The sequence below is a fragment of the Microbacterium radiodurans genome (assembly GCF_008710705.1).
GTDB lineage: Bacteria > Actinomycetota > Actinomycetes > Actinomycetales > Microbacteriaceae > Microbacterium > Microbacterium radiodurans.
Genome location: NZ_VYRZ01000001.1, coordinates 110,977 through 165,515 on the forward strand (window position 1 = coordinate 110,977; position 54,539 = coordinate 165,515).

The 54,539-nt window shown below is 71.7% G+C and carries 57 protein-coding genes and 1 tRNA gene (2 of these 58 only partly in view); 24 read left to right on the forward strand and 34 right to left on the reverse strand.

Annotated features, from left to right (window positions below; all coding sequences use genetic code 11):
* On the forward strand, positions 1-438 hold the 3' portion of the coding sequence (locus F6B42_RS00545; protein ID WP_150417653.1) for a glutamine amidotransferase-related protein. The gene continues 288 nt to the left of window position 1, outside the view; the window shows 438 of its 726 coding nt (coding positions 289-726); its start codon lies off the left edge, out of view; it ends in the stop codon at positions 436-438.
* A 362-nt stretch (positions 439-800) separates the two neighbouring features.
* Here F6B42_RS00545 and F6B42_RS00550 read toward each other — a convergent pair whose 3' ends face one another.
* Complete coding sequence (locus F6B42_RS00550; protein ID WP_150417654.1) at positions 801-1,817, reverse strand: LacI family DNA-binding transcriptional regulator; 1,017 nt, start codon at positions 1,815-1,817, stop codon at positions 801-803.
* Between the two features lie 153 nt (positions 1,818-1,970).
* Here F6B42_RS00550 and F6B42_RS00555 point away from each other — a divergent pair, with 153 nt between their 5' ends.
* Genes F6B42_RS00555 through F6B42_RS00570 form a run of 4 tightly spaced genes read left to right on the forward strand, consistent with a single transcriptional unit; the run spans position 1,971 to position 7,228 of the window.
* Complete coding sequence (locus F6B42_RS00555) at positions 1,971-3,224, forward strand: sugar ABC transporter substrate-binding protein (RefSeq protein WP_150417655.1); 1,254 nt, start codon at positions 1,971-1,973, stop codon at positions 3,222-3,224.
* Between the two features lie 4 nt (positions 3,225-3,228).
* Positions 3,229-4,407, forward strand: a complete 1,179-nt coding sequence (locus F6B42_RS00560; RefSeq protein WP_150417656.1) for a carbohydrate ABC transporter permease — start codon at positions 3,229-3,231, stop codon at positions 4,405-4,407.
* Positions 4,404-5,312 carry a carbohydrate ABC transporter permease gene (locus tag F6B42_RS00565; RefSeq protein ID WP_150417657.1) on the forward strand — a complete coding sequence of 303 codons (909 nt, stop codon included), beginning with the start codon at positions 4,404-4,406 and terminating at the stop codon, positions 5,310-5,312. The genes F6B42_RS00560 and F6B42_RS00565 overlap by 4 nt, the downstream gene beginning before the upstream one ends.
* Complete coding sequence (locus F6B42_RS00570; RefSeq protein ID WP_150417658.1) at positions 5,309-7,228, forward strand: glycogen debranching N-terminal domain-containing protein; 1,920 nt, start codon at positions 5,309-5,311, stop codon at positions 7,226-7,228. Before F6B42_RS00565 ends, F6B42_RS00570 begins: the two co-directional genes overlap by 4 nt.
* A 138-nt stretch (positions 7,229-7,366) precedes the next feature.
* Here F6B42_RS00570 and F6B42_RS00575 read toward each other — a convergent pair whose 3' ends face one another.
* From F6B42_RS00575 to F6B42_RS00635, 13 genes are all read right to left on the reverse strand, one after another.
* Positions 7,367-8,260, reverse strand: a complete 894-nt coding sequence (locus F6B42_RS00575; protein ID WP_191089223.1) for a tryptophan-rich sensory protein — start codon at positions 8,258-8,260, stop codon at positions 7,367-7,369.
* 31 nt (positions 8,261-8,291) lie between these two features.
* Positions 8,292-10,070: a malto-oligosyltrehalose trehalohydrolase gene (gene treZ / locus F6B42_RS00580; protein WP_150417659.1), complete on the reverse strand. Its 1,779-nt coding sequence runs from the start codon at positions 10,068-10,070 to the stop codon at positions 8,292-8,294.
* The gene (treY, locus tag F6B42_RS00585; RefSeq protein WP_150417660.1) at positions 10,067-12,499 is read right to left on the reverse strand and encodes a malto-oligosyltrehalose synthase; all 2,433 of its coding nucleotides are present in this window, start codon (positions 12,497-12,499) and stop codon (positions 10,067-10,069) included. Before treY ends, treZ begins: the two co-directional genes overlap by 4 nt.
* Complete coding sequence (glgX, locus tag F6B42_RS00590; protein WP_150417661.1) at positions 12,496-14,709, reverse strand: glycogen debranching protein GlgX; 2,214 nt, start codon at positions 14,707-14,709, stop codon at positions 12,496-12,498. The genes treY and glgX overlap by 4 nt, the downstream gene beginning before the upstream one ends.
* A gap of 187 nt (positions 14,710-14,896) precedes the next feature.
* A complete protein-coding gene (locus F6B42_RS00595) occupies positions 14,897-15,700 on the reverse strand; it encodes a hypothetical protein (protein WP_150417662.1) in 804 nt (267 codons plus the stop codon).
* On the reverse strand, positions 15,697-16,467 hold the full coding sequence (locus F6B42_RS00600) for a hypothetical protein (RefSeq protein WP_150417663.1): 771 nt from the start codon (positions 16,465-16,467) through the stop codon (positions 15,697-15,699). Before F6B42_RS00600 ends, F6B42_RS00595 begins: the two co-directional genes overlap by 4 nt.
* A complete protein-coding gene (locus F6B42_RS00605) occupies positions 16,455-17,099 on the reverse strand; it encodes a hypothetical protein (protein ID WP_150417664.1) in 645 nt (214 codons plus the stop codon). Before F6B42_RS00605 ends, F6B42_RS00600 begins: the two co-directional genes overlap by 13 nt.
* Positions 17,096-17,722 (reverse strand): hypothetical protein, encoded by a 627-nt coding sequence (locus tag F6B42_RS00610; RefSeq protein WP_150417665.1) that lies wholly within the window; start codon positions 17,720-17,722, stop codon positions 17,096-17,098. Before F6B42_RS00610 ends, F6B42_RS00605 begins: the two co-directional genes overlap by 4 nt.
* 40 nt (positions 17,723-17,762) lie before the next feature.
* A complete protein-coding gene (locus tag F6B42_RS00615; protein ID WP_150417666.1) occupies positions 17,763-19,019 on the reverse strand; it encodes a hypothetical protein in 1,257 nt (418 codons plus the stop codon).
* Entirely contained in the window at positions 19,016-19,324 is a 309-nt protein-coding gene (locus F6B42_RS00620) for a flagellar protein FlgN (protein ID WP_150417667.1), read from the reverse strand. Before F6B42_RS00620 ends, F6B42_RS00615 begins: the two co-directional genes overlap by 4 nt.
* Positions 19,325-19,399: 75 nt before the next feature.
* On the reverse strand, positions 19,400-19,687 hold the full coding sequence (locus tag F6B42_RS00625; RefSeq protein WP_150417668.1) for a WXG100 family type VII secretion target: 288 nt from the start codon (positions 19,685-19,687) through the stop codon (positions 19,400-19,402).
* Positions 19,688-19,837: 150 nt separating this feature from the next.
* Positions 19,838-20,632, reverse strand: coding sequence for a hypothetical protein (locus F6B42_RS00630; RefSeq protein WP_150417669.1), 795 nt, complete (start codon positions 20,630-20,632; stop codon positions 19,838-19,840).
* A 106-nt stretch (positions 20,633-20,738) separates the two neighbouring features.
* The gene (locus tag F6B42_RS00635) at positions 20,739-21,026 is read right to left on the reverse strand and encodes a WXG100 family type VII secretion target (RefSeq protein WP_150417668.1); all 288 of its coding nucleotides are present in this window, start codon (positions 21,024-21,026) and stop codon (positions 20,739-20,741) included.
* A 337-nt stretch (positions 21,027-21,363) separates the two neighbouring features.
* On the opposite strand from F6B42_RS00635, the gene F6B42_RS00640 reads away from it, so the two are divergent.
* The 4 genes from F6B42_RS00640 (at position 21,364) to F6B42_RS00655 (ending at position 24,351) form a co-directional block, all read left to right on the forward strand.
* On the forward strand, positions 21,364-22,164 hold the full coding sequence (locus F6B42_RS00640; RefSeq protein ID WP_150417670.1) for an ATP synthase subunit B family protein: 801 nt from the start codon (positions 21,364-21,366) through the stop codon (positions 22,162-22,164).
* The gene (locus tag F6B42_RS00645; RefSeq protein WP_150417671.1) at positions 22,154-22,570 is read left to right on the forward strand and encodes a phage holin family protein; all 417 of its coding nucleotides are present in this window, start codon (positions 22,154-22,156) and stop codon (positions 22,568-22,570) included. The genes F6B42_RS00640 and F6B42_RS00645 overlap by 11 nt, the downstream gene beginning before the upstream one ends.
* Positions 22,567-23,142, forward strand: coding sequence for a DUF3618 domain-containing protein (locus tag F6B42_RS00650; protein ID WP_150417672.1), 576 nt, complete (start codon positions 22,567-22,569; stop codon positions 23,140-23,142). The genes F6B42_RS00645 and F6B42_RS00650 overlap by 4 nt, the downstream gene beginning before the upstream one ends.
* Positions 23,143-23,265: 123 nt before the next feature.
* Positions 23,266-24,351 carry a YihY/virulence factor BrkB family protein gene (locus tag F6B42_RS00655; protein WP_223878266.1) on the forward strand — a complete coding sequence of 362 codons (1,086 nt, stop codon included), beginning with the start codon at positions 23,266-23,268 and terminating at the stop codon, positions 24,349-24,351.
* On the opposite strand, the gene F6B42_RS00660 is transcribed toward F6B42_RS00655, so the two are convergent.
* Genes F6B42_RS00660 through F6B42_RS15045 form a run of 4 tightly spaced genes read right to left on the reverse strand, consistent with a single transcriptional unit; the run spans position 24,343 to position 27,061 of the window.
* Positions 24,343-24,813, reverse strand: a complete 471-nt coding sequence (locus tag F6B42_RS00660) for a glutaminase (RefSeq protein ID WP_150417673.1) — start codon at positions 24,811-24,813, stop codon at positions 24,343-24,345. The genes F6B42_RS00655 and F6B42_RS00660 overlap by 9 nt on opposite strands.
* A 38-nt stretch (positions 24,814-24,851) precedes the next feature.
* Positions 24,852-26,060: an alpha/beta fold hydrolase gene (locus F6B42_RS00665; RefSeq protein WP_150417674.1), complete on the reverse strand. Its 1,209-nt coding sequence runs from the start codon at positions 26,058-26,060 to the stop codon at positions 24,852-24,854.
* Complete coding sequence (locus tag F6B42_RS00670) at positions 26,060-26,899, reverse strand: transposase (RefSeq protein WP_150417675.1); 840 nt, start codon at positions 26,897-26,899, stop codon at positions 26,060-26,062. The genes F6B42_RS00665 and F6B42_RS00670 overlap by 1 nt, the downstream gene beginning before the upstream one ends.
* Before the next feature lie 27 nt (positions 26,900-26,926).
* Positions 26,927-27,061, reverse strand: a complete 135-nt coding sequence (locus F6B42_RS15045; RefSeq protein WP_263405846.1) for a hypothetical protein — start codon at positions 27,059-27,061, stop codon at positions 26,927-26,929.
* A gap of 90 nt (positions 27,062-27,151) precedes the next feature.
* Here F6B42_RS15045 and F6B42_RS00675 point away from each other — a divergent pair, with 90 nt between their 5' ends.
* Positions 27,152-27,499 (forward strand): DUF7882 family protein, encoded by a 348-nt coding sequence (locus F6B42_RS00675; RefSeq protein ID WP_150417676.1) that lies wholly within the window; start codon positions 27,152-27,154, stop codon positions 27,497-27,499.
* Between the two features lie 3 nt (positions 27,500-27,502).
* Here F6B42_RS00675 and F6B42_RS00680 read toward each other — a convergent pair whose 3' ends face one another.
* From F6B42_RS00680 to F6B42_RS00690, 3 genes are all read right to left on the reverse strand, one after another.
* Positions 27,503-27,820, reverse strand: coding sequence for a DUF7882 family protein (locus tag F6B42_RS00680; RefSeq protein WP_150417677.1), 318 nt, complete (start codon positions 27,818-27,820; stop codon positions 27,503-27,505).
* A gap of 9 nt (positions 27,821-27,829) precedes the next feature.
* Positions 27,830-28,075, reverse strand: a complete 246-nt coding sequence (locus F6B42_RS00685) for a hypothetical protein (protein ID WP_150417678.1) — start codon at positions 28,073-28,075, stop codon at positions 27,830-27,832.
* A gap of 95 nt (positions 28,076-28,170) precedes the next feature.
* Positions 28,171-28,725 (reverse strand): MarR family winged helix-turn-helix transcriptional regulator, encoded by a 555-nt coding sequence (locus tag F6B42_RS00690; protein ID WP_150417679.1) that lies wholly within the window; start codon positions 28,723-28,725, stop codon positions 28,171-28,173.
* 122 nt (positions 28,726-28,847) lie between these two features.
* On the opposite strand from F6B42_RS00690, the gene F6B42_RS00695 reads away from it, so the two are divergent.
* Positions 28,848-29,348, forward strand: a complete 501-nt coding sequence (locus F6B42_RS00695) for a DUF4395 domain-containing protein (protein WP_150417680.1) — start codon at positions 28,848-28,850, stop codon at positions 29,346-29,348.
* A gap of 4 nt (positions 29,349-29,352) precedes the next feature.
* Here the strand turns inward: F6B42_RS00695 and nhaA are convergent, their stop codons facing one another.
* Together nhaA and F6B42_RS00705 are read right to left on the reverse strand one after the other, a co-directional pair.
* On the reverse strand, positions 29,353-30,603 hold the full coding sequence (gene nhaA, locus F6B42_RS00700; protein WP_150417681.1) for a Na+/H+ antiporter NhaA: 1,251 nt from the start codon (positions 30,601-30,603) through the stop codon (positions 29,353-29,355).
* Positions 30,604-30,677: 74 nt separating this feature from the next.
* The gene (locus tag F6B42_RS00705; protein ID WP_150417682.1) at positions 30,678-31,994 is read right to left on the reverse strand and encodes a hemolysin family protein; all 1,317 of its coding nucleotides are present in this window, start codon (positions 31,992-31,994) and stop codon (positions 30,678-30,680) included.
* A 185-nt stretch (positions 31,995-32,179) separates the two neighbouring features.
* Here F6B42_RS00705 and F6B42_RS00710 point away from each other — a divergent pair, with 185 nt between their 5' ends.
* A complete protein-coding gene (locus F6B42_RS00710) occupies positions 32,180-32,983 on the forward strand; it encodes a hypothetical protein (RefSeq protein ID WP_150417683.1) in 804 nt (267 codons plus the stop codon).
* Position 32,984: 1 nt separating this feature from the next.
* Here F6B42_RS00710 and F6B42_RS00715 read toward each other — a convergent pair whose 3' ends face one another.
* Positions 32,985-33,524, reverse strand: a complete 540-nt coding sequence (locus tag F6B42_RS00715) for a YaeQ family protein (protein WP_150417684.1) — start codon at positions 33,522-33,524, stop codon at positions 32,985-32,987.
* Positions 33,525-33,567: 43 nt separating this feature from the next.
* Between F6B42_RS00715 and F6B42_RS00720 the strand changes: the two genes are divergently transcribed.
* The gene (locus F6B42_RS00720; RefSeq protein WP_150417685.1) at positions 33,568-34,413 is read left to right on the forward strand and encodes an NAD-dependent epimerase/dehydratase family protein; all 846 of its coding nucleotides are present in this window, start codon (positions 33,568-33,570) and stop codon (positions 34,411-34,413) included.
* 129 nt (positions 34,414-34,542) lie between these two features.
* Here the strand turns inward: F6B42_RS00720 and xylB are convergent, their stop codons facing one another.
* Both xylB and xylA read right to left on the reverse strand, forming a co-directional pair.
* Positions 34,543-35,856: a xylulokinase gene (gene xylB / locus F6B42_RS00725; RefSeq protein WP_191089224.1), complete on the reverse strand. Its 1,314-nt coding sequence runs from the start codon at positions 35,854-35,856 to the stop codon at positions 34,543-34,545.
* 97 nt (positions 35,857-35,953) lie between these two features.
* A complete protein-coding gene (gene xylA, locus F6B42_RS00730; protein ID WP_150417686.1) occupies positions 35,954-37,150 on the reverse strand; it encodes a xylose isomerase in 1,197 nt (398 codons plus the stop codon).
* Positions 37,151-37,254: 104 nt separating this feature from the next.
* Between xylA and F6B42_RS00735 the strand changes: the two genes are divergently transcribed.
* The 4 genes from F6B42_RS00735 (at position 37,255) to F6B42_RS00750 (ending at position 39,609) form a co-directional block, all read left to right on the forward strand.
* Positions 37,255-38,457, forward strand: coding sequence for an ROK family transcriptional regulator (locus F6B42_RS00735; RefSeq protein WP_223878267.1), 1,203 nt, complete (start codon positions 37,255-37,257; stop codon positions 38,455-38,457).
* 68 nt (positions 38,458-38,525) lie between these two features.
* Positions 38,526-38,882: a DUF6804 family protein gene (locus tag F6B42_RS00740; RefSeq protein WP_150417687.1), complete on the forward strand. Its 357-nt coding sequence runs from the start codon at positions 38,526-38,528 to the stop codon at positions 38,880-38,882.
* Positions 38,879-39,154: a hypothetical protein gene (locus F6B42_RS00745; protein ID WP_150417688.1), complete on the forward strand. Its 276-nt coding sequence runs from the start codon at positions 38,879-38,881 to the stop codon at positions 39,152-39,154. Before F6B42_RS00740 ends, F6B42_RS00745 begins: the two co-directional genes overlap by 4 nt.
* Positions 39,151-39,609 carry a BLUF domain-containing protein gene (locus F6B42_RS00750; protein WP_150417689.1) on the forward strand — a complete coding sequence of 153 codons (459 nt, stop codon included), beginning with the start codon at positions 39,151-39,153 and terminating at the stop codon, positions 39,607-39,609. The genes F6B42_RS00745 and F6B42_RS00750 overlap by 4 nt, the downstream gene beginning before the upstream one ends.
* Positions 39,610-39,638: 29 nt before the next feature.
* Here the strand turns inward: F6B42_RS00750 and F6B42_RS00755 are convergent, their stop codons facing one another.
* Positions 39,639-40,076, reverse strand: a complete 438-nt coding sequence (locus F6B42_RS00755; protein WP_150417690.1) for a hypothetical protein — start codon at positions 40,074-40,076, stop codon at positions 39,639-39,641.
* A 28-nt stretch (positions 40,077-40,104) separates the two neighbouring features.
* The gene (locus F6B42_RS14895; protein WP_223878365.1) at positions 40,105-40,278 is read right to left on the reverse strand and encodes a DUF3072 domain-containing protein; all 174 of its coding nucleotides are present in this window, start codon (positions 40,276-40,278) and stop codon (positions 40,105-40,107) included.
* A 385-nt stretch (positions 40,279-40,663) separates the two neighbouring features.
* Between F6B42_RS14895 and F6B42_RS00765 the strand changes: the two genes are divergently transcribed.
* A complete protein-coding gene (locus F6B42_RS00765; protein ID WP_223878268.1) occupies positions 40,664-41,899 on the forward strand; it encodes a phosphotransferase in 1,236 nt (411 codons plus the stop codon).
* A 390-nt stretch (positions 41,900-42,289) separates the two neighbouring features.
* Here F6B42_RS00765 and treS read toward each other — a convergent pair whose 3' ends face one another.
* Entirely contained in the window at positions 42,290-44,629 is a 2,340-nt protein-coding gene (treS, locus tag F6B42_RS00770; protein WP_150417692.1) for a maltose alpha-D-glucosyltransferase, read from the reverse strand.
* Between the two features lie 192 nt (positions 44,630-44,821).
* Here treS and F6B42_RS00775 point away from each other — a divergent pair, with 192 nt between their 5' ends.
* Both F6B42_RS00775 and F6B42_RS00780 read left to right on the forward strand, forming a co-directional pair.
* A complete protein-coding gene (locus F6B42_RS00775) occupies positions 44,822-45,664 on the forward strand; it encodes a helix-turn-helix transcriptional regulator (protein WP_150417693.1) in 843 nt (280 codons plus the stop codon).
* 148 nt (positions 45,665-45,812) lie between these two features.
* Positions 45,813-46,745: an SDR family oxidoreductase gene (locus tag F6B42_RS00780; protein ID WP_150417694.1), complete on the forward strand. Its 933-nt coding sequence runs from the start codon at positions 45,813-45,815 to the stop codon at positions 46,743-46,745.
* Between the two features lie 59 nt (positions 46,746-46,804).
* Here F6B42_RS00780 and F6B42_RS00785 read toward each other — a convergent pair.
* Positions 46,805-46,894: transfer RNA gene (locus F6B42_RS00785), tRNA-Ser, on the reverse strand.
* 113 nt (positions 46,895-47,007) lie between these two features.
* Here F6B42_RS00785 and F6B42_RS00790 point away from each other — a divergent pair.
* Positions 47,008-48,390 (forward strand): MFS transporter, encoded by a 1,383-nt coding sequence (locus F6B42_RS00790; RefSeq protein ID WP_150417695.1) that lies wholly within the window; start codon positions 47,008-47,010, stop codon positions 48,388-48,390.
* An 81-nt stretch (positions 48,391-48,471) separates the two neighbouring features.
* On the opposite strand, the gene F6B42_RS00795 is transcribed toward F6B42_RS00790, so the two are convergent.
* A complete protein-coding gene (locus F6B42_RS00795) occupies positions 48,472-49,314 on the reverse strand; it encodes a helix-turn-helix transcriptional regulator (RefSeq protein ID WP_150417696.1) in 843 nt (280 codons plus the stop codon).
* 100 nt (positions 49,315-49,414) lie between these two features.
* Here F6B42_RS00795 and F6B42_RS00800 point away from each other — a divergent pair, with 100 nt between their 5' ends.
* From F6B42_RS00800 to radA, 3 genes are all read left to right on the forward strand, one after another.
* Positions 49,415-50,182 (forward strand): SDR family oxidoreductase, encoded by a 768-nt coding sequence (locus F6B42_RS00800; RefSeq protein ID WP_150417697.1) that lies wholly within the window; start codon positions 49,415-49,417, stop codon positions 50,180-50,182.
* Between the two features lie 86 nt (positions 50,183-50,268).
* Positions 50,269-51,225 (forward strand): L-lactate dehydrogenase, encoded by a 957-nt coding sequence (locus tag F6B42_RS00805; RefSeq protein ID WP_150417698.1) that lies wholly within the window; start codon positions 50,269-50,271, stop codon positions 51,223-51,225.
* 199 nt (positions 51,226-51,424) lie between these two features.
* A complete protein-coding gene (gene radA, locus F6B42_RS00810; protein ID WP_150417699.1) occupies positions 51,425-52,792 on the forward strand; it encodes a DNA repair protein RadA in 1,368 nt (455 codons plus the stop codon).
* 112 nt (positions 52,793-52,904) lie between these two features.
* Here radA and F6B42_RS00815 read toward each other — a convergent pair whose 3' ends face one another.
* The 3 genes from F6B42_RS00815 to F6B42_RS00825 all read right to left on the reverse strand — a co-directional run.
* Positions 52,905-53,309, reverse strand: coding sequence for a dehydrogenase (locus F6B42_RS00815; protein ID WP_150417700.1), 405 nt, complete (start codon positions 53,307-53,309; stop codon positions 52,905-52,907).
* Positions 53,310-53,557: 248 nt separating this feature from the next.
* On the reverse strand, positions 53,558-54,238 hold the full coding sequence (locus F6B42_RS00820) for a hypothetical protein (RefSeq protein WP_191089226.1): 681 nt from the start codon (positions 54,236-54,238) through the stop codon (positions 53,558-53,560).
* 88 nt (positions 54,239-54,326) lie between these two features.
* Positions 54,327-54,539, reverse strand: partial view of a heat shock protein transcriptional repressor HspR gene (locus F6B42_RS00825; protein WP_150417701.1) — the 3' portion only. It continues 231 nt past the right edge of the window; 213 of the gene's 444 nt are visible here — the last part of the coding sequence; its start codon lies beyond the right edge, outside the window — the gene reads right to left on this strand; the stop codon is at positions 54,327-54,329.

Below are 54,539 nucleotides of genomic sequence, written 5' to 3' on the forward strand. Positions count from 1 at the left end.
CTCTTCACCTGCTTCGGCATCGGCGTCGCCACCCGGCAGCTGGGCGGGAGCACGTCGCGCGCGTATCCCGAAGACACCGGACCGGCTGAGATCACCCTCACCGACGCCGGTCGTGACGACCCCCTGATGGGCGGCCTCTCGAGCACGTTCACCGCTCTCACCGCCCACAAGGAGGGCACGGCCGAGCTGCCCGCGGCGGCCGTCCTGCTCGCGACGAACGACGCATGCCCGGTGCAGGCGTATCGAATCGGAGACCGGCTCTACGCCACTCAGTTCCACCCCGAACCGACACCCGAGGACTTCACCGACCGCATGACGGTCTACCGGAACGACGGCTACTTCGACGCCGCGGACTACGACATCGTCGCAGCACGGGTGCGCGCGGCATCCGTCACCGAACCCGCCCGCATGCTCGCGGCTTTCGCCCGCGCCTTCTGACCCAGCCCCGCGAGCGGGCCGTCTCCACGCGAGCCGCCCCGCCGCCGACCCGTTCTCAGGAAAGAGAGCACACCGGGCCGCGCAACAACCCCGGTACCCACCGCATCTCCTGAGAACCGGCCGCCCGCGCTCCGCCCCGCCGACCCGACCGGCCACCCGCCCTGCGGCCCACCGCACGACGAGGCGCGGCTCGACCAGCACGCGAGCCGCCCCGCCGCCGACCCGTTCTCAGGAAAGAGAGCACACCGGGCCGCGCAACGACCCCGGTACCCACCGCATCTCCTGAGAACCGGCCAGCCGCACCCGCCCGCCGATCCGACCGGCCGCCCCGCCGCGGACCCGACCGCCCACAGCCCGGCCGATCAGCGCACGACGAGGCGCGGCTCGACCAGCACGTGCGCCTCCCCCGCCGTCGCCACCCGGGGCGCCACCGTCGATCCGGTCGCGCCCGTGAGCAGCTGCAGCACGCCGTCGGCGACGCTCTCGGGCAGCTGCTCGACGCTGCTGAGTCCGAGCGCCTCGGCTGCGGGGGTGTTGTCGAAGCCGACGATCGGCATGTCGTCGCGGCCCGCGGATGCCGCGGCGAGACGAGCGCCGATGGCGAGCGTGTCGCTCGCGCACACCAGGGCGTCGATCGCGCCGCGCCCGGTCGCGGGTGCCGCCTCGAGCGCCGCAGCGACCACCGCGCGCGCGGCGGCGACGTCCTCCTCGGCACTCAGACGCACCCCGCCCGAGCCGACGACCGACCGCCACCCGCGCTCGCGGTCGTCCCCCGTGCCCGACCCGGTCGGCCAGCCGAGGAATGCGACGGCGTCGCCGACGAGACCCGCCAGGTGCGACGAGGCGGCGCGTGTTCCCGCCGCGCCGTCGACGTCGACCCACAGGTGGGCCGGGTCGTCGACGTCGTCGAGCCCCCAGGGCCGGCCGAAGGCGACGAAGGGCACGTCGCGTTCGAGGAGCCACCCCGTGCGCGGATCGCCGTGGAAGGTGCCGGTGACGACGAATCCATCGACCTCGCCGCCCTCGACGAGCTCCCGCATCCTCTCGATCTCCTCGTCGGCCGATCGCGCCGCATAGAGCAGCACGCGCAGTCCCCGTTCGCCCGCGCGTTCGGTGAGCGCATGGACGAACCGGTCGAGGACGACCCCCGACACTCCCCCGGCATACGGGTCCAGATGGATGCCGATCGCGCTGCTGCGACGCGTGCGCAGCGCCCGAGCGGCGATATGCGGTCGGTACCCGAGCTCGGCGATGGCGCTCTCGACGCGCAGCCGCGTCGAGAGCCGCACGATCCCGGGGGTGTTGAGGACGTTCGACACCGTCTGCCGCGAGACGCCGGCGATGCGCGCGACGTCCTCGACGGTCGGTGCCTTGGCCATGGGCGACCATCTTACGGTTCCGGCAAGACGTTGACAGAGCGCGGCCGCCTTCGTAATCTCGTCTGCACACCCGGAGTTTGATCGTTCAAAGTTCCAGCACCGCCCCGGACGACCGACTCCGAAGCGCCTGCCTCATCGAAGGAGAAGAGACACATGACACCGCGCAGCACGCGCTCGGCCTGGGGAGCGACCGCGCTCCTCGCCGTCGGCGCTCTCACCCTCACCGCCTGCGGATCCGGTTTCGACGACTCGGGCTCGGGAGGGTCCGCCGACGGCAGGCTCACGAGTTCCGACGACTCCCTGACCGTCCTCATCGGATCCTCCGGCGACGCCGAGACGACCGCCGTGACCGACGCGGTCGCGGCCTGGTCGGAGGAGTCCGGCATCGACGCGACGGTTCAAGCAGCGACCGACCTGCCGCAGGAGCTCTCGCAGGGCTTCGCCGCCGGTTCGCCGCCCGACGTCTTCTACCTCTCGGGCGACGCGCTCGCCGGGTACGCCGGAAACGGCTCGATCCAGGCCTACGGCGACGATCTCGGCAACCGCGACGACTTCTACCCCTCGCTCGTCGACAACTTCACCGTCGACGACCAGTTCTTCTGCGCCCCGAAGGACTTCTCGACGCTCGCGCTCGTCATCAACACCCAGCTCTGGGAGCAGGCGGGCCTGACCGACGCCGACATCCCCACCGACTGGGATCAGCTCGCCTCGGTCGCCCAGCAGCTGACGACCGACGGGCGCGTGGGCCTCGCGTTCGGCGCCGAGTACCAGCGCGTCGGCGCCTTCATGGCCCAGGCGGGCGGCGGTCTCGTGACCGACGGCGCGGCCACGGCCGACAGCGACCAGAACGTCGAGGCGCTCGACTACGTGAAGACCCACCTCGCCGACGGCACCTTCGCCTACGCGAGCGACCTCGGCGCGGGCTGGGGCGGCGAAGCCTTCGGCAAGCAGCTGTCGGCGATGACCATCGAGGGCAACTGGATCACCGGCGGACTCGCCGCCGACTACCCCGACCTGGCCTACACCGTCGCGCCGCTCCCGAGCGGTCCGGGCGGCGAGGGCACGCTGCAGTTCACCAACTGCTGGGGCATGGCGGCCGACAGCCCCAACCAGCAGGCGGCACTCGACCTCATCGAGTTCCTCACGAGCACCGACCAGCAGCTCGCCTTCTCCGAGGCGTTCGGCCCGATGCCGTCGATCCAGTCGGCGGCCGACGCCTGGCGTTCGGCCAACCCCGACCTCGAGGCGTTCCTCGACGGAGCCGAGTACGCGCAGTTCCCGCCGAACCAGGACGGCGCAGCCGACGTCATCTCCGACTTCAACGCGCAGCTGGAGACGCTCTCGAGCAGCGACCCCACCAGCATCCTGCAGACGGTTCAGTCGAACCTCGAGGCGATCGTCGGCTGACACCATGACCGCCCCCTCCTCGGCGCGGGTCGACCCGCGCTCCGCCGGCGCCGCGCCGCGCGGCGAAACCGGCCGGCCCGGCAGCCGGCACGGCGGCGGTCGTCGCGCCGGATCCCCCCGCGGGATCCGGCGCGGCATCCACGGCAACCAGGCCGCCGCCGGCTGGCTGTTCGTCCTTCCCGTTATCGTGATCCTCGGCGTCTTCATGCTCGTCCCGGTACTCATGGCGCTGTGGGTGAGCGTGTCGGACTGGGGCGGGCGCGGCAGTCCGCTGTCGCCGAACGTCGGCTTCGTCGGTCTGGAGAACTACGCCGCGGTGACGGCCGACGGCGGCCTGCCGACCCGCGACTTCGGCATCGCCCTCCGCAACAACGCGTGGTACGTGCTCCTGGTCGTGCCGCTCCAGACCGCCCTGTCGCTCTTCCTCGCGCTGCTCGTCAACCGCGCGATCCTGCGCGGCCGCGGCTTCTTCCGCACAGCGTTCTACTTCCCGTCGGTGACGAGCTCCGTCGCGATCACCGTGCTCTGGCTCTTCCTGTTCTCCTCGAGCGGCGTCGTGAACACGGTGCTGTCGTGGATCGGGATCACCGGGCCCAACTGGTTCAACGACCCGAGCGGCGTCGTCCACAACGTCCTCGGCGCCGTCGGCATCGACAGCGGGCCCGCGTTCCTGACCGGCGGGGGCTTTCTCGGGATCACCTGGTGGGACTGGCTCGCCGGCCCCTCGGTCGCGATGAGCGCATTCGTCCTCATGGCGGTGTTCACCACGTCGGGCACGTTCATGCTGCTCTTCCTCGCCGGCCTGCAGAACATCGGCGGCGAGACCGAGGAGGCCGCGATGGTCGACGGCGCGTCGAGCTGGCAGCGCTTCTGGCGCGTCACCCTGCCGCAGCTGAAGCCGGTGCTGTTCACCGTGCTGACCCTCGGGCTGATCGGATGCTGGCAGGTCTTCGACCAGATCTACACCGGCACCCAGGGCGGGCCCAGCAAGACCACGCTGACCCCCGCCTACCTCAGCTACCAGGCGGCCTTCGGCTCGCAGGACTGGGGCCAAGGCGCCGCGATCGCCTTCATGCTCTTCGCGATCATCGTCTTCTTCACGATCGTCCAGCGCATCGTGCTGCGCGACCGGCCCGTGTCGGCTCGCAGAGCCCGGCAGTACCAGGTGAGGCAGCAGCCATGACCGCATCCATCGCCCCGTCCCGCCCGGCGGCGCCGGCCGCATCCGCTCCCGCGCCCGACGCGAGACGCCGGCTCTCGCGGCGAGCGCTCATCGGCCAGATCGCCCTGTACGTACTGCTCATCGCGATCGCGCTGATCTACATCTTCCCGTTCCTCGTGCAGGTCGCGACCTCGTTCAAGACCGAAGCGGATGCCGCGGCCGACCCCATCTCGCTCATCCCGTCGCCGACGACGTGGGCCGCCTACCAGCGCCTGTTCCTCTTCTCGGACTTCCCGGTGTGGTTCGCCAACTCCGCCGTCGTCACAGTGTTCGTCACGATCGGACGGGTGTTCTTCAACTCGCTGGCCGGCTACGCGCTCGCACGGCTGCAATTCCGCGGCCGCGGGATCATCTTCGCGGCGCTCGTCGGCGTCATGGCCGTGCCGACCGTGGTGCTGCTGATCCCGAAGTTCCTCGTGATCAACCAGCTCGGCATCTACGACTCGTACGCGGGCATGATCCTCCCGCTCCTCGTGGATGCCGCGGGCGTGTTCATCATGAAGAACTTCTTCGAGTCGATCCCCGTCGCCGTCGAGGAGCAGGCGCGCATCGACGGCGCCGGCACGTTCCGCATCTTCTGGTCGGTCGTGCTTCCGATGGCACGGCCGGCGCTCATCACGATCGTCATCCTGTCGTTCCAGGGATCGTGGAACGAGCTGAGCCACTTCATCGTGTCGACCCAGTCGCCCGAGCTCACCACGCTCACCAAGGGCGTCGCAGCACTGGCGAGCGGTCAGCTCAGTCAGGGCACCCAGTATCCGATCAAACTCGCAGCGGCGGCGATCATGACGATCCCGGTCGCGGTGATGTTCTTCATCTTCCAGCGGCGCATCATGAACGCCAGCGAAGGAGCCGTCAAGGAATGACCGACCCCCACCTGCCCGCACCCCAGCGTCAGCCCCTCCTCGACCAGGCCGTCATCGCGCTGCGCGCCCCGACCCAGACATGGTCCCGTCGTTCGGGCGACATGGGCGAGGCACCGATCGACGGGGTGTACCACGGCGACATCCGACACATCCGAGGCCTCGAGCTCACGTGCGACGGGTCGGCGATCGAGTGGATCTCGCTCGACGACGCCGACGCGTCGCGCGTCGTCTTCGGCGGACTCCTCCGCGGGCTCGACTCGCCGCTGCCGGACCCGCGCGTCCGCCTCGTACGCGAGCGGGTGGTGGCGGATGGCTCGCTCACCGAGACGGTGCGCATCGTCTCGGCCATCGACGCGGCCGTCGAGACGACCCTCCGCCTCGCGGTCACGCCCGATTTCGCCGCACTGCACGACGTGAAGGCGGGCCTCGCGGCCGGCGCGTCCGTCACGGCGGACGTCGTCGGCGACACGGCAGCGGTGAGCGACAGCGAGCGCTCCTTCGACCTGCGCGCCCCCGGCGCCGTGCTGTCGTGGCGCGACGGCATCGTTCAGGTGGAGTGGGACGTCCGCGTGCCGGCGGGGGGAACGGGCGAGCACACGGTCTCGATCGAGATGACCGACCCGGGGCTCGTCGTCACCGGCGCACGCTCGTCGGCGCCGTGGGACCGCCCCGACGTGGCGCGGCGGGGAACCGCGATCGAGCCACGGCTGGGGCACTGGCTCTCCCGCGCGCTCGACGACCTCGACGCCTTGCGCCTCGCGCTTCCCGAGCACGCCGACGACGAGTTCTACGCGGCGGGCGCCCCCTGGTTCTTCACGCTCTTCGGGCGCGACTCGCTGTGGGCCGCGCGCCTGAGCCTGCCGCTGGATGTGCGGATCGCGGCATCCACCCTCCGCGTGCTGGCCCGGCTGCAGGGCGACGCGACCGACCCCGACACGGCCCAGCAGCCCGGCAAGATCCTGCACGAGCTGCGGGCCGCCGCGCTCGAGATCCCGAGCGAGGGAGTCGTGCTGCCGCCGGTCTACTACGGCAGCGTCGATGCGACCGCGCTCTGGGTCTGCCTGCTCGTCGACGCCTGGCGGGCGGGGATGCCGGAGCCCGAGGTCCGCGACCTGCTCCCCGCGCTGGACGGTGCCCTGACGTGGCTGCGCGAGGACGCCGACGCCGACGGCGACGGGTTCCTCGACTACATCGACGAGACCGGACGCGGGCTCGCGAACCAGGGGTGGAAGGACTCGGGCGACTCGATACAGTGGCGCGACGGGACTCTCGCGTCGGGTCCGATCGCGCTGTGCGAGGTGCAGGCCTACGCCTACGAGGCCGCGCGCGGCGCCGCCGATCTGCTCGAGGCGCTCGGCGCCGAGGACGCGCACACCGCGTCGGATCTCCGCGCCTGGGCATCCGACCTGCGCGCGCGCTTCGCCGCGGCCTACTGGGTCGAGACGCCCGAGGGTCGCTACCCCGCGATCGCGCTCGATCGCGACAAGCGCCCCGTCGACACGCTGACGAGCAACATCGGCCACCTGATCGGAACCGGCATCCTCGATCCCCTGGACGAGGCGCGCATCGCGTCGCTGCTGCTCGCCCCGACGATGTCGAGCGGGTACGGCATCCGCACCATGTCGACGGATGCCGGGGGCTACTGGCCGCTGGCCTACCACGGCGGCAGCGTGTGGCTGCACGACACCGCGATCGCGGCGCACGGCCTGGCGCGCGCGGGGCTGCGGGAGGAGGCGACCGAGGTCGTCGCGGGCATGCTCGCCGCGGCGGACGGCTTCGGCTTCCGCGTGCCCGAGCTGCACGCCGGCGACCCCGCCTCGCAGACCCGGGTTCCGGTGCCCTACCCGGCCGCGTGCCGGCCGCAGGCCTGGTCGGCGGCTGCCGCGATCGTCGCCCTGCAGGTGCTCGAGAGCTGACCCGGGAGCGCTCGGCCGGTCGGCGTCGGACCGTGCTCAGGAGGCTCGCCGCACGCGCACCCTGCAGACCCCAGACAGCCCGCACTTCTCCTGAGTACGGACCCGCGACAGCCGAGAACGGGTCCACCCTGCCCGCGATCAGGCCGCGCGGCTGAGGCTCCTGCGGCTGCGCCGGACCAGGCCGCGCGTCTCCCGGCCGTTCGCGCGCCATGCGACGACCGCGGCGGCGGCGACCACGACGACGATCACCAGCACCGCCGCGATCGCGACGGGGGTCGAGTGCGGCTGGTCGGTCGTGCGCGCGATCGCAATCCACGCGAGGCCCCACGACAGCGCGAGGATGGGTGAGGGGCGACCGCGCGAGAAGGCGGCGACGCCCACGCCGACGGCGGCGACCACGACGAGCACGGCGACGCCCCAGACATCGGCCTGGGCTCCCCACGACTCCGGCACCGTCCGACTCAGCCAGGCCGTGATGTCGGCCACGGTCGCGAGCGACACCCAGCCGAGATGGAGACCGACCGTGGCGTCCATGAGCACGCGGTCACCGACGGACGCGGGCCGCCGTCGCACGAGGATGCGGAACGTCCAGCCGAGCGCGGCGAGCAACAGGACGATCGCGACGACGGTGAGCGGCAGCGTCGTGAACTGCGCCGCCAGCAGCCACCCCCCGTTCAGCACGGCGGTGAGGGCGATCCACCACCCGGCGGCGCGCTGTCGCGGTCGATCGCGCTGTCGGGGGGAGGCCTGCCAGACGGCGTACCCGACCATGAAGAGGTAGATGACCGACCAGATGCTGAACGCCGGTGTGCCCGGTGCCAGCACGGTGGCATCGGCGTCGAGCGCGCCGCCCTGCAGGTCGCGGACGTTGGTGCCGCCGAGCAGCCCGGTCCCCACCATGGCCGCCACGATCATGAAGCAGACCGCCGAGACGACGGCGATCTGACGGATGAGGTCGCGGCCGGTGTCCGGCCGATCGGATGCCGGCGCGCCGCCCCTCGAGGTCGACGCGTGACGCGCGGTGGTGCTCATTCCCTCACGGTAGGCGCGAGCACCGTGCCGCTCATCGTCTTGACAGCGACGGCCCGACGATCACGGCGGACTCGGGCGCCACGACGAGCGCGCCGTCGAGCCGCTCGGCGGGCAGCGTCTCGAGCCAGACCTCGTCGCGCTCGTCGCCGTCGCGTCCCGCGCCGCTGCTCCTCGAGACACCCTCGAGCTCGATCCGCCAGGGCTGGGGCGAGAGGTTCACCACCACGCGGGCACGACCGCGCTGCAGGTCGTAGACCCGCCCGCCCTCGACCTCGCTCGCGGCCGCGCCGCGCGAGCCGAATCGCGGGTCGGTGAGATCCGGCTGCTCGCGTCGCAGCCGGCCGAGCCGGCGGTAGAGGTCCAGCAGTCGCGCGCTCGCGCCGCCGTCGGCCTCGCTCCAGTCGAGCTTCGAGCGAAGGAACGTCGACTCTTCGTTGGGATCGGGCACGAGATCCTCGTCCCACCCCATCTCGGCGAACTCCTGCTTGCGCCCTGCGGCGGTCGCCTCGGCCAGCTCGGGCTCGGGGTGCGAGGTGAAGAACTGCCACGGCGTGCTCGCGCCCCACTCCTCGCCCATGAAGAGCATCGGCGTGCCGGGCGCGGTCAGCGTCAGGACGGCGGCGATCGCGAGGCGGTCGGCGCTGAGCGTGGCCGACAGGCGATCGCCCGCTGCCCGATTGCCGATCTGGTCGTGGTCCTGCGCGAAGGTGACGAGGCGCCATGAGGGCGACTCCGGCGGGATGGGGCGACCGTGCGCACGCCCGCGGAACGACGAGTAGGTGCCGTCGTGGAAGAAGCCGCCGCTCCAGACCTTCGGAAGCGCGTCGAGCTCGTCGAAGTCGGCGTAGTAGCCGACCGTCTCGCCGGTGAGCGCGACGTGCACGGCGTGATGCCAGTCATCCGACCACTGCGCCGTGATGCCGTAGCCCTTCGCCTCGGCGGGAAGGATCATCGTCGGGTCGTTCATGTCGCTCTCGGCGATGAGCGTCAGCGGCCGACCGAGGTGCGCGCTGAGGGCATCGACTCGCTGTGCGAGCTCGGCCAGGAGGTGCACCGGGCTGTCGTCGTCGTGCAGCGCGTGCACGGCGTCGAGGCGCAGCCCGTCAACGTGGAAGTCGCGCAGCCACATCTCGGCGTTCTCGATGATGTAGTCGCGCACCGCACGCTCGTCGAGGTTGACGCTGTCGCCCCACGTGTTGCGGCGCCCGTCGCGGAGATACGGACCGTACTCGGGGAGGTAGTTGCCCGAGGGGCCCAGGTGGTTGTAGACGACGTCCTGGATGACCGCGAGGCCGGCGGCGTGCGCGGCATCCACGAATCGTCGGTAGGCGTCCGGTCCGCCGTAGCTCTCCTGCACGGCGTACCAGAGCACGCCGTCGTAGCCCCAGTTGTGGGTGCCGTTGAACGCGTTGACCGGCAGCAGCTCGACGTGCGTCACGCCGAGCTCGACGAGGTGGTCGAGGCGCGCGATCGCGGCGTCGAGGGTACCGGGACCGGTGAAGGTGCCGATGTGCATCTCGTAGACCAGGCCGCCCGCGACCGGCCGCCCGGTCCATGCGTCATCGGTCCAGGCGAAGGCCGCCGGGTCGTCGACGGCCGAGAGACCGTGGACGCCGTCGGGTTGGCGCCGCGATCGGGGATCGGGCCTCGGGTCGGCGGCGTCGCCGAGGAGGAAGCCGTACTTGTCGCCGGGGGCGAGCTCGACGTCGGAGCGCCACCATCCGCTCTCCCCGCGGCGCAGCTCGACATCGTCCGCTCCGGGACGGTGCAGTCGCACCCGTTCGGCGCGGGGCGCCCAGACCTCGATCATGCGTTCTCCTCGGTTGCGGGCGACGCCGCGGGCGATGCCGTGCTCTCGGCACGGGTCAGCAGGGCGACGGGGTAGGTGTCGAGCAGGTCGGCGAGCCGGACCTCACCGCCGGGCCAGGTGCGTCCGGTCAGCTCGTCGCGGTGGATGCCGGGCGGCACCACCACGACGGTGTCGCCCCACCCTCCGCGCGCTGACAGCCCGACCGGCAGACGCGTGGCGACGGCGATCGCACCGCCGCGGTCGAACGCGATGCCGTGATCGGCCGCCGCGCCGACGACCGGCAGCGGCGCGTACCGCGTGTACAGCTCCGGGCGGTCGCGACGCGCGCGCAGCGCGCGCGAGACCACGAGGAGCTTCGCCGCTCCGGTGTCGTCGATCGGCGGCTGCCAGCCGTCGTCGAGACGGGCGAGCAGATCGCGGCGCTCGGCGAAGTCGACGTCGCGACGGTTGTCGGGGTCGACGAGCGAGTGGTCCCACAGCTCGGTGCCCTGGTAGACGTCGGGCACGCCCGGTCCGGCGAGCTGAAGCAGCTTCGCCGCGAGGGAGTTCGAGCGGCCGGCCGCCGTGATCTTGGAGACGAAGTCCTCGACGACGACGCGCGCATCGCCGGTGGCCGCATCGACGAGGGCACCGACGCGCGCCTCGGCATCGGCATCCGGCTCGGTCCACGACGTGACGATCCCGCCTTCGCGCGACGCCTTCTCGGCGTAGGCCTGCAGACGCTCGGGCGACGCGGGCCAGGCGCCCACGATCGCCTGCCACAGCAGGTCGTCGAGGCGGCCGTCGCCCGTCGAGGCGATGCTCCGCAGCCGCTCGAGCGTCTCGCGCCAGCGGCCGGGCACCTCGGCGATCACGCTGAGTCGCGCGCGCACGTCCTCGCTGCGCTTGGTGTCGTGCGTGCTCAGCGCCGTCAGCGCGTGCGGCCACGCCGCGAGTCGCGACGCCTGCGCGCGGTGGAAGCCGGCGACGTCGAGCGAGAACACCGAGGGGTCTCCGCCGACCTCGGTCAACGTGCCGATCCGCGGGTAGCGGTAGAAGGCCGAGTCCTCGACGCCCTTGGCCATGACGGGGCCGGTGGTCTGCGCGAAGCGGCGCGCGAGCTCGGTGCCCGGCTCCGCGACGAGGGGCGCCAGCGTCGCGAGCGCGTCGGCCAGGTCGGGCCGGTCGGTGGTCGCGGCGGCCACCGCATCGGCGACGATCTCCGCCCCGACCGGCGGATACACCCGGTAGACCGAGAAGGCCGTCAGGAGCTGGGCGAGAGCATCCCTCGCCACCTCTTCGCCGAGCGGCTCGCGCACGTCGGCCGGGAGGCCGCGGACGAGACGGCCGACCTCGGCGGCCTGGATGGTGTCGGCCACGGCGCGCTTGGCCTCGCGGACGATGTCGGCGTAGGCGGTGGGCGCGGCATCCGCCAGGTCGGCGTCGAGGGCGTCGAGCGCCTCCTCGCCGGCGGGGTCGATGAGCACGCGGTCGATCTCGGCCATCGCGTCGTAGCCGGTCGTGCCCGCCGTCGCCCACCATGCGGGCAGTTCTTCGGCGTGATCCGTCGCGGCGTGCTCGAGGATCTTCTCGACGACGACGTACGCGCCCCCCGTCGCCTCGGCCAGCCGGGCCAGATAGCCGCCCGGATCGGCCAGGCCGTCGGGGTGGTCGATGCGCAGGCCGTCGGCGAGACCCTCGCGGAGCCAGCGCAGGATCTCCGCGTGACTCGCGTCGAACACCTCGGGCAACTCGACCCGCACGCCCGCGAGGGTCGTCACGGCGAAGAACCGGCGGAAGTTCAGCTCGTCGGCGTCATCGCGCCAGAATCCGGGGCGCCAGTGCTGCGCGGCGAGCACGGCGTCGACCGTGGCCGGGTCGCTCGTCGCCGCGGCGGGCGCGGTGCCGTCGGCGAGCGGGAGCACGTGGTCGTAGTAGCGCGCGACCCCGGCGGCGCCGTGGGCGGCGTCGTCCGGATCGCCGGCGGCGACCGGCGAGACCTCGATCTCGCCGTTCGCGATCGCCTCGCGCAGCGACGAGCCCAGGATCGGGAGCGCGATCTTGCCCCCGCCGTGCTCCCAGTCGATGTCGAAGGCATCGGCGTGCACCGAGTCGCGGCCGTGGCGGAGCACGTCCCACCACCAGGGGTTCTCGGCGGGCACCGCGACGCCCTGATGATTGGGCACGATGTCGACGAGGATGCCGAGTCCGGCATCCCGTGCCGCCGCCGCGAACCGGGCGAGGCCGTCGGGCCCGCCCCGGCGGGGGTCGACCTGCGTCGGGTCGATCACGTCGTAGCCGTGATCGGATCCCTCCGCCGCCGCCAGGATCGGCGACAGGTACGCCCAGTCGACCCCGAGCTCGCGCAGGTAGTCGACGGTGCCCGCCGCCTCGGCGAGATCGAACGCGGGCCGGATCTGCAGTCGATACGTCGAGACGGGAACGGTCATCGGCCCGGGACCTCCGCGGTCGGCGCGTGCGCCGGCATGGTCTCGACCGGGTTCGCGTAGGTGGCGAGCGAGGCGGCGACGGAGTGGTCGACCTCGGCCTCGGGCTCGGTGTACTCCCCGAGCACGACGAGGGACTTCGGACGCACGCCGAGCGACTGGCCGCCCTCGAGCGGCTCGGCGCCGACGAGCTCGCCGCTCGTGTCGACGAGCACTTCCCACTGGTCGCTGTACTCGTCGGAGGGGACGGCGAAGTCGACCTGCTCGTCCCCGGCGTTGAAGAGCACGAAGAAGTGGCCGTCGGAGATGTCCTCGCCGCGGCGGTCGCGCTCGCGGATGCCGTCTCCGTTGAGGAAGACGCCGACCGCGCGGCCGAAGCCCGAGTCCCAGTCCTCCGGCTGCATGGCGCTGCCGTCGGGGCGGAGCCACACGATGTCGGGGAGCGGAGCACCCTCCTCACGGCGCACGGGGCGGCCGTCGAAGAAGCGGCTGCGGCGGAAGGTCGGATGCTGCCGGCGCAGTCGCGCGAGCGCCGCCGTGAACTCGATCAGCGGCTGGTCGACCTGGTCCCAGTGCACCCAGGTCAGCTCGTTGTCCTGCGCGTAGCCGTTGTTGTTGCCCTGCTGGGTGCGGCCCAGCTCGTCGCCGTGGCAGATCATCGGCACGCCCTGGCTGAGCAGCAGCGTCGCGAGGAAGTTCCGCTGCTGCCGGGCGCGGAGGGTCAGCACCTCGGGGTCGTCGGTCGGTCCCTCGACGCCCATGTTGTACGAGCGGTTGTGGGACTCGCCGTCGTTGCCGTCCTCGCCGTTGGCGTCGTTGTGCTTCTCGTTGTACGACACGAGGTCGCGCAGGGTGAAGCCGTCGTGGGCGGTGACGAAGTTGATGGATGCCACGGGCCACCGGCCGTCGTGCTCGTAGAGGTCGGCCGAGCCGGTCAGGCGCGAAGCGAACTCGCCGAGGGTCGAGGCCTCGCCGCGCCAGAAGTCGCGGACCGTGTCGCGGTACTTGCCGTTCCACTCCGTCCACTGCGGCGGGAAGTTGCCGACCTGGTAGCCGCCCGGGCCGATGTCCCACGGCTCGGCGATGAGCTTGACCTGCGAGACGATCGGATCCTGCTGCACGAGCTCGAAGAACGCCGACAGCCGGTCGACGTCGTAGAACTCGCGGGCGAGGGTCGCGGCGAGGTCGAAGCGGAAGCCGTCGACGTGCATCTCGGTGACCCAGTAGCGCAGCGAGTCCATGATGAGCTGCAGCGCGTGCGGGTTGCCGACGTTCAGGCTGTTGCCGGTGCCGGTGTAGTCCGTGTAGTAGCGCTTGTCGTCGTCTTCGAGGCGGTAGTAGGCCTCGTTGTCGATGCCCCGCATCGAGAGCGTCGGGCCCATGTGGTTGCCCTCGGCGGTGTGGTTGTAGACGACGTCGAGGATGACCTCGATGCCGGCGGCGTGCAGGGCCTTGACCATGGCCTTGAACTCCTGCACCTGCTGGCCGTGGTCGCCGGTCGAGGAGTAGGTGTTCTGAGGCGCGAAGAACGCGATGGTGTTGTAGCCCCAGTAATTCGAGAGGCCCTTCTCCTGCAGCGTGGAGTCGTTGACGAACTGGTGCACCGGCATGAGCTCGATCGCGGTGACGCCGATCTTCTGCAGGTGCTCGATGAGGGCGGGGTGCGCGATGCCGGCGTAGGTGCCGCGGATGTCCTCGGGGATGTCGGGGTGGAGCTTCGTGAGGCCCTTCACGTGAGCCTCGTAGATGACCGACTCGGCGTAGGGCGTCTTCGGGAGCCGGTCGCCGGCCCAGTCGAAGAACGGGTTGACGACGACGCCCTTCATCATGTGGGCGGCGGAGTCCTCCTCGTTGAACGAGTCGGGCTCGCCGAAGTCGTAGCCGAAGACGGGCTGACCCCAGTCGATCTGGCCTTCGACGGCCTTGGCGTACGGGTCGAGGAGCAGCTTGCTCGGGTTGAACCGCTTGCCCGATGCCGGGTCGTTCGGACCGTGGACGCGGTAGCCGTAGCGCTGGCCCGGCTGCACGTTCGGCAGGTAGGCGTGCCAGACGAAGGCGTCGACGTCGATGATCGAGACGCACTCCTCGTTGCCGTCCTCGTCGAAGAGGCACAGTTCGACCTTCTCGGCGCCTTCGCTGAAGAGGGCGAAGTTCGTCCCGTTCCCGTCATAGGTCGCTCCGAGCGGATACGCGGAACCCGGCCATGCCTGCATGTGATCTCCCCTGGTAGTGGGCCTCACACTACTCAGCGGAAAAGAGGGCTCCGTTGGACTTGACAAGCCCCCGCGCCGAGTCCGTTCTCCGCGCCGCCCGACATTTTGTCGACTCGCCACAGTCTGCGGATACGCAGGACCTCGGATGCGCAGATCTTGGCGAGTCGACCTCCGGCCCACCGCACCATCAGCGCGCACGTGGCGCGAAGCGCGCCCCGAGCAGACCGGGCGGTGTGGTTCGAGCCGACGCCGCGGTCGCTTCGTCGACGATGCCCGCCGATTCGAGCTCGCCGATCGCGGCCCGCAGGTCGTCGATCGACCGCGCCCGCGTCTCCTCGTCGAGCGCCGCAACGGCGATCGCCACGCGGTCGACGGCCTGCTTCCACCGGGTCGATGCGTCGAACGGCTGTCGGCGATACATCGTGAAGTGGAGCACCCCGACGACGAGGTCGATCACGATCGGCACGATGCCCCACGCGCCGTCGACGTGGCCGAGTGCGAGCGCGACGACCGCTGCGACGAGGGCGATGCCGGCGCTCAGTGCGTGGACCCACCCGATGGCATGGGCGGAGCCGGCATCCACTCCACTCGTGCGATCACGATCGGTGATCAACCCGATGCCGGCGGGAAGGGCGCCCGCCGCGAAAGCAACGCCCGCGGCGGCGAGGGGGGCAGCGTCGGCGAGCGGACCTGTCTTGTCCGCCGAGAACAGCCATCCGACGAGGAAGAACGCGCCGACGGCGGGCGCGGTGACCCCGGCGATGTTCCAGACGAGCATCACCACGGCGACGAGCGGATGGCGCACCGAGTCGGCCGCGAGGTCGCGGAACACCGTCGGCGGGGCCAGGAACGCGAGTGCACGACGGACTTCCGGAGCGCCGTACCAGGCGCGCGCCTCCAGGCGCCACCAGTCGAGGGGCTCCCAGTCGCCGTCGGCGCGCGCCCGCATCGACGCGAAACGCGTCGCCGGTTCCCGCGGAGCTTCCGTCACTGCCCTGACTGCGTCATCGTCACGGCGAGGAGTCCGAGCGGTGCCCGCCGCGCACGCGTGGCCGCCGCGGCGTCGATGAGGCCCCGCTCGGCGAGGGTGTCGACGGCCGCGCCGATCTCGACCAGGATGGCGGCGGCATCGCCCGGCGACAGCCGGTCGATGCGCCGCTTCAGCCCGCGGGCGGCGCGCTCGACGTTGTCGCGGTTCTCGTCCTCGGGCACCCGCCGGTAGCGGACGACGAAGAAGACGCCGATCGCGAGGTCCGCCAGTACGCCGGCGATCCCCCAGACACCGGTGACACGGTCGTCTGCGAAGGCCATCGCCGCCATGACCAGGACCGCCAGCGCCGAGACGAGGTGGATGATGCCGAGCATGCGAGCGGTGCGCGGGTGCGCGCTCTCCGGACGCCGGCGTTGCGAGAGGATGCCGGAGAGGGCGATCACGGCGGCGACTCCCATCGCCGTCCCCGCCACGCCGAGATCGAGCTGGTCCCCTTCGATCAGCACCGCGCGCACGGAACCGAAAGCCGCGACGGCGGGAAGCACGATGGATGCGATCTGCGCGATGGCGAGGAGCGGCTGAACGAAGGCCGGACGGGACGGGACCAGGTCGCGCCACGCCTCGCGAGGTGCGAGACGGCCGAGCGCCAACTGGACGTCGGGGTGGTCGCGCAATGCCCGGGCCTCCAGCCGCCACCATGAGACGGCGTCCCACTGCGACGACGTCTGTGCGAGCTCGCGTGCTCCGTGCCCGGTCATTCGCGCCACGCCGGCTGCTCCTTCTGCGACAAGGCGATCAGCTCCGCTGGGTCGAAATCCTCGGCCTGCCGCCGGGCGTCTGCTCCGTCCACGATGACCGAACGGAGCACTGCCTCCGCGACCGATCCCACGCCGAGCGTGGCAGCGAGCCGGATGGGAGCGGCGGAGGCGACCAAGGTCGCGTCCTCCGCCACCCACAGCCAGCGGATCTCGGCCGTTCCCCCGTGCGCTGCACGGGGGAACGTGCTCGAGCAGCTGTCGCCGAAGGAGTTCGTCGGCCCGACGCGGAGCTGCGGGGGCAGGGGAGCTTCGGGCAGCAGGAACGCCCGCCGCTGCTCGGGGGAGAAGGGCACGGATGCCACGGCGAGGCGGGTGGACGCGAACGACGACGTGACCGGGTCGAAGGCGACGAAGCCGGCGCTGAAGCCGCCGTGGCCGGTATCGGCATCTCCCGCGCTGCTGGACAGAGTCGCCTGTTCGCGCGCGAGGGCGTGCCGCAGTCGGTCGGATGCTTCCGCGGACAGCCGCCCGAACCGCGCCGCTGCCCGGGCGGCCCACGACTCGCGCTCGCTCACATCGAGCGCTTCGGCGGGAATCGGGATGACGAGTTCTTCATCGACTGCGTAACGGATGGCGCTCATGCCTCGTCCTCCCAGGCGAGCGTTGCTACATGGGCGTCCATGAGCGCCACCCAGCTGCTGAGACGCTCGTCCTTCTCCGGATCCATCTCGGCGGGATGCCCGAGCGAGTAGGCGAGGTGCAGAGCCTGCGTCTTGCTCGATCCCGGCACGGGCGTGAGGTACTCGACGAGGTAGCTGCCGATGCGCTGCCCATCCACCTCGGTCGTCCCACGGGTGACCCATCGGACGAACCGTTCGGCGGTGTCCAACGGTCGCCCACCGCGCGTGCGGATGACGTCGACGACATATGAATCCATCGTGGCGCCCGCGGGCGCCTCGCGGAGCATGACCATCAGGCTGGCGGGCGCGAACAGCGCTGTTGCGGTATCGGGTCCGGGCAGCACCATGGCCAGCGCACCCTGATTCCGCGCCTTGCGCAAGGCCGTCGACACCTGCAGGGCGAGCAGCCCCTGCAGATCGACCCGGTGAGCCGGGGCGAGTCGCCGCGCCGCCTGCTGCAGCAGCTCCTTCTCCGTCTCGGGGCCGGTGGAGTGAGCTCTCCACCCGGCGGGAATCATCATGCGGAATGGCGGCAGTCCCGTCGCCTTCCCTCCCCCGGTGAGCTCGTCGCGCAGACTCGTCATGGACATGACTCTCCCATGAATGCCTCGTCGGATCGCGGCGTCACGGTCGCCACGGTTCGGAGAACGTCAACATCGACTGCGCTCCGGTGCCGCCGGCGCCGACGAGATACGCGAGCATGTCGGGGGCGTCCGCGTACAGCGTGTCGACGACGTCGAGGAAGGCGGCATCCCTGCCCGTGAACAGCCGCGCCATGAAGTCGCCCCCGCTCACGAGCTCAGGGCCGAGGGTGTTCATGGTCGAGAAGAAGTCCTGACCGCTGCGCAGCCCCATCAACCAGCGGGCGCCGTCGTCCGAGAATGCGCGGCCGAGATCGCCGATGAGCGATGAGTTGCCCGACGCCGGGGTCACGTCGAACATCGTCCGGACGAACGAGCCGCCCCCCTCACCGAACTGCGACAGCAGGGTTCCGGAGCCGCCGCGAAGTGCGGTCGCGCCCTCGGCGATCGCGCCGAAGGGAATGACCCCCACGATGGCGAACGCCAGATCCCACCCGTCGGCATCCCCATAGGGCATCTGGCAGATCGTGACGATGAGAGCCAGGACCGCCACGACCGTGCCGAGCACCGCGATGATCGGACCGCCGATGACAACGGCGAGAACCGCGAGCACGATTCCCGCCCACATGAGGAATTCGGATGCGCTGGCGAGAAACCCGCGCCAGTCATCTTCGGGGGTGTCTCGGATGGCATTGGTGGCCTCTTCGGTGATGCCGTTCGCGGCCGAGAGGAAGGCGTCGTGCCAGGTGTTCCAGGCGGTGTCGTAGCGAGCGGCCTCGTCCTCCCACGCCGTGAGCGCGGCGTCCGCATCGGCGCTGGCTTGCCCGGCCTCCTCTTCCCGGCGCTCGAAGGCGGTGACGTCCTCCGGCTCGGCATCGGCACCCGGCCGCCGACCGACCCCACCCGCGAGGTCGTCGGATTCCCGGGCGCGGGCAGCGTACTGGTCCCACAGGTCCGCGAGGTTGGCAGCCCGTGGATCGACGGTGACGCGCGCCGTCGACAGGGCATTCGCGTAGGCGGTGACGTGAGGAGCGACGATCTGATAGAGATCGGCCGCCAGACCGAGGTCGTCGCCGACCTGCCCCGCAGACTCCCGCAACCGGTCGATCGCGGCACCCTCCATGGTGGAGCCGTGATCGACCAGACGCTGAATGGTCGCGGCCGCACTGGTCATCATCTCGGCCAGCTCAGTCAGCTGGGTCGCACGCTCGGCGACTTCACCGTCATCGCCCTCGACCGGACCGATCGGGTTCCCGGCCGGGGTGTGATCGGGCGCGGGATAGGAACCGAACCAGCTCATGATTGTCCGCCCTCTTCGATCTGTGTCGCCATCTCGCTGTCGCCCTGCTGGAAGCCATCGATGACGTCCTGCACGTGGTCCGACACCGTCTGGCAGTTGTCCTTCAGTCGATTGCGACGATCGTCCCAGCGACTCTCGAAGTCCCCCGCCACATCGTGCAGATCACCGAAGCCGTACGGACGCGCGACCGCACCCTGCAACTCGCGACGCCGCGCTCCCGCGCTGTCGAACTCGGTGATGATCGCGTCGAGCTCGCTTCTCAGCGAGCCGAGCTCGTCGTAATCGACTTTGACCCCGTCACCCATGATTCTCTCCCCCAGGTCCTTCCGTCCATGGTCGGCGGCAGGCGATGCGCGCCGGCGCTCGCAAGCCGCCGCGGGTCAGCTGCCGGCGAGCTGCTGGTCGAGGTCCTGGATCGCGCGCATCATGCCCAGCAGCGAGTCGGACATGTCGTTGATGCCGTCGACCGCGTTCTTCAGACCCGTCGTCAGCTCGGAGTAACCCTCACCGAACTTCCCCGACGCGTGCTGCGTCTTGAAGTCATCACCCAGCAGCGTGTCGACCTGCGACTTCAGGGTGTCCAGCTGACCCTGAATGTCATCACGAGCCTGCGACAGCGAGTTCGCAACCTGCTCCATCTCGCCATAAGACGCACCGAAATCAGCCATGACGGCCCTCCCCGAATTCTTCGATCCGGCCCCCCTCCGGAGCCGATACAGAAAACCTATCCAGGATCGCGACCCCCGGTCGATGGGGAGAACTCCCCACCTGATCCCTCCGCGAGGTCGCCGGTCCCGGCATCCGGGCACGACGTCGCATCACGGGCCGGTGAAGCCCTCGTGCTCCTCGGGGTAGTACGACGAGCGCTCCTCACGCGCGACGGTCAGCGACAGCATCCCCAGAGCGCTGAGCTTCGCCCGCGACGCCGTCTCGACATCGATCTTGCCCTGTCGCAGGAGGCGGTCGACGGCTCCGTTCCGGCGCGCGAGCAGACTCTCCCGCTCCGCCGCCGTGAGCTCGCGCACCGTCTGCTCGACGTTCTCGATCGGATTCCGCGGGCCCGTCTTCGTCGTCGCGAAGCGAACCCACAGCCCGATGTACACCGCGATGTCGGCGACGACCGGAACGAGCCACCACAGCAGCGCCGATCCGTCGGCGTCGGACAGCGACCCTGAGATCGCGATGACGGCTGTGATGAGACCCGGCACGATATGAGCGAGGTAGAGCTTCCGAACCGCGGCCCTGGCGGTCGCCCGCGGCCGGTTCCGGTGCACCCACTCCGTCACCAGGGTGATGACGACGCTGAGAAGGGAGGCGATGCCGGCGAACTCGAGAGGCATCTGGCCACCCTCGCCGCGCAGCGCCCACAGGAGCATGGCCCCCGCACCCGCGGTGGGCGCCGCGATCGACAGCACATACAGCAGGGTCTGCAGGCACCCTCCCGCGGACGCCCGTCCGTATTCCTTTTCCCACGCAGCTTTCGGACCGAGCACGGCGACGGCCCGCTGCGTATACGGAGCGTCGTCGAGGGCGCGCAGCTCCAGTCGCCACCACAGCACGGCGTCCCACGTGGGGGACTCGTCGATCAGGGGCTCCAGGGGACGCGCGGACACCCGCCCATCTTGTCGGATCGTCCGATTCCTCGCTCCGAGGAACGCGAGCGGCGCGGGCCGGACCGGAGTCCGTGCCCGCGCCGCGTCGACGTGGAGTGCGAAGCCGTCAGCTGCCGGCGAGCTGCTGGTCGAGGTCCTGGATCGCGCGCATCATGCCCAGCAGCGAGTCGGACATGTCGTTGATGCCGTCGACCGCGTTCTTCAGACCCGTCGTGAGCTCGGAGTAGCCCTCACCGAACTTCCCCGACGCGTGCTGCGTCTTGAAGTCATCACCCAGCAGCGTGTCGACCTGCGACTTCAGGGTGTCCAGCTGACCCTGAATGTCATCACGAGCCTGCGACAGCGAGTTCGCAACCTGCTCCATCTCGCCATAAGACGCACCGAAATCAGCCATGACGGCCCTCCCCGAATTCTTTGGTCCGGCTCCGCTTTGAAGCCGACACCCAAAACCTACCCAGCCGCACGGGCGCAGGTCGATGGGGAGAACTCCCCATCGTCTCCGGCGACCTCGAAGGTGAGGCGTAGCGCGGCATCCCGACGGACATAGCCACCACAAGCGCCACCTTCTCGGCTGGTCCGGGCTGCCGGGCGATCCGATTCGCGCCCTCGGTGATCCTGTCCGCGCACGCCTCCCACAGCGCTTCTCCCTCGTCAAGCCCCGAGCCGGAACGGCGGAGGGAGGCGTTACATCGGCACCCCACGAACGCAATGCGGTACCGAGAGGAGAACCGATGTCGCAGAACTATGGTGAGCCGACGTCCGGCTCGCAGGCAGGACAGGCAGGATCGACGTCCGGAACGGCCGAGGCTGCGAAGCACGAGGCAGCCGGTGTGAAGGATGCCGCACAGGCCGAGGCCGGCCACGTCGTCGAGACCGCGAAGCACGAGGCCGCGACCGTCGCGTCCGAGGCGAAGTCGCAGGCGAAGCAGGTCTACGCGCAGACGAGGCAGGAGCTGACCGATCAGGCCGCCTCGCAGCAGCAGCGCGTCGCGGAGGGCCTCCGCTCGATCGGCGACGAGCTGAACTCGCTCGCTCGCGGCTCGGAGAACCCCGGGATCGCGACCGACCTGGTCAAGCAGGCGTCGAGCCGTGTCTCGGGAGCATCGGACTGGCTCGCGCAGCGCGACCCGGGTTCGCTGCTGCACGAAGTGAAGAGCTTCGCGCGCCGCAAGCCCGGCGTCTTCATCGCCGGCGCGCTCGTCGCGGGCGTCGTCGCCGGTCGCCTCACCCGCGCTCTCACCGAGAACGCGAAGGACGAGCACGCGAGCACGTCCGGCACGAGCACGACGGGCACCGGGACCTCGGCAGCGGCGGGCATCCCGGCGGCACCGCCCGCGCCGACGCCGGCACCGGTGGACACACCGCTGTCCGCTCCGGTCGGCTCGCCCGTCACGGGGTCGCCCGCGACCCCCGCGGTCACGACCCCGGACATCGTCGCCGAGCCGACCCCGGTCTACGACAGCTCGCGCGGCGGACTGACCTCCGACGAGCCGTACACCGAGGGGATCGGGGAGACCCGCGATGACCGATAACCCCACCCCGTCCGAGCAGCAGGCGGCCAACACCTCGCTCGGCGACCTGCTGGGCGAGGTGACGCGAGACCTGTCGGAGCTGATGCGCCAGGAGATCAACCTGGCCAAGGCCGAGCTGAAGGAGTCCGGCACGCGTGCCGGGAAGGGCGCCGGGATGCTGGGGGCCGCCGGCTACGCGGCGCTCATGGCGATCTTCTTCCTCTCCATCGCACTCTGGTGGGCTCTCGGACACCTGGTCGGCAACGCCTGGTCGGGCGTCATCGTCGCCGTCATCTGGGGCGTGATCGCCGGCGTGCTGTTCGCCCTCGGCCGCAGCCAGCTCAAAAAGGTTCAGGGAGCCCCGCGCACCGCGGAGACCTTGGGGAAGATCCCCGACGCACTGAAGAGAAATGAGGAGAACCGATGACCGATTCACCGGAGGCGATCCGCGCAGACATCGAGCGCAAGCGCCGCGAGCTCAGCCAGGACACCGACGCCCTCGTCGACAAGGTGACACCCTCGAAGATCATGCACCGGCAGACCGGCAAGCTGAAGGGCGCCCTCGGCTCCGTCCGCGACCGCGTCATGGGCGCCGCCGACGATGCCGGCTCGTCGATCCACGACGCCGGCTCATCCGTGGCCGACTCGGTCTCGGGCGCCGCGCACAAGGCGCACGCCAAAGCCGAGGGCAACCCGCTCGCGGTCGGACTGATGGCGTTCGCGGGCGGGCTCCTCGTCGCCTCGCTCATCCCCGCATCCGAGAAGGAGAAGGGCCTCGCCGCCGACGTGAAGGAGCAGGCGCAGCCCCTCGTCGAGGAAGCCAAGAGCGTCGCTCAGCAGGTCGGCTCCGACCTCAAGCAGCCGGTGCAGGATGCCGCGGCGGCCGTGAAGGACACGGCATCCGACGCTGTCTCCCACGTCCGAAGCGACGCGCAGGACGGCGTCGACTCGGTCAAGGACCGCGCCCAGGAGGCGCGCGACAACGTCAGCGGCAGCTGACCCGTCGCGCTCACCCCACACGAGACAGCATCCGCGCACCGAGAAAGCAGCTGCCAGCAGCAGTCTCGGTGCGCGGGTGCTGTCTCGGCGCCCGCACCTCTCGCACGACCCCCCAGGAGCGACATGAACAATCAGAGAACCACGGGCCACGACCCCGACCACCCGGCCAAGCCCGACTCGCTCAGCGACGTCGAGAAGCCGTCCTGGAAGCACGTGCTCAAGCGCACCATCCGCGAGTTCAGCCGCGACCAGAGCCCCGACCTCGCCGCCGGACTCACCTATTACGCGGTCCTCTCCGCCTTCCCCGGCATGCTCGCGGTCTTCTCGCTGCTCGGCGTGCTCGGTCAGGGCCAGCAGGCCGCAGACGCGGTCCTCGACATCGTCCGACAGGTCGCACCCGGTGAGACCGCGCAGACGCTGCAGGGTCCGATCGAAGAGCTCGCGAACTCCCCCGCCGCCGGCTTCGCCCTGGTCTCGGGAATCGTGCTGGCGCTGTGGTCGGCGTCGGGCTACGTCGGCGCCTTCAGCCGGGCGATGAATCGCATCTGGGAGATCGACGAGGGCCGGCCGTTCCTCAAGCTCAAGCCGCAGCAGCTCGGCGTCACCCTGCTCGCCGTCGTCCTGATCGTCATCGCGCTGGTGCTGCTCGTCGTCTCCGGCCCCGTCGCCGAGGCGATCGGGTCCGCCATCGGACTGGGCGAGGTCGCCGTCCTCGTGTGGCAGATCGCGAAGTGGCCGGTGCTGGCGTTCGTCATCGTGCTGCTCGTCGCCGTCCTGTACTACTTCGGGCCCAACGCCAAGCAGCCGAAATTCCGCTGGATCAGCTCGGGCGCGGTCATCGCGATCGTCATCCTCGGCCTCGCCACGGCCGGATTCGGCATCTACGTCGCGAACTTCTCGAACTACGAGCGCACGTACGGGTCGTTCGCCGGGGTCATCATCTTCCTGCTGTGGCTCTGGATCACGAACCTGGCGCTGCTGTTCGGCGCCGAGTTCGACGCCGAGCTCGAGCGCGGCCGCGAACTGCAGGCCGGGATGCCGGCGGAGGACACGATCCAGCTGCCGCCGCGCGACACCAAGCGCATCCGCAAGACGCGCAAGCAGGAGGCCGAGGAGCGCGCCGAGGCCCGCCGCCTCCGCCAGAGCGGCGGTACCGACGACGGCGACGGCGACGGCGGAACCGGCAAGCCCCGCCGCCCGTCACGGTAGGAGCGCGATGCGGTCGTCGAGGTAGGCGGCCAGCGGCATCCGGGCACCCGCAGCGAAGGCGACGGTCACGACACCGTCGTCGAGGGACAGCGGCCCCGACGAGCCGCCGGCCGCCACCGCGTCGAGATCGACGGGCGACCAGTCCAGGTGGACGGCCTCACCCTCGGCGAATCCGCCGCGCACGGCGGCCGCGGCGCGCTCCGAGCGTGCCCGCTGCGACTCGGCGGTGTAGCCGCGGATCGCCTCGGCCCGCGCCCGCAGGATCTCGCCGGTCGCATACACCTCGTCGTCGCCGATCAGCAGCACCCCCAGGTGCCAGGCCTCGCCCACCGGCACGATGCGCAGCGCCCGACCGAAGCCCAGGATGCGGCGTCCCTCCTGCCGCACGCCGAGCCGCACCCGCGGGACGCCGCCCAGCCCGGCGCGTGCGGCGGCGATGACATCGCGCGGTGAAGGCTGCATCCTCCGATCGTATTGACGTGGGCCGCGGACCGCCTCGATCAGTCCAGGATGCCGTCGAGCCAGAGCTCGAGCGCAGGAAGAGCCGCGTAGGCGATGGTCGAATGGGTGGCCCATCCGACGGTGTGATACGTCACATCGATGCCGAGCGCGCGCTCGTGCGCGACGAATGCCTCGGTCGCGGCGGGGAGGATGAGCTGGTCGTCGAGACCCTGCGCGATGAACAACGGGGCGTCGAACGCCCGAGACCCCGCGGAGTTCTCGGACAGCAGCTGCTGCCAGGGAGAGGTCGTCGTCGGATCGACGGAGGTGAAGTCGCCCACGAGCGGCTCGCCGATGCGGTGGAGCTCGCCGAGATCGCTCAGGAGGCACAGCGCGTTCATCTCCGGCACGATGCCCTGCGCGGCCGGGGTCAGAACGTCGGCGAGGTCGGCGCCGGGAACGTCCCCTCCGTAGGTCTCGGCGAACGCCGTGAACGCGTACGACCCGATGGTGACGCCGGAGATGTCGTCGAGATGATCGCTCATGAGCGTCGTCAGATCCGCGGCGGGGGCTGCGACCGCCACGGCGCGGACATCCAGCCCGGGCGCATAGTCGCGCGCCTCCTCCGCGGCGAACAGCGCTGCCTGCCCGCCCTGCGAGTGCCCCCAGACGACGACGTCCGTTCCCGCGTGGGCGTCCGGGATCGCTGCGGCGGCGAGCACCGCGTCGAGCACGTTCCTCCCCTCGGTCCCCCCGACAAGGTAGGAGTCGGGACCGGCGACCCCCATCCCCGCATAGTCCGTCGCGACGACCGTGTAGCCGCGGTCGAGGAACATCCGCATCCCCTCGATCCCGATGAACGGATCGAAGCCGTACGAGGGGGCGCACTCGCGTGCGGCTCCCGTCGTCGGATGCGCCCACGCGAGCACGGTGCGCGGCCCGTCGGGCGGCGGGATCGCCGGCGACACGACGATGCCCGAGACCGCGACGGGATCGCCCGCCGCCGTCGTGGACCGATAGAGGATGCGCCAGGCACGCGTGATGAACGGCACCCCGCTCAGCGCCTCGGCGGCGATGAGACTGCCGGGCTCACCCGCCGCCGCGTCGACCGGTTGGGCGTAGAACGCATCGATCCCCTCCCGCTCGGCGGCGTCGCCGACGAGGCGCGCCCCCTCACCGAGGACGAGCACGAAGACGAGGACGGCGACGGTCGCGGCGACGACGTGCCACGCGCGCGGACCGCGCGACCGGTTCCGTCGCCGCCGCATCAGTCCTCGCCGCCCTTCGCGGCGCGATCGGCGGCACGGCGCGCCTCCCGCGCGGTGTCGCGAGCGATGGAGAGCGCCGTCTCGAGCTCGTCAGCCGCAGCATCCGCGTCGTCGGCATCGGCCGACACGCGAGCGAGATCGCGACGCAGGTCCTCGACGCGTTCGCTGAGGAGGTCGGCTCGCTCCCGGGCCCTCCGGCTGCGCTCCTGCAGGCGGTCGCGCTCGCGCTCGGCCTCCGCGGCGTGCTTCTCGGCCTCCCGTCGGCGACGCTCGGCTTCGCGCTTCGCCCGCCGCTCGGCGAGGTCGTCGCGGGTCGCGCGCGGGGGTGTTCCGCCGCCGCCCGGTACCGAGCCGGCCATCCGTTCGGCCAGCGCGTCGGCGTCGATGTCGCCGGGGTCCAGCGGGCGCACCAGCCGACCGCTCGCGACCGCTCCCGCCGCGAGCGGGTCCACGATCGCGGCGTTCAGCGTCCGCTCGACCTCGTCCCGGGCAGCGGCCGACAAGGTCACGCCGGCGTCACCGGCGAGCTCCACCGCACGGCCGGCGAGCGCGGCCACCAGCGCGCGCCGCTGCCGCCCCAGACGGGCGAGCTCCGCCGCATCCAGGTCCTCCTGCGCCTCGCGGAGAGCGGCGGAGAGATCGAGCGCCTCGCGGAACGTGTCGTCGTGGCTGAGCAGGTTGATGGTCCAGGCGGCGACCGTCGGTTTGCGCAGCGAACGGATGCCGCGGCCGAGACCGGCGTCGGCGGCATCAGCCCGCGCGTTGCGCGCCGCGGTGAAATCGGCCGGCGGCAGGCGGAGCAGCTCCGCGGCGACGGCATCGAGACCCCCGGTGCTCATCAGTGCCCCACCCGATCGGACCGCCGCTCAGCGGCGTCCGCGTCGGGGCATCAGCTCGCCGTCGACGACGTCGAAAGCGGGGATCTGCGCGAAGAGCTCCGCGTGCTCCGGCCCCGGGCTCGACGGGGTCGGATCGTCTTCGGGTCGCGGATCGGCAGTCATGACCCACCCACTCTCACTCCCAGGGAGTGGATGGTCGACCCCTTGACAACTCGCCGTGCCACGATCGCGGGCCGCCGCTAGGGTGGTCGCGTGGGAACGATCTACTACGGAGACGGCGCGTCGCCGATCCACATCGAAGACCGGACGCTGGCGCACCTGAAGGTCGTCATCGCGACCAAGCTCCGCCGTGGCGAGAGCTTCACCCTGTCGTGGCGGCACCCCGACGGCGAGCCGCACGGGCGCAGCACGATCTGGCTGCACCCGTCGATCCCGCTCCGCTTCGTCTTCGACGACCCGGAGCCCACGACCCTCAGCCGCGAATGGGTCGAAGAGCTCGCGAGCTCGGCCAACTCCTCGGGCGGGATCATGGTCGTCGCCGAGCACACGGACCCCAATCGTGAACCTGTCGCGGATCCGGACGCACCCGTCGAGAGCTGAGGCTCAGCCGACCTCGGGTGCGCCGTCGTCGGTGGGCTCGGGAAGCAGGGAGAGTCCGTTCGGGCCGCTCGCGCCCTGCATCAGCTCCTCCACCCAGTGGCGGTTGATGCGGGGCTGACGGCTGCCCGAGAAGTGGAACTGGAGCGGCACCGAGGGGTGGATCCAGTAGCTGCGACGCTCGCCGCCGCGCGGCAGATCGATGTCGAACATGAACGGTTCGGACCGGCGCAGCTTGTTCATGATGACGATGCGCAGGTGCGCGAGCGTCCTGTCGTCGATCTCGACCGAATTGCCGAGCGTGTCGTAGATGAAGCGGCCCACGGTGCGAGCCTAGCGCCCTCGGGTGCTCGCACCAGCCTCGAGCATCTCGGCCGCACCCTCTTCGACCCCCACGGGGACGACGAGAGGACGACTGGCGCTGAACGCCTCCCACTCGCGGAGCACGACGCGCTCCACTTCCGTGACGGTGGTGTCCGGGTGCGCGGCGGCGAGACGGGAGACGACGCCGGCGAACGTCGTCACGCTCTGGCCGTCGACGGTGAAGCGGTCCTCGAGGGGAGTGACCGAACTGCACATGTCGCCATGGTGTCACGCCGTCGCCGGCACGACGAATGTCAATCTGCGGGCTTTCTCGGTAGCCGAGATACTCCGGCTCCGTGCCGTGGCCGGTCTCAGACGCGGTCGGCCCGAGCCTGCTCCGCACGCGGGTCCGGAGCGTGGGCGTCCACCTCGTCGACGGCCTGCTGCAGGCGGCCGAGGCAGGCGATCACGGCGCGGGACTCGTCGGCGCTCATGCCCTCGACGGCGGCCAGCATGCGCTTGTGCATCTGACCGAGCGTGTCGCGCACCTCGTGGTCGGACTGCGTCGTGGCGACGACGTGGACGCTGCGTCGGTCGGAGGGATGCGGCTGGCGCACGACATGGCCGGACTTCTGAAGCCGGTCGATGAGGGCCGTCGTCGAGGCGGTCGAGATCCCGAGGTAGCGCGAGAGCTCGGTGGGCCCCACGAGACGTCCCTCGCCGTGCGCCTTGATCAGGTAGCGCAGGACGAGCAGCTCGTTCTCACCCATCGACATCGAGTCGCGCGTGCGGCGGCGCATCGCCGCTTCCGCAGCCCGGTACAGGCGGAAAGCCTGCAGAACGGCGATCCCGCGCTCGCGTGGCGTCTCGTCCCCATCCAGCTCCGAGGGGTACCAGTAATGCGAAGCCGTCGGGTTGTCGTCCACCTCCGCATCCTAGAACGACACGTCGGCGCCACGCAGGCGGCACGCTGACCGTTGACTCCGCGACCGTTTCATGGTGTGACGCCGACCGCGCACCCCTCGGGCCCGCGGATTACCGTGTCGACATGAACTCTCAGCACGGCGCAGCGCCGCCCGGAATCGATCCGCGCGGGCCCCGTTTCGCCGCCGGGATCACGGCGGTGCTGCTGCTCGCCGGCACCTTCCTCGCTCTCGTCGGCTCCGCCGCCCGACCGGGCACGACACTCGGCGAGCGCGTGGCCGACCCCGCCTTCGTGCTGCTCGTCGCCATCGATCTCCTCTTCGTCTGGGGGTTCGCCGCGCCGGCGAGCGCCCCCTGGGGCGCCGTCTTCCGTGCGCTCGTGCGCCCGCGCCTCGCGGCTCCGTCGGAGTGGGAGGATCCGCGTCCGCCGCGGTTCGCCCAGGTCGTGGGATTCGTCGTCGTCGGCGTCGGAATCGTGCTCCACCTCGCGGGCGTTCCCTACGCCCTGCCGATCGCCGCGGCGGCGGCCTTCGTCGCGGCATTCCTGAACGCCGTCTTCGCGTTCTGCCTCGGGTGCCGGCTCTACCTGCTGCTCACCCGCGCCGGGATCATCCGCACCGCCTGAGGCATCAGCCCTTCTCGTCGAATCCGATCGCCGGCCCCGAGCCGTCGATCTCGGGCACCCCGCGAGGCGCCGCACGACGCGCCGCCATCCGGAGCAGCACGGCCGCGAGCACGGCCGACACGAGCGTGCCGAGCAGCACCGCGAGACGGGCGCCGTCGGTGTGGACGCTGTCGGGGAACGACAGCCCAGCGATGAGCAGCGAGACGGTGAAGCCGATGCCGCAGAGGAGGCCGATGGGGGCGAGATCGCGCATCCGCACACCCTCCGGCAGCCGCAGCGGCGTCGTCCGGGTCAGGATGGCGGTGACGCCGAGGACGCCCGCGACCTTCCCCACGACGAGGCCGGCAACGATCGCGAGGACGACCGGCTGCGCGAGGACGGCGAGCGGATCGCCCGCACCGATCACGGTCACGCCCGCGGCGAAGAACGCGAAGACCGGCAGCGCGATGCCGGCGGAGATCGGCCTCACCGCGTCGTCATAGGTGTCGGTGCGCGCGACGGCCTCGCCGTGGAGGGCGCGCGCGGGCACGACGAGCCCCAGCATCACCCCGGCGATGGTGGCGTGGACGCCCGAGGCGTGCATGAAGCCCCAGGCCACGAGAGCAATCGGCAGCAGCGCCCACCAGCGGGCCCGGCGTCGACGGCTCACGACGGCGAAGAGGACGACGGCGGCCAGGGCGGCGGCGAGCGCGATCAGGTCGATCGCCGCGGTGTAGACGACGGCGATGATCACGATCGCGAGCAGGTCGTCGACGACGGCGAGCGTGAGCAGGAAGGTGCGCAGCCCGCGCGGCAGCCCGCGCCCGAAGATCGCCAGAACGGCCAGGGCGAAGGCGATGTCGGTCGCGGTCGGGATGGCCCATCCGCTGAGGGCCGTGGTGTCGCCGAAGGCCAGGACGACGGCGACGAAGACGAGCGCCGGCACGGCCATGCCGCCGACGGCCGCCAGCGCCGGGACGGCCGCCTGACGCGGATGCCGCAGGCTCCCGTCGACCAGCTCGTGCTTCAGCTCGACGCCGACCACGAAGAAGAACAGTGCCAGCAGCCCGTCGGACGCCCAGTGCGCCAGGGAGAGGTCCAGGCGCAGCGCGGCAGGGCCGACGGTGAGCTCGGACAGCGCCGCGTAGGCGGGCGCGGCGGGCGAGTTCGCCCAGATGAGGGCGATGGCGGCGGCGATCAGCAGCAGCGCACCGCCGGTGGTCTCTCGTGAGAGCCAGCGGCGGAGGCGGGCGGATCGGGGCAGCGCGTCGTACACGGAAGGTCTCCATCCTCCGCCGGCGGTCGCCGACGGGAGTGTCGACCAGACTTCCCGACGCGCCGCCCTCGATCCTACCGGCCGGGCTCGAGCACCGGTTCGCTCTCGCCCTCGTCCGCATGGCGCGTCACGTGCAGGCGGGCGATGCGCCGCCGGTCGAGCGCCGTGACCTCGATGCTGGCGCCGTCGACCTCGATGCGGTCGCCGACGCGCGCGAGGCGACCGAGCTGCTCGATGACGAACCCGGCGACGGTGTCGGAGGCGCCCCGCGGGATCGAGATGCCGGTGGCCTCCTCGAAGTCCTGCAGGTTGAGCCGGCCGTCGACGGGGCCGCCGTCACCCGTGAGCGGATGCGGCATGTCCTCCGTGTCGTACTCGTCGACGATCTCGCCGACCACCTCCTCGACCAGATCCTCCAGGGTCACGATGCCGTCGGTCCCGCCGTACTCGTCGACGACGACGGCGATCTGGCTCCCCTCGGCGCGCATCGCCGTCAGGGTCGGCAGCAGCCGCGCGGTCGAGGGGAAGTACGGGATCGGTCGGACGATCGCCTGCACGATCTGATCGGCATCGGTGGATGCGGCATCCAGCAGGTCGCGCACGTGGACGAATCCGGCGACGTCGTCGATCGTCTGATCGACGATCGGGTACCGCGAGTACGGCAGGTCGCGCACGCGGGCGGCGGCTTCGCCGACGGACTCGCGTCCCGTGAGCGAGACGACCTCGGGGCGTGGTCGCATGACCTCGCTGAGCTGACGGTCGCGCAGCGAGAGCACGTCGTCGAGGATCCGCCGTTCGTCCTCGGGCAGCCCCTCGTGGCTCGAGACGATGTCGCGGAGCTCCTCGTCGCTGAGCTCCTCGCCGGTCTTGTTCGGATCGCCGCCGAGGAGGCGGACGAGGACGTTCGTCGAGATCGACAGCAGCCAGATGACCGGCCGCATGAGGGTGGCGAACCCGTTCAGCACGGGTGCGACGGTGTACGCGAAGGCGGCGTTCCGCTGGATGGCGAGCCGCTTCGGGACGAGCTCGCCGAGCACGAGCGAGAGGTAGGCGATGATCAGCGTGAGCACGATCGTCGCGACCGTCATCGCCGCCCCTTCGGCCAGACCCCACGAGATCAGCACCGGCGCGAGCGAGGGTGCGATCGACGAGGCGCCGTAGGCGGCCGAGGCGAAGCCCGCGACGGTCACGCCGATCTGCACGGCGGAGAGGAAGGTGTTGGGATTACGTGCGAGCGAGGCGACCTTCTCGCCGCGCTTGCCGCGCAGGGCGAGCGCGTTCACCTGACTGTCTCGCAGGGTGACGAGCGCCATCTCGGTGGCGGCGAAGACGCCGCCGATGAGGACGAAGACGACGACGAGGACGATGTTGAGGAGCAGATCGCCGTTCATCGGCGGACCTCGCTCGAGGCGCGGGGTGCGCCCGGGGTCACCCGGGCGCCGGGACTGTCGGAGTCTGAGGCCGAAGCGGCACGATGCGTCATTGCGAAAGAGTAGCGGGCCGGCCTTTGTCTGGGCTGGGGGTTGCGGGCTCCCCGGGCCGCCCTCGGCCCTCGTGGGTGTGTCACGATTTGTGGATGGACGATGGCGTGACCGCGGAACTGCGAGCGCTCCGCGCCCGCGCCTACGGCCCCGACGCCGACATCGCCGCGGATCCCGTCGCCACGTCGCGTCTCGCCGAGCTCGAGGCGGCCGATCGGGCAGCTGCCGCGGCCGCACTCCGGCCTCGCGAACCCGAGCCCGAGCCCGAGCCCGAACCCGAGGTCGTGGACGAGGTCGCGGCGCTCTTCCCCGAGCCCGTCGGCTCCACACCCGATGCGCGGGAGGATGCGCCCGCCGATGAACGGACGGCGACCCCGCGGCCGCCGAAGCGCCTGCTGCTCACCTGGGCCGGGTCGCTCGCACTCGTCGCCGTCCTCGCCGTCGCGGTCACCTCGTTCACGACTGCGCGCTCGGCGGCCACCGCCACGACCCTTCCCGACGACGCGCAGATCACGCACGTGACGACGCTTCTGCCCACCGGCGCGGACGTCCCCGACGGTCTCCAGGATTTCAGCGACGGCCCCGCGCGCAGCTTCGAGACCTTCTTCGGCGTCGAGACCATCGAGGTCAGCGTCCCCTGGCTGCCCGGCGACTCCACCTGCATCCTGCTCATGAGCACCGAGCAGCGCGACGAGAACTCCTCGAACTCCTGGTCCGGTTACGGCCAGGGCTGCTCGGCTGGCGCGTTCCCGGCGTCGCTGTCGTTCGTCGTGGCCGACGAGCACCCCGAGCAGCTGCGCGAGCGGTATCCGGTCGGCACCGCGCTCCAGTTCGTCGCACGCGAGACCGGGGTCGACGTCTTCCTGTCGGAGGCGCCCACCACCGAGGCGACCGACTGAATCAGACGGCGGTCTGCGTGATCACCTCGGACTCCGCCGTCGTCCCGTTCAGTTCGACGTAGAGACGCCGCTCGGTGATCGAGACGGTCACGGTGTTCCGCCGGTCGAGGGCGCCGACGAGGTCGTCGATGAAGCCGGGCTCGAAGCTGTGCAGCGCGATCTCGTCGGCGCGGTGGATCTTCTTGCCCGCCCAGACGGCCGCGACCGGTCCCGGATTGCGGTGGGTGTAGACGGCGACCCGCTCGGCGAGCTTGCTCCCGTGATGCAGGCGCGCGGCATCCGGCGCCCCCACCTCGATCCACGCGAGGATCGAACCCGTGAGATCGCGGACGAGCACAGCCGGCTCGTCCTTCGCGGCGACGCCCTCCGTGAACGCGATGCCCTCCTCGTACTCGAGGCAGTACGCGAGCAGACGGGTGACCATGAAGGCATCCGTCTCGGAAGGATGCCGCGCCACGCGCAGCGCGAAGGACTCGTACACGCCGCGGTCGACGTCCGCGAGAGTCACGTCGAAAGTGTGGATCGTCGCGCCGGCAGCCATAACGATCGAGCCTAGCCGCCTCGTGATGTGACACGCTGATCCCATGCGGATCGCACTGACGGGATCATCGGGAAAGCTGGGCACGGTCGTGGCCCGGGAGTTGGCAGCAGCGGGGCACGAGGTGATCGGCCTCGACGTGGTCGGTGCGCGCGGTCCGTCGTTCGTCCAGATCGACCTCACCGACTACGGCCAGGTCGTCGACGCGCTCGGCGCCGTCGGCGATCGTCACGACGGTGTGGACGCGGTCGTGCACCTCGGGGCCATCCCCGCCCCCGGCATCCGGCCCGACATCGCGACGTTCCACAACAACATGACGTCGACGTTCAACGTCTTCCACGCGGCGACCCGTCTCGGCATCGACCGCGTCGTCTACGCCTCCAGCGAGACGGTTCAGGGCCTGCCGTTCGACGTGCCGCCGCCCTACATCCCGGTCGATGAGGGCTACCCGGCCCGCCCCGAATCGGTCTACTCGCTCGTGAAGCACCTCGAGGAGCAGCTCGCGATCGAGCTCGTGCGCTGGCACCCGCAGCTGTCGATCACGGCGCTGCGGTTCTCGAACGTCATGGTTCCCGAGGACTACGCGGAGTTCCCCTCGTTCGACGCCGACGCCCGGCGCCGCAAGTGGAACCTGTGGAGCTACATCGACGCGCGCGACGGGGCGCAGTCGGTGCTGCGGGCGCTCGAGAACGCCCCGGCGGGCTTCGACCACTTCCTCATCGCGGCGGCCGACACGGTGATGTCCCGCCCCAACGCCGAGCTCGTCGCCGAGGTGTTCCCCGGCGTCGAGGTACGCGGCGACCTCGGCACCCACGACTCGCTCTTCTCGACCGACAAGGCGAGGCGGCTGCTCGGCTACGAGCCGCAGCACTCCTGGCGCGACCACGTCTGACGCCGCGTCCGTCGGGCGCGGGGCGAGAAGGTGGCGCATGCTGCGGGAATCCCGCCCGGATAGTCACCACAAGCGCCACTTTCTCGGCTGCTGAGGCGTCTGCGGAGCGTCGGGTCGCGGCCGGGCGGATCAGGGTCGGGCGAGGATGCGGCGGGCTTGCTCGGCGGCGCCGAGGGCGACGTACTCGCCGGGCTCGGGCACCTCGACGTCGAGGCCGAAGACGAGCGGCGCGATCCGCTGGACGGCGTCCGAGCGCGCGCCGCCGCCCACGAGCAGCACGCGGCGCAGCGGCACCCCGAGCGCGCGAAGGGCGTCGAGGCCGGCGCCGAGACCCGACAGCATCCCCTCGACGGCGGCGCGCGCGAGGTTCTCGCGCGTCGTCGAGGCGAGCGTCATACCGGTGAGCGAGGCCGTCGCATCCGGCAGGTTCGGTGTGCGCTCGCCCTCGAAGTACGGCACGAGCCGCAGTCCGGCCGCTCCCGCATCGGCCTCGAGCGCGAGACGCGACAGCTCGCCGTGATCGACCCCGAGCAGCGCGGCCGTCGTGTCGAGAACGCGCGCCGCGTTGAGGGTGCAGACGAGGGGCAGATGGTGCCCGTCGGCCGAGGCGAAGCCCGCGACGATGCCCGAGGCATCCGTGACCGCCTGCTCGCTGACCGCGAAGACGGTGCCGGACGTGCCGATCGAGACGACGACGTCGCCGACTCCGGCGCCGACCCCGAGAGCGGATGCCGCATTGTCGCCGGCGCCGGGTGCGACGCGGCGGCCCGCGGCATCCGTCACCCACTCCTGCGCGTCGAGGACGCGCGGCACGATCGCATTCCGGCCGAGCGCGGCGTCGAGAAGCTCGCGGTCGTACTCGCCGGTCGCGGCGCTCCAGTAGCCGGTGCCCGAGGCGTCCGACCGGTCGGTGACGAGCTCGTCGAGGCGCGCGTCGGCGTCCGCGCCGGAGCCGCCGGCCGACCCGAACCCCCGCAGGCGCCACGTCAGCCAGTCGTGCGGCAGCGCGACGGCGGCGACCCGCTCGGCGTGCTCGGGCTCGTGGTCGCGCAGCCACCGCAGCTTGCTGATGGTGAACGAGGCGACCGGCACGAGCCCGGTGCGCTGGGCGAGCGCCGCGGCGCCGAACTCCTCGACGAGGTCGGCCGCGGCATCCGCCGACCTCGTGTCGTTCCACAGCAGGGCGTCGCGGATGACGCGGCCGCCGGCGTCGAGGGCGACGAGGCCGTGCTGCTGGCCGCCGATCGACCACGCCGCGACGTCGTCGAGGCCTCCGGCGAGCTCGATCGCCCGCTGCAGCGCCTGCCACCACGCCTCGGGATCGACGCTCGTCCCGTTCGGGTGCGGCGCCCTCCCTTCGCGCACGATGCGCCCGGTCTCGGCGTCGACGATCACGACCTTGCAGGACTGCGTCGACGAGTCGACCCCCATCACCAGCGCCATGCCGGCATCCCTTCTCTCATCACTCCGCGAGACAGCATCGGTGCACCGAGACGGCGTCCGACAGCTGCTGTCTCGGTGCCCGCCTGCTGTCTCGCGGTCAGCGGATGCCGCGCGCGCCGAGCAGGTGCTCGGTCGCGAGCTGCTGCAGCCGCACGAAGCCGAAGCCCTTACCGCCGAGGTAGGCGTCGGTGTCGAAGTCCTCGTAGGCCGACCGGTCGGCGACGAAGTCGTCGTAGGTCTCACCCTCGCCGAAGGTCGGCTGCGCGAGCTCGGCGACGCGAGCGGCCTCGAGAGCCTCCTGCACCTCGGGGTCGGCGCGGAAGGCCGCGGCCCGCTCCTTCAGCAGCAGGTAGGTGCGCATGTTCGCGGCGGCCGAGTCCCAGACCCCGGTCTCGTCCTCGGTGCGGCTCGGCTTGTAGTCGAAGTGGCGCGGGCCGTCGTACGCGGGGCCGCCGTTCGGGCCGCCGTTCTCGAGCAGATCGACGAGCGCGAAGGCGTTGTGCAGGTCGCCGTGGCCGAAGACGAGGTCCTGGTCATACTTGATGCCGCGCTGACCGTTGAGGTCGATGTGGAAGAGCTTGCCGTGGTACAGCGCCTGCGCGATGCCGGCGGCGAAGTTCAGCCCCGCCATCTGCTCGTGGCCGACCTCGGGGTTCAGGCCCACCAGCTCGGGACGCGCGAGCGAATCGATGAACGCGAGAGCGTGGCCCACCGTCGGCAGCAGGATGTCGCCGCGCGGCTCGTTCGGCTTCGGCTCGATCGCGAAGCGCAGGTCGTACCCCTTCTCGACAACGTAGTCGCCGAGGAAGTTCACGGCCTCGCGGTAGCGCTCGAGCGCCTGGCGGACGTCCTTCGCCGAGTCGTACTCGGCGCCCTCGCGGCCGCCCCACATGACGAAGGTCTGGGCCCCGAGCTCGGCGCCGAGGTCGATCTGGCGGAGCACCTTGCGGATCGCGAAGCGACGCACCGAACGATCGTTCGACGTGAAGCCGCCGTCCTTGAACACGGGCGCGCTGAAGAGGTTCGTGGTGACCATCGGAACGGTCAGGCCGGTGTCCGCGAGCGCGCCCTTCAGCCGGTCGATCTGCGTCTGACGCTCCGCGTCGCTCGAGCCGAATGCGAAGAGGTCGTCGTCGTGGAAGGTGAGGCCCGCTGCACCGAGCTCCGCGAGCTTCTCGACCGCGTGCACGACGTCCAGCGGCGGTCGCGTCGGTCCGCCGAACGGGTCGGTGCCGTTGTATCCGATGGTCCAGAGACCGAAAGTGAACTTGTCGGCGGGGGTGGGGGTGGGCATGAGTGCTCCTTCGCGTCCAGTGCTGAGCATCAGGCTAGGGACATTTGTCCTGTGCGTCAACAAACCGGCTGCACGTCGGCTGCGGCGTCTCGTAGGCTGAGCGCGTGAGCGTCGCACCCGGAACAGCAGAGCTCGTCCGACGCGCGAACCTCGCCCGCATGCTCGTCGCCGTCCACCGGGGCGGACCGCTCTCGCGAGCCGCGCTGACCGCCGAGCTCGGCCTCAACCGCTCGACCATCGGCGCGCTGACAGCCGAGCTGTCACGCCTCGGGCTCGTCGCCGAGACCGCCGGCGCCGCCGAGGGCCGTATCGGCCGGCCGTCTCCGATGGTCGCCGCGCGCCCCGACGTCATCGCGATCGCCGTGAATCCCGAAGTGGATGCCGTCACGATCGCCGCCGTCGGCCTCGATCGCCGCGTCCACGCCCGCCGCCGCGAGATCACGACGACCTTGATCTCGCCGGAGGGCCTGGCCGAGCTGGTCGCGGCGACGATCGCGGGCTGGCGAGGGGACGAGCTCGCCGCGGCATCCGTCGTCGGCGTCGGCATCGCCGTACCCGGGCTCGTGCAGCCCGCCGACGGCCTCGTCGTGCACGCACCGCACCTGAGATGGACCGACGCGCCCGTCGCCGACCTCGTCGCCGCGGCGACCGGCGTCCCGACGACGGTCGGCAACGACGCCTCGTACGGAGCCCTCGCCGAGCACCTGTTCGGCTCGGCGCGCGGCGTCGACGATGTCATCTATCTCAACGGCGGGGCGAGCGGAATCGGCGGCGGACTCGTCGTCGGCGGCGTCCTCGCCGGAGGCGCCCGCGGACTCGCGGGCGAGTTCGGCCACAATCCCGCCGTGTTCGAGGATGCCGCCGACCGCCGCGCCGGCGAGCGCGCAGCCCTCGAGGACGACGTGAACCAGCATCGCCTCGTCACCGCCCTGGGCCTGCCCGGGGCCACCGACGCCGAGCTGCGGACGGCGCTGAACGAGACGGCGAACCCCGCCGTCGTCGACGAGGTGCGACGACAGCGCCGCATCCTCGCCGCCGCCGTCGCCGGTGCGGTCAACATCCTCGACCCCGCGGTCGTCGTCCTCGGGGGCTTCCTGGCCGCGCTCGTCGAGACCGACGTCGACGAGTTCGCCGTCGCCGTCGCCCGTCGCACGATCGCCGGCTCGGCCCCGATGGTGCGGATCGCCGAACTCGGCGATGACCGACTGCTCGTCGGCGCCGCCGAGACGGCATTCGCGGCGCTCCTCGCCGACCCCGTGGGCACGATGGCCCCGGTCGCGTCAACGACCGATCCCACCCCCGCCTGACCTCGTACGATCGGAGCAGCGCCGCCGTTCCGGCTCGCCTCCGCGCCTCCCTCGACAGAAATGCCCGCATGGCCTCCAGAGCACCCCGTCCCGCCGATCCGCCGCTGCGTCAGCGCAACGCCCTCGTGCCGGGGATGATCGGCGCGGCCGCACTGGTGGCCGGGATTCCGCTCCTGGGCGGCGAGTTCGCCCTCATCATCCACTTCATCGTCGCGATCCTCGCGCTCATCGTCGCGTGGTTCGCCATCCAGGCGAAGCAGTGGTGGTGGGCGCTCCCGATGGTCGCGATCGCCGTGCTCTGGAACCCCGTCTACCCGCTCCACCTCGACGCCCCGGTACGGCTGGTGCTCACGGTGGTCGCGACGGCATCCTTCATCGCCGCCGGAGCCCTCGTCTGGGTTCCCCGTCCGGCCCCCGCCCGATGAGTCCCCTCGAGGAGACCCGGCGCGGCGCGCCCCGCCGGCCCGGCGGCGGCGTCGTGTGGGCCCGCGTCGAGGACGGCTTCCACGTCGGGAGCACCGACGGCGACTTCGTCGGCTACATCGACCGGCAGCCGGACGGCCGCTGGCACGCCTTCGACGCGCGCTCGCGGATGGTCGGGAGCTTCGCGGTCGTCACCGACGCGATGCGGGCTCTGTCGCTGCCGGCAGCCCCCGCCCCCGAGACGCCGCCGATCGATCTGTGGGAGATGCGATGACCGCGAACGACGACCTGTTGTCGGTCCTCTACACGAGCACCGCCCGTTCGCCGTTCGGCGACGACGAGCTCGCCGAACTGCTCACGCGCAGTCGCGCATCGAACGAGCGGCACGAGCTGACGGGCATGCTGCTGTACCGCGGCGGCCGGTTCGTCCAGGTGCTCGAGGGTCCGGCCGAGCGCGTGCGGGACCTGCTCGCGGTGATCGCGACCGACGAGCGGCACACCGCGATGCGGGTGCTCATCGAGCAGCCCATCGAGCGACGCGAGTTCGCCGACTGGACGATGGGCTACCAGCCGATCGCCGTGACGACGGCACCGGCGCCGGCGGGCTTCCGCGACACCTTCGACGACCTCGAGCAGTCGGGCGACCCGAGCGCGACACTGCGCGCCGCGCGCGAGCTGAGCCTCTGGTTCCGCGTTCGCGAGCGCCGAGCGCAGTCCGACGCTCGCTGACCGCGCTGGCGCGCGGCGGCAGCGGAGGATCAGAGCGGCCCGATGACGCGGATGAGATCGCGCAGCACCTCCCCGCGGGCATCGGGATGCCACGACGCCCACGCATCGACGAGGGCGTCGAACGTCGGCGGGTCGTCGTTGAGGTAGGCGGCGACGAGCCGCCCCCGGAGGAGCTCGGCGCTCGCCGCGTCGCGCGGAACGTCCGGGCGCCAGATCTGGACCGGCACCGACGACGCTGCGAGGCGATCGCCCGCCGCGACGGCGAGGGCGGCGAGCACCTGCCGCTGCTTCGGGCGGACATGCTGCGACTGCTCCCGGATCCAGGCCTCGAGGAGCGCAGCGGGTCCGGCCGGGGCGCGGCGCGAGGGCGCGGTCGACCGGGCGGTCGACGGGGTGCCGCGGAGGATCAACGCGAGATCGGCCATCGCGCTCTGCGCGAGCGGTCCGACCGCGGGCTGTCGGGGCACCGCGGCATCCCGTCGGCGGGGACGGGGCTTACTCGCCGCGGCCGGTCGCGTCCTGCAGTCGGTCGATCTGCTCCGACGCCTCGGCCTTGCTGAGGTTGCCGGGAAGCTCTTCGCCCGCCTCGCGGGCCAGGGTGTCGAGGTAGCTGCGCTGCGGGCCGGTCATCGGCTCGTCTCCGGTCACCCAGTTCTCGGGGTCCTTCACGGGCGAGCCCTGCCCGCCGCCCTCGGTGCCGCCGAGCGTGTCGGCCTGCTCGGCGTTGTGCCCGTCGGCGGCCGAGCCGGCGTCGGCAGCCGGCGGGGTCGGAGCGGTCGGCTCACCGGGAGCCGGAGTCGTGGGCTCGGTCGGCGCGGGGATCGTGGGCTCGGCCGGGGCGGGGAAGGTCGGCTCGTCGGGCGTGGGGATGCTCTGATCGGTCATGGCTCGACGCTAGGCCGATCGGTCGTCGGATGACAGGCACTTGCGCGGACGGCCGGAACCGGTCGCACGGGCGGGCTCGCAAGTGGCATCCCGCCCTCTACGCCTCCCGGCCGCACCCGTCCACCCCTTTTCCCCGGGAATGCGCTCGCGCCAGGGTAGGACCGTGCGAATGACAGACGAACTCGGCGCCTGGGCGGCGCGGCAGCGCTGGTACGCCGGCAAGAGCCACGACCCCCGCTTCCGGATCCTCGACGCTCAGGAGGTGCCGGGCGCGACCCGCTACCTCCTGATGGACGACGCCGGATCGCTGCCCACGCTCTACAACGTCCCCGTTGCCCGCGTCGCGCACGCGGCGGAGTCCGACGCCGTCATCGGCGGGGACGGCGACGAGACACTGGTGGATGCGGCGCGGCATCCGGACTTCACCATCGGCATGCTCGCCGACATGGGCATCGACGTCAGCGGGGTGACCGGGTCGCGGGTGCTGACCGGCGAGCAGTCGAACACCTCGATCGTCTACGACGTGGAGGGCGAGCCGCGCATCATCCTGAAGCTCTTCCGGACGCTCCACCACGGCGAGAATCCCGACGTGACGGTGCAGCGCGTCCTGAGCGAAGCCGATTCGCCGTACGTGCCGCGCTTCTACGGCAGCCTCGACGCCGAATGGCCCGATGTCGGACGCGACGGCGGTCGCGCCCACGGCACGGTCGGATTCGCGCAGGAGTTCCTCGCCGGTGTGCGTGACGGCTGGGCCGTCGCGCTCGAGGCGGCGGCCGAGGGGCGCGACTTCACCGACGCCGCGCGCGACCTGGGCATCGCGGTCGCGGGCGTCCACGGGGCGCTCGGCGCGTCGCTCGAGACGGTCGACGCCGCCTCCGAGGAAGTCGTCGCGACCGGAGGCGCCTGGCGCCGGCGGCTGCGCATCGCCGCGACCGAGGTTCCCGCCGTCGCCGAGCGGCTCGACGCGATCACTGCGGTCTACCGCGCCGCGCTCGACCGGCCGTGGCCGCGACTGCAGCGCATCCACGGCGACCTGCACCTCGGACAGGTGCTCGCCGTGCCCGGCGGCGGCTGGCGCATCGTCGACTTCGAGGGCGAGCCCCTCCGCCCCATGGCCGAGCGGGCGATCCCCGACCTGCCCCCGCGCGACGTCGCCGGCATGCTGCGCTCGTTCGACTACGCCAGCGCCGTCGGTGGTGGACCGGATGCCGCGCAGTGGGCGACCGCGTGCCGTGACGCCTTCGTCGATGCCTACGTCGGCGCCCCGGGATCGGTCGAGCTCGAACCCGCGCTGCTGCGCGCCCTCGTGCTCGACAAGGCCGTGTACGAGTCCATCTACGAGGCGCGCAACCGCCCCGACTGGCTTCCGGTGCCGCTGGCCGGGATCGACGCCGCGCTGTCCTGACCCGGGCCCGGCCCTGCCGAACCGGGGCGGGACGGGCGCCGCGCCGCGCGCGCCGCGTTGCAAGGGATCATTCACGCCACGCCGGCCGGAGACCCGGCATCCCGGCGTGTCCCGACCGATGCCTCGCATCCCGGCACCCGGCATCCCGGCATCCCGGCACTTCACATCGCGGCATCCGGCATTCGACATCCGGCGCTCATCACCCGGCACCCGTCAGTCACCCCGGGGTTGCGCCTGGACGTGCGCCGGCCACGGCCACGTGTCGCCGGGCCGCGATGCAAGGGATCCGGCCCGACGCGCCGGCTCGAGTCGCGGAATCACGGCGTGTCGTGCACGATCCCTTGCATCGCGGCACGGCGGCACGCAGGCACCAGGCCGCGGCCGCCGGTGTCAGACTGCGGCGGCCCCGGCGGCCCCGGCGGCCCCGGCGGCCCCCTCGGGCTCGGGCTCGGGCGCGCGCAGCAACAGGAACGTCGCCCCGTAACCGGGCAGCGACACCGAGAAGCTCTGCAGATCGTCCACTCGAGCGAGCGTCTCGCCCGTCGCGGCGTCCACGACCTCGCTCTGCGGGACGAGCCGCTCGGAACGGACCGTGCCCTCGATCGGCTCGGCGCTGAAGTTCAGCACGGTCACCTGCATCGCGGCGTCCGCGTCGGCGTCGCCCTCGTCGAGCCGGTGCACGAGCACGAGCATGCCGGCGTGCGCGACCTCCGGGATGTCGACCTGCGACGCCGTGGCGATCCCGTGCTCGCGACGCAGGTCGAGGATGCCCGACAGGCGTGACGCGAACGACTCCGGGTCCTCGAGCTGAGCGGGCAGCGGCCCGTAGAGCGCGCGGCCGCGCGGCATCCCCGACGCGGACTTCGTCGCCGTGGGGTCGGCGTCGAGCAGATCGTGCGCGCCGCGCTCGATCCAGCGGGTGTCGCCGTTGCGCAGCAGGTCGGCGATCTCGTCGGCCGGCAGGGTGAGCATGCCCACGAGGTCCCAGCCCGAGAGCGCGAAGACGCCCGGCTGCCAGGCGTTGTAGGCGCAGAGCAGCAGGTGCGCGTCGCGGATGCTGGGCACGTCCGCCTCGCTGATGTCGTCCAGCTGCGCCAGGCCCCGCGTCGCCGCGATGAGCGAGGTCGTCGTGCAGGCGATGCCGTTCTGGGTGAAGACGCGGTTGTAGTCGGCATCGACGGTCAGGCGCTGGGTCAGGTCGGCGCGGATCTCTTCGGCGAGCTCGGCGCCCGTGACCTCGCGGCCGCGGAACCGGTAGACGTCCTCTGCGTGACGGGTGGCCCAGTGGACGAGCTCGTACGTCAGCTCGTCGTGGTTCTGCATCCCGTGGACGAGCTGCACCGGGTGGACGCCGAGCTCGAGCGACGACGTCAGGGCCAGGCGCAGGAACTCCGTCTGACCGGTCGCGAGCGCGTGGTGGTATCCGGGCCGGCCGATGAAGTCGTAGGAGAGGTCGGCGCCGACGGCACCCGTGTCGCGGATGTCCTCGATCGTGAGGTTCAGCTCCTGGAACGTGAACCCGCCGACCTTGCGCACCATGCCCGCGATGATGTGGTTCGCCGCGTGCGAGAGGGGGTGCCCCTCCGACCAGGCGGGAAGACCCTCGGCGCTCTTCTCGACACCGAGGAAGCCGTTCGCGTCGAGGCGGAGGGCACTCGTGCCGAGCTCGCCCAGCGAGTGCAGCGCGTCGCCGATGACGAGACGCATCCCCGCGAAGGTCGGGTCGAGCCAGTTGATCGACGGCTGGCCCTGCTTGAAGTAGTGCAGGTACACCCAGCGGCGCGTCACGCCGTCGGGACCGGTGACGGGGGCCGTCGCGCTCCAGTTGGTCTCCTTCACGCCGGGCGTGTAGAAGATGACCCGCTGCAGCGCGCCGATGATGTAGCCGCGCTCGGCCAGTTCGTGCTCGGTCGCCGGGTCGAGGTTGACGCTGTCCTCGCCCTCGGGGATCGGGGGCAGCAGCTCCCAGTCCTCGGGCGGGATCTCGACCATGTGATAGATCCCGGGGTAGTCCTTGAAGCCCATCTCGGCGAGGCGGAAGTCCGCGCCCTTGCCCGTGTGGCCCGGCACGATGTCGTCGATCACGCTGCCGCCGTGGGAGTCTGCCACGTCGCAGAGCGCGCGGAACTCGTCCTCGGTGCCGAACGCCGGGTCGATCGACGTGCTGATGCGGTCGAAGTGGCCGTCGACGCTCGGGGTCTCGCGCCAGCCGACGATGCCTCCGGCGCGCTTGACGGGTCCGGTGTGAATGGCGGTGATGCCGACCCGTTCGAACGCCGACCACAGCGCGTCGTCGCCCAGCGCCGCGAGGAAGGACTGCCCGGGACGCGTGATCAGCGAGATCGGATAAGCCGTGAACCACACGTCGGTCGACGCGATCGCGCGGCGGGCATCGGGGCGGGCGTAGGGGTTCCGCCACATCGCCGGCTGACCCGACAGCTGACGGGCGAGCACATCGGCATCCTTCAGCATCGACTGCCGCACGAGCCACTCGACGTACGACGGGTTCGTGCCGTTCGCGGTGCGGGGGTCGGTCGTGTTGCGCCGGACGCTGCCGCCGCGGAACTGGTCGCGCGGGCGCAGGCGCCGCGGGCGCGCCGGGTACCGCTGTTCGTCGTAGCTGATCTCGGACTTCTCGAAGTCTGCTTCCTCGTCGCCGGCCGCCCCCGCCCCCGGGAGGGTGATGGGGGTGGTGTAGAGGTCCTCCGGCCGATCGTCGTCGCGCGCCATCCCTCCACGCTAGAGGCGCCGCCGAGACGGCGGGAAGGGCTGGTGCCCGGGCGGACGAACCATTATGGAGACGAGGCGGTCGGATGCAGCCGGCGCCGACCCGTCAGGGGTGGATCCGCGGGCTCTGGCTCGGCGCTCCGCCCCACCGGTACAACGGATGCTGTCCGCCGCCGCACCCGAGGAGACGAGCACATGATCGACCGAGACGGCCTCGCCGCCTTCCTGCGCACGCGACGCGCATCGCTCCAACCCGACGACGTCGGACTGCCCCGCGGCCGGCGTCGTCGCACCGACGGCCTCCGGCGTGAGGAGGTGGCCGGGCTCTGCCACATGTCGACCGACTACTACGCGCGCCTCGAGCGCGGCACGGGACCGCGCCCCTCCGAGCAGATGCTCGCCGCCATCGCCCTGGGGCTGCACCTGACGCTCGGCGAGCGAGACCACCTCTTCCGGCTCGCGGGGCACGAGCCGCCGACGCGCGGACCGGCGAGCGATCACGTGAGTCCGGGACTGCTGCGGATCCTCGACCGGCTGCACGACACCCCCGCCGAGGTCGTCACCGAGCTCGGCGAGACGCTGCGCCAGACTCCGCTCGGCGTCACGCTCCTGGGTGACGCGACCTCCCGCACGGGCGACGCTCGGAGTCTCGGATACCGGTGGTTCACCGATCCTGCCGCGCGGGAGGCCTACGACGACGAGAGCGAGCGGCGGGTGCTCTCTCGGGTGTACGCGGGCGGGCTGCGCGAGCTCGCCGCGCTGCGGGGCCCGTCGTCGCGAGCGGCGGCGCTGGCGGCATCCCTGGTCGAGGTCAGTCCGGAGTTCCGCGAGCTGTGGGAGCGGCAGGAGGTCGGTGTCGCACCGCCGACGGTCAAGCGGTTCCGGCATCCCGAGGTCGGGGTGATCGAGGTCAGCTGCCAGACGCTGCTCGATCCCGACCAGTCCCACCGCCTGCTCGTGTACACCGCGACGCCCGGAAGCGCGAGCCACGAGAAGCTGCAGCTGCTCGCGGTGATCGGGAGCAGCGCCGCCGTCTGACCGCGCCGTCCGACCTCTCCGCGCACGTGAGAGCGCGCGGAGGGGTGACTTCGCGATCAGCGGTTGCGGCGACTCTGGATGCCGCCGCGCCCCGCCCTCAGCATGGAGGCACCGGAGCACCTCGGCTCCGCGCACAGATGGAGACACCATGCCTCGCGACACCGATCCCGGCATCCGCTCTGACCTCGAAGGACGACTCGCCGTCGTGACGGGCGCCACCGACGGGATCGGGCGCGTCATCGCCGAGCGCCTCGCCGCAGCCGGCGCCGCCGTGGTGATGCCGGCACGATCGGCTGCGAAGGGAGCCGCCGCCGCGGAGCGCGTCCGCCGCGCCGTTCCGGGTGCCGAGATCAGCACGCCGCCGCTCGATCTGGCCTCGCTCGACTCGGTCGCCGACTTCACCCGCGACCTCGTGGCTCAGGGACGGCCGATCGATGTGCTCGTCAACAACGCCGGCGTGATGCACCCGGGGTCGCGGCAGTCCACCGCCGACGGCTTCGAGCTGCAGCTCGGCGTCAACCACCTCGGCCACGTCGCCCTCACGCTCGGGCTGCTCCCGCTGCTGCGCGCGGGACGGGCCCGCGTCACGCACCAGACGAGCGTCGCCGCCCGGTCGGGCGGCATCCACTGGGACGACCTCGACTGGCACCGGAGCTACGACGACATGGCCGCCTACCGGCAGTCGAAGATCGCGGTGGCACTCTTCGGCCGAGAACTCGACGCGCGCAGCCGCGCGGAGGGCTGGGGACTCTCGAGCAACCTCGCGCACCCCGGCGTGAGCCCGACGAACCTGCTCGCCGCGCAGCCCGGCATGGGCCGCGCGAAGGCATCGCCCGGTCGCTCGCTCATCGTGGCGCTCTCGCGCGTCGGGCTCGCCGGCACGGTCGAGTCCGCCGCAGGTTCGGCCGTGCTCGCGGCGGTCGGCCGAGACGCGCGCGGCGACGAGTTCTACGGGCCGCGTCGCCTGGCCGCCGGCGCGCCGCGTCGTCAGGAGTTCTGGGCGCCGTTCCGCGATCTCGCCGACGGTCCGCGCCTGTGGGATGCCTCGCTGCAGCTCGTCGGCGAGCGGTTCGCGGTGTGACGCGGCGGTCCCGCAGCACCGCGGAAAATGAAGAACCCCCGGATAACCGGGGGTTCTCATGGCGGTGACGGTGGGATTTGAACCCACGGTAGGGGTGAACCTACACAACATTTCGAGTGTTGCACCTTCGGCCGCTCGGACACGTCACCGTCGACGAGTTTACGACATCTCGAGGGATGCCGCGAACCGAGCCCGACGAGACCCGTGCACCGCCGCAGGCAACCCGTGGCGCAGACGTCCGCGCGGGCATAGCCTCGGGACCGTGACGCGCCCCTCGACCCCGCAGACGGCGCTCGTCGTCGCGATCGCGTCGCTCGCCTCCGCCGTCGCCTTCCTCGACAGCACCGTCGTCAACGTCGCACTCCCGGCGATCGAGCGGGAGCTGGGCGGTGGCCTCGCCACGCAGCAGTGGGCCGTCGACGGGTACCTGCTGACGCTGTCCTCGCTCATCCTGCTCGCGGGATCCGTCAGCGACGCCTACGGCCGCCTCCTCGTGCTCCGGATCGGACTCGTCGGCTTCGGCATCGCCTCGATCGCCGTCGGCCTCGCCCCCGATCCCCTGTTCCTCGTCATCGCCCGCGCGGTCCAGGGAGCGGCGGGCGCCTTCCTCGTGCCGAGCTCGCTCGCCCTCATCACCTCGCTCCTGCAGGGCCACGAGCGCTCGCGGGCCATCGGCCTGTGGACGGCCTTCACGACGGGTGCGACGCTCGTCGGGCCGCTCCTCGGCGGCGTCTTCGTCGACCTGTTGTCGTGGCGCTACGCCTTCCTCATCAACGTCGTCCCGGTCGCCGTGACGCTCTGGCTCGTCACCCGCCTGCCCGTCCACGATGAGCGGCGGTCCGACGCGGGCATCGACTGGTGGGGCGCCGTGATGTGCACGGCGGGTCTCGGTGGCATGGTCTTCGCCCTCATCGAGCAGCCGAACCTCGGCTGGTCCTCTCCCGCGATCTGGATGCCGCTGGCCGCCGGCGCCGTGCTGTTCGGCGCCTTCCTCCTCCGCCAGCGCACGACGCCGCATCCGATCCTCCCCCTCGGGCTCTTCCGTGCCCGCAACTACTGGACCGGCAACCTCGCGACGCTCTTCGTCTACGCCGCGCTGTCGCTCAACGGCTTCGTCATCGGGGTGTACCTGCAGGAGGGGGCCGGGCTCAGCGCGACCCTCGCGGGCCTCGCGAGCCTGCCGACGACCGTGCTCCTGATCGCGCTCAGCCCGTGGGCGGGATCTCTCGCCGAGCGTCTGGGCGGCCGGGTCTTCATGACCGCGGGACCGCTCCTCATGGCCGGCGGTGCGCTGCTCCTGCTGCTCGTGGGCGATCCGTTCGACTACGGGTGGCAGATGCTGCCGGGACTCCTGGTGTTCGGGCTGGGCCTCGCCGCGACCGTCTCGCCGCTCACGGCGACGATCCTCGGTGCCATCGACTCCGAGCGATCCGGCATCGCCTCCGCGGTCAACAACGCGGTGGCGCGGGTCGCAGGCCTCGTCGTCATCGCCTTCCTCGCGCCGATCGTCGGCGGCAGTCTCGACCTCGCCGGCTTCCACCGCGCCGCCGTCGTCACCGCCGCCCTCATGGCCGTCGGCGCGGTGATCGCCTTCGCCGGCATCCGGCGCACACCGAGCCCCGCCGGGACGACGCCGCGAAGGTGACGCCGCGAAGGTGACGCGTTCGGCGGTCTCCGCCGGCGGATAGCCGACGGAGGCGACACCTTCGCGCCGGCACCGTCGGGGTCAGCGCTCCGCTGCGAGGGGACCGAGCACCGCCAGCATCCGCATCTTCTCGGCGGCCGCCGACCCGGGCTCGGGCGTCAGCGTGAGCAGCGCCTGCGAGCGGTCCTCGGTGAACAGCACCTGGCAGTCGACCTCGATCTCGCCGACGGCCGGGTGCACGACGACCTTGTGGTCGGCGAAGCGCTCGGCGACCTCCTCGAGATCCCAGAGGGTCGCGAACTCGAGGCTCCGCGACCGCAGGTCGGCGACGAGCTCGGCGGCGCGCGAGGCGGGACCGCCCCGGCCCGCGACGGCCCGCAGGTTCGCGACGATCGCGCGGCTCTGCCGCGGGTGATCGGATGCCGGATACACCGCGCGCTCGGTGTCGGGATGCACGAACCACGACCAGGCTCCGCTGCGCTCCGGCCCCGTCCGCTGCTCGCGGACGCCGAAGATCGTCCGCGCGAGATCGTTCTGCGCGAGCGTCTCGTCGAGCTCGGTGATCACGAGCGCCGGGATGTCTCCGAGGCGATCGAGAACCCGCCGCAGGGCCGGCGCGACATGGTCGGCAGCGCCCGCGCGCTCCGGCGGCGTGTGGCCGGCGAGACGATGGAGGTGGTCGCGCTCGGACCGGGACAGGCGCAGGGCGCGCGTCAGCGCGGCGAGCATCTGCAGGCTCGGCTGCGGACCGCGCTCCTGCTCGAGCCGCGTGTAGTAGTCGCTGCTCATCGTCGCCAGCTGCGCGACCTCCTCGCGGCGCAGCCCCGCGACCCGCCGGCGCGCGCCCGCGGGCAGCCCGACATCCTCGGGCCGCAGCCGCTCGCGCCGGGTCCGGAGGAAGCTCGCCAGTGCCGCTCTGTCCACACCGCCATCCTCGCGCGCGGGCGCCGCCGCATCCAGGGACCGCCGCTCCCCCGATGCGGACGGCCTGGATGGATGCCGCGATCCGCCGCACGCTGGGGGCATGGACATCACCGGACGCACCGTCTTCATCCCCGGCGCGACGAGCGGCATCGGCCGCGCGTTCGCCATCGCCCTCGCCGAGCGCGGCAACACCGTCATCGTCGGCGGCCGGCGCCGCGAGCGGATCGACGCGATCCGCCGCGATCATCCCGCGATCGACGGGGTCGTCATCGACACGGCCGACCCCGACTCGGTCGCGCGCGCGGCGGCCGAGGTCATCCGGCGCCACCCGGACCTCGACGTCCTCGTCACGATGGCGGGAGTCATGGCCGCCGAGGACTGGCGCAGTCCCGGCGGCTTCGTCGCGAACGCCGAGCGCACGGTCACGACCAATCTGCTCGGCCCGATCCGTCTGATCGGCGCATTCATCGAGCACCTGCTCGCGCAGCCCGATGCGACGATCGTCACCGTCTCATCGGGCCTCGCGTTCGCGCCGCTGCGCCCGACCCCCAGCTACAACGCGACGAAGGCCGCGATCCACATGCTGAGCGAGTCGTTGCGACTGCAGTACGCCGAGACGTCGGTGGGCGTCGTGGAGCTCGTCCCCCCGAGCGTGCAGACCGACCTGATGCCCGGCCATGCCGAGAACCCGCAGGCTCAGCCGCTCGATGACTTCATCGCCGAGGTGATGGCGATCCTCGAGGGCGACCCCGACGTCCGGGAGGTGCTCGTGGAGCGGGTGGAGTTCCTCCGCCACGGCGAGGCCCGCGGCGACTACGACGAGGTCGTCCGCACTCTGAACCGCACGGACCCGCACGCGGCGCGCTGACCCGGCCGCGGACGGCGGATGCGGCATCCCGCCGTCCGCGGCAGGCACCCTGGCAGCTCATACGGGACCCCTGCCAGACTGAGGCCATGAGCGCGATCGAGAACTCGAAACTCACCGTCGTCGGCGCGGGCGCCGTCGGATCCAGCGTCGCCTACGCGGCCCTGATCCGCGGGTCGGCCCGCCACGTGGCCCTGTACGACATCGCCACGGAGAAGACCGAGGCCGAGGTGCTCGACCTCGCCCACGGCGCCCAGTTCACCGGGTCGAGCGACATCATCGGGGGCTCCGACATCTCCGTCGCCGAGGGCTCGCACGTCATCGTCATCACGGCGGGCGCGAAGCAGAAGCCCGGCCAGACGCGCACCGAGCTCGCCGGCACGAACGCGGGGATCATCGCCTCGATGATGCCGCAGCTGATCGAGGTCGCCCCCAACGCGACGTTCGTCATCGTCACGAACCCGTGCGACGTCCTCACCGTGCTCGCGCAGGAGTCGACCGGGCTCGCGCCCGAGCGCATCTTCGCCTCGGGCACCGTCCTCGACACCTCGCGCCTGCGCTGGAAGATCGCCCGTCGCGCCGGTGTCTCGATCTCGAGCGTCCACGCGTACATCGTCGGCGAGCACGGCGACACCGAGTTCCCGCTCTGGTCGCACGCCACGATCGGCACCGTTCCGATCCTCGACTGGGTGCCGCTCGACGGACAGCCGAAGTTCACCACCGACGAGCTCGACCAGATCGCCGTCGACGTCCGCGACGCCGCCTACAAGGTCATCCAGGGCAAGGGCGCGACGAACTACGCGATCGGGCTCTCCAGCGCCCGCATCGTCGAGGCGATCCTCCGCGACGAGGATGCCGTGCTGCCGGTCTCCACGGTGCTGCGCGACTTCCACGGGGTGGACGGCATGGCGCTGTCGGTGCCGTCGGTCGTCAATCGGCGCGGCGCGTTCCCGGTGCGCGAGATCGCCTTCTCGGAGCGCGAGCTCGAGCTGTTCCAGCACTCCGCGCACGCGCTCGGCGAGATCGCCGACTCCCTCCGCGGCTGATCGGCGCCGAGCTGCTGATACATCCGTCAGACCGGCGGTGCTGGAGTCGCCTCGCGCCGTCCGACAGGCTGCATCCGCACCGCTGACCTGACGAACGTATCGGCGCGGCCGGACCCGGAGCGCGGCGGGGCGCGCGCGGCGGCGGGTTCCGCCGGCCACGGTGCCGGGCGATGTCGGCGCCTCCGCCTAGCCTGGAGACATGGCCTCGCGACGACCCTCCCCCACGACGGCCTTCCGCTGCACCGAATGCGGGTGGACGACCGCGAAGTGGGTCGGCCGCTGCGGCGAGTGCCAGCAGTGGGGAACGGTCGTCGAAGCCGCCACGCAGACCGGCATCACGGCATCCGTCACCGCGGTGGCCCCCGCGGCCTCGCGAGCGGCACGGCCGATCACGGCGATCGACACGGCCGAGGCGCCCCGTCGATCGAGCGGCGTCGGCGAGTTCGACCGCGTGCTGGGCGGCGGCATCGTCCCGGGCGCGGCGATCCTGCTGTCGGGCGAGCCGGGCGTCGGCAAATCGACCCTGCTGCTCGAGGTCGCCGCGCAGTCCGCGCGCTCCGGCCGCCGCGTGCTGTACGTCAGCGCCGAGGAATCGCTCGGCCAGGTGCGCCTGCGCGCCGAGCGCACCGGGGCGCTCCACGACGAGCTGTATCTCGCGAGCGAGACCGACCTCGCGACCGTGCTCGGCCATGTCGACGAGGTCCGCCCCGAACTGCTCGTCGTCGACTCCGTGCAGACGGTCTCCTCCGCCCTCTCCGACGGCGTCGCCGGGCAGCCGAGTCAGGTGCGCGAAGTCGCGTCGACGCTCATCCGCGTGGCGAAGGAACGCGATCTGCCCGTGCTCATCGTCGGCCACGTCACGAAGGACGGCACGATCGCCGGCCCCCGCGTCCTCGAGCACCTGGTGGACGTCGTGTGCCAGTTCGAGGGCGACCGGCAGACGTCCCTGCGATTCGTGCGGGCGCTGAAGAACCGCTTCGGGCCCACCGATGAGGTCGGCTGCTTCGACATGGCGGGCGATGGCATCGCCGAGGTTCCCGACCCGAGCGCGCTCTTCCTCGGCCACGGCGACCCGGTGCCCGGCACCTGCGTGACGATCGCGCTCGAGGGGCGCCGCGCGCTGCCGGTCGAGGTTCAGGCCCTGACGCTGAAGACCGGGGCACCGAATCCGCGTCGAGTGGTCAGCGGCGTCGACGGCGCACGCGTGGCGATGATCCTCGCGGTTCTCGAGAAGCGCGGCGTCGCGGTCACGAGCGACCACGACGTGTACGTGTCGACGGTCGGCGGCGTGCGGCTCGTCGAACCCGCCGCCGATCTCGCGATCGCGATCGCCATCGCGGGAGCCGTCGGCGGAAGGGCCGTGTCGCGACAGGTCGCCGCCTTCGGCGAGCTCAGCCTCGCCGGCGAGATCCGGCCGGTCACCCAGTCGGGGCAGCGTCAGTCGGAGGCCCGGCGTATGGGTTACCGTGCGGTCATCGACGCCTCGTCCAAGACCATCGGCGGCGCGATGCGCGACCTGCAGGTGCGGCAGCCGCCCGCCTCCGCCGAGGGCGATCCGACCTTCTGAACCCCGCGTCCCGCCATCCGCGAGACATCAGTCTCGCGCCGAGAGCGCGGCCCGGAGCCGCGGTCTCGGCGCGAAAGTGCCGTCTCGCGATGAGGCCGCGGCTGCGGGATCGTCAGGCGTCGAGCGCGGCGATGACGTCGGCGGGTGCCGCCTGCATCGGGTGGGGGCCGGCGATGTCGAAGAAGACCGTCGTGATCTCGGCCTCGTGCGCACCGAGGAATGCGCGCAGGCCCGCGGGCGACTGCAGCGCGACGTGCGCCGGAAGCGCCTCGGGCTTGTTCGCCGCATCGCTGAACAGCAGCAGCGCGACGTCCCCCGTGTTGGGATCGCGGTAGGTCCAGATCTCGCCGACATCGCGGGGGTCGTCTTTCGCGCCCGGACGCATCAGCGGCACGACCGTCGGACCGTGGCGCAGCGCGAACGCCAGAGCGGCGATGTCCTGCGTCTGCAGCGCGTCGGCCAGCTGGGGGTTCCGGAAGTCGGGCACGCGGGGCGCGGGGCGCTTCTTTCCAGCCATCCCCCCAGCCTAGGCAAACGAAGGGGCCCTCTCGAACCCCCCATTGGGGACTGAGGGAATCGAGAGGGCCCATCGCTCACCGGAGATGGGGATCCGTCGTCACGTCACTGGGGGATTCGCGACATCACTGCTGGGACAGCGAGGGGGTTTCTCCGGGAGCTGACTCCAGGGTACGGCGGCACGCCACCGGTGTCGCCCCCCGAGAGGTGAGAAAAGTCTCACTCTGGGGGGCGTTCCGACGCGGGCTCTCAGCGCAGGACGAACTGGCGATCCTGGGGTGCGGCGAGGCCGCCGATCTCGACGGCGAGGTTGAAGTAGCCGGCGGGCGCGGCCGGACGATCGCCGTCGCAGGTGTCGACCGACGAGCGCGTGCGGTCCCACACGATCGGGGTCACGCTCGACACCGTCTGGCCTGGGTCGATCTGGACGACCTGGTCGCTCGACTCGCTCTGGCAGTCGGTCGAGCGCCACCAGACATCGGGACCGCTCGAGATCGTGAGCTTCTGGGTCGCCGTGCCGACGTTGAGCAGGCAGGCGCTGGCTCCGGAGTTCGTCAGCGAGATCGACAGCTGCGGGTTCTCGCCGCCGCCGTAGGCGTCCTTGTCCGTGACGGCCGACACCTGCACCGACCGGGCCGAGCACGGCTCGATCTCGGCGGCGGGCTCCTCCGGCGCGGGCGTCGCCGGGGCGTCGGCTGCGGCATCCGTCTCCGCCGCCGCCGGTGCGGATGCCGCCGGCGCCGAGGCCGTCGGCGTGGCCGCCGCATCGGGCTGCGACGGGGCGCCCCCGGCAGCCGCCGTGCTCTCCCACGGTCGCCAGATCGCGAGCACGATCGCAGCCACCACCACGAGCACGAGCAGCAGGAGCACGAGACGCCGACGCCGGTACACCGCGGGCGAGAGCCGGCGCGGTCGTGGGGTGTCGGTCATGCCCCCAGGGTAAGTCGCGGCATCCCCTGCGCCCCTCCGACGCGCTGCGAGAGGTCGACGCGCCGGATCGGTCGAGCCCCGGCGGCCCTCAGTCGCGGGATGGCGGGTCCGCCGGGCGGCGGTAGAGCACGACCTCGGTCGCGCGACGCACGCGCGTCCCGTGGCGCAGCGTGTAGACGGCGCCGGTCGCGCCGGCGGCGAACACGCGCGCGCCCGGTCGCTGCTGCACCTCGTCCCGCAGGCGCTGATCGAGCTCGCGCACCTCGCGGCGTAGGCCCGCCACCTCGTTCTCGAGCTCGAG

Coding starts and splice junctions, on each gene's coding strand:
- F6B42_RS00550 (WP_150417654.1), bottom strand. CDS start 1,817: ATGGCCAAGGCACCGACCGTCGAGGACGTCGCGCGCATCGCCGGCGTC.
- F6B42_RS00555 (WP_150417655.1), top strand. CDS start 1,971: ATGACACCGCGCAGCACGCGCTCGGCCTGGGGAGCGACCGCGCTCCTC.
- F6B42_RS00560 (WP_150417656.1), top strand. CDS start 3,229: ATGACCGCCCCCTCCTCGGCGCGGGTCGACCCGCGCTCCGCCGGCGCC.
- F6B42_RS00565 (WP_150417657.1), top strand. CDS start 4,404: ATGACCGCATCCATCGCCCCGTCCCGCCCGGCGGCGCCGGCCGCATCC.
- F6B42_RS00570 (WP_150417658.1), top strand. CDS start 5,309: ATGACCGACCCCCACCTGCCCGCACCCCAGCGTCAGCCCCTCCTCGAC.
- F6B42_RS00575 (WP_191089223.1), bottom strand. CDS start 8,260: ATGAGCACCACCGCGCGTCACGCGTCGACCTCGAGGGGCGGCGCGCCG.
- treZ (WP_150417659.1), bottom strand. CDS start 10,070: ATGATCGAGGTCTGGGCGCCCCGCGCCGAACGGGTGCGACTGCACCGT.
- treY (WP_150417660.1), bottom strand. CDS start 12,499: ATGACCGTTCCCGTCTCGACGTATCGACTGCAGATCCGGCCCGCGTTC.
- glgX (WP_150417661.1), bottom strand. CDS start 14,709: ATGCAGGCATGGCCGGGTTCCGCGTATCCGCTCGGAGCGACCTATGAC.
- F6B42_RS00605 (WP_150417664.1), bottom strand. CDS start 17,099: ATGAGCGCCATCCGTTACGCAGTCGATGAAGAACTCGTCATCCCGATT.
- F6B42_RS00610 (WP_150417665.1), bottom strand. CDS start 17,722: ATGACGAGTCTGCGCGACGAGCTCACCGGGGGAGGGAAGGCGACGGGA.
- F6B42_RS00615 (WP_150417666.1), bottom strand. CDS start 19,019: ATGAGCTGGTTCGGTTCCTATCCCGCGCCCGATCACACCCCGGCCGGG.
- F6B42_RS00620 (WP_150417667.1), bottom strand. CDS start 19,324: ATGGGTGACGGGGTCAAAGTCGATTACGACGAGCTCGGCTCGCTGAGA.
- F6B42_RS00625 (WP_150417668.1), bottom strand. CDS start 19,687: ATGGCTGATTTCGGTGCGTCTTATGGCGAGATGGAGCAGGTTGCGAAC.
- F6B42_RS00635 (WP_150417668.1), bottom strand. CDS start 21,026: ATGGCTGATTTCGGTGCGTCTTATGGCGAGATGGAGCAGGTTGCGAAC.
- F6B42_RS00640 (WP_150417670.1), top strand. CDS start 21,364: ATGTCGCAGAACTATGGTGAGCCGACGTCCGGCTCGCAGGCAGGACAG.
- F6B42_RS00645 (WP_150417671.1), top strand. CDS start 22,154: ATGACCGATAACCCCACCCCGTCCGAGCAGCAGGCGGCCAACACCTCG.
- F6B42_RS00650 (WP_150417672.1), top strand. CDS start 22,567: ATGACCGATTCACCGGAGGCGATCCGCGCAGACATCGAGCGCAAGCGC.
- F6B42_RS00655 (WP_223878266.1), top strand. CDS start 23,266: ATGAACAATCAGAGAACCACGGGCCACGACCCCGACCACCCGGCCAAG.
- F6B42_RS00660 (WP_150417673.1), bottom strand. CDS start 24,813: ATGCAGCCTTCACCGCGCGATGTCATCGCCGCCGCACGCGCCGGGCTG.
- F6B42_RS00665 (WP_150417674.1), bottom strand. CDS start 26,060: ATGCGGCGGCGACGGAACCGGTCGCGCGGTCCGCGCGCGTGGCACGTC.
- F6B42_RS00670 (WP_150417675.1), bottom strand. CDS start 26,899: ATGAGCACCGGGGGTCTCGATGCCGTCGCCGCGGAGCTGCTCCGCCTG.
- F6B42_RS15045 (WP_263405846.1), bottom strand. CDS start 27,061: ATGACTGCCGATCCGCGACCCGAAGACGATCCGACCCCGTCGAGCCCG.
- F6B42_RS00685 (WP_150417678.1), bottom strand. CDS start 28,075: ATGTGCAGTTCGGTCACTCCCCTCGAGGACCGCTTCACCGTCGACGGC.
- F6B42_RS00695 (WP_150417680.1), top strand. CDS start 28,848: ATGAACTCTCAGCACGGCGCAGCGCCGCCCGGAATCGATCCGCGCGGG.
- F6B42_RS00705 (WP_150417682.1), bottom strand. CDS start 31,994: ATGAACGGCGATCTGCTCCTCAACATCGTCCTCGTCGTCGTCTTCGTC.
- F6B42_RS00710 (WP_150417683.1), top strand. CDS start 32,180: ATGGACGATGGCGTGACCGCGGAACTGCGAGCGCTCCGCGCCCGCGCC.
- F6B42_RS00715 (WP_150417684.1), bottom strand. CDS start 33,524: ATGGCTGCCGGCGCGACGATCCACACTTTCGACGTGACTCTCGCGGAC.
- F6B42_RS00720 (WP_150417685.1), top strand. CDS start 33,568: ATGCGGATCGCACTGACGGGATCATCGGGAAAGCTGGGCACGGTCGTG.
- xylB (WP_191089224.1), bottom strand. CDS start 35,856: ATGGCGCTGGTGATGGGGGTCGACTCGTCGACGCAGTCCTGCAAGGTC.
- xylA (WP_150417686.1), bottom strand. CDS start 37,150: ATGCCCACCCCCACCCCCGCCGACAAGTTCACTTTCGGTCTCTGGACC.
- F6B42_RS00740 (WP_150417687.1), top strand. CDS start 38,526: ATGGCCTCCAGAGCACCCCGTCCCGCCGATCCGCCGCTGCGTCAGCGC.
- F6B42_RS00745 (WP_150417688.1), top strand. CDS start 38,879: ATGAGTCCCCTCGAGGAGACCCGGCGCGGCGCGCCCCGCCGGCCCGGC.
- F6B42_RS00750 (WP_150417689.1), top strand. CDS start 39,151: ATGACCGCGAACGACGACCTGTTGTCGGTCCTCTACACGAGCACCGCC.
- F6B42_RS00765 (WP_223878268.1), top strand. CDS start 40,664: ATGACAGACGAACTCGGCGCCTGGGCGGCGCGGCAGCGCTGGTACGCC.
- treS (WP_150417692.1), bottom strand. CDS start 44,629: ATGGCGCGCGACGACGATCGGCCGGAGGACCTCTACACCACCCCCATC.
- F6B42_RS00775 (WP_150417693.1), top strand. CDS start 44,822: ATGATCGACCGAGACGGCCTCGCCGCCTTCCTGCGCACGCGACGCGCA.
- F6B42_RS00780 (WP_150417694.1), top strand. CDS start 45,813: ATGCCTCGCGACACCGATCCCGGCATCCGCTCTGACCTCGAAGGACGA.
- F6B42_RS00800 (WP_150417697.1), top strand. CDS start 49,415: ATGGACATCACCGGACGCACCGTCTTCATCCCCGGCGCGACGAGCGGC.
- F6B42_RS00805 (WP_150417698.1), top strand. CDS start 50,269: ATGAGCGCGATCGAGAACTCGAAACTCACCGTCGTCGGCGCGGGCGCC.
- radA (WP_150417699.1), top strand. CDS start 51,425: ATGGCCTCGCGACGACCCTCCCCCACGACGGCCTTCCGCTGCACCGAA.
- F6B42_RS00815 (WP_150417700.1), bottom strand. CDS start 53,309: ATGGCTGGAAAGAAGCGCCCCGCGCCCCGCGTGCCCGACTTCCGGAAC.
- F6B42_RS00820 (WP_191089226.1), bottom strand. CDS start 54,238: ATGACCGACACCCCACGACCGCGCCGGCTCTCGCCCGCGGTGTACCGG.